Origin of the sequence: Cryobacterium sp. Hz7 (assembly GCF_004402815.1) — a bacterium.
GTDB lineage: Bacteria > Actinomycetota > Actinomycetes > Actinomycetales > Microbacteriaceae > Cryobacterium > Cryobacterium sandaracinum.
Genome location: NZ_SOFB01000022.1, coordinates 1 through 53,662 on the forward strand (window position 1 = coordinate 1; position 53,662 = coordinate 53,662).

53 protein-coding genes and 4 pseudogenes are annotated in these 53,662 nt (G+C 62.2%); 18 read left to right on the forward strand and 39 right to left on the reverse strand.

Translation table 11 applies throughout. From position 1 onward, the window contains the following. The 6 genes and pseudogenes from E3N86_RS05065 to E3N86_RS05090 all read right to left on the reverse strand — a co-directional run. Nucleotides 1-305 (reverse strand): annotated as a pseudogene (locus E3N86_RS05065) (amino acid transporter); the annotation flags it as partial. Nucleotides 306-477: 172 nt separating this feature from the next. Beyond that, nucleotides 478-1,516, reverse strand: a pseudogene (locus tag E3N86_RS05070) (magnesium and cobalt transport protein CorA). Continuing rightward, nucleotides 1,507-2,631: pseudogene (locus tag E3N86_RS17295) on the reverse strand (magnesium transporter CorA family protein). Before E3N86_RS17295 ends, E3N86_RS05070 begins: the two co-directional pseudogenes overlap by 10 nt. A 222-nt stretch (nucleotides 2,632-2,853) precedes the next feature. Continuing rightward, entirely contained in the window at nucleotides 2,854-3,264 is a 411-nt protein-coding gene (locus E3N86_RS05080; protein ID WP_134511496.1) for a hypothetical protein, read from the reverse strand. 208 nt (nucleotides 3,265-3,472) lie between these two features. Continuing rightward, nucleotides 3,473-3,943 (reverse strand): class F sortase, encoded by a 471-nt coding sequence (locus E3N86_RS05085; RefSeq protein WP_198412883.1) that lies wholly within the window; start codon nucleotides 3,941-3,943, stop codon nucleotides 3,473-3,475. Nucleotides 3,944-4,203: 260 nt separating this feature from the next. Next, nucleotides 4,204-4,974 carry a hypothetical protein gene (locus tag E3N86_RS05090; RefSeq protein ID WP_104171074.1) on the reverse strand — a complete coding sequence of 257 codons (771 nt, stop codon included), beginning with the start codon at nucleotides 4,972-4,974 and terminating at the stop codon, nucleotides 4,204-4,206. 198 nt (nucleotides 4,975-5,172) lie between these two features. On the opposite strand from E3N86_RS05090, the gene E3N86_RS05095 reads away from it, so the two are divergent. Beyond that, complete coding sequence (locus tag E3N86_RS05095; protein ID WP_134511498.1) at nucleotides 5,173-5,448, forward strand: transposase; 276 nt, start codon at nucleotides 5,173-5,175, stop codon at nucleotides 5,446-5,448. 498 nt (nucleotides 5,449-5,946) lie between these two features. On the opposite strand, the gene E3N86_RS05100 is transcribed toward E3N86_RS05095, so the two are convergent. The 6 genes from E3N86_RS05100 to E3N86_RS05125 form a co-directional block, all read right to left on the reverse strand. Beyond that, nucleotides 5,947-6,129 (reverse strand): hypothetical protein, encoded by a 183-nt coding sequence (locus tag E3N86_RS05100; protein WP_134371894.1) that lies wholly within the window; start codon nucleotides 6,127-6,129, stop codon nucleotides 5,947-5,949. A gap of 139 nt (nucleotides 6,130-6,268) precedes the next feature. Then, entirely contained in the window at nucleotides 6,269-7,489 is a 1,221-nt protein-coding gene (locus E3N86_RS05105) for an MFS transporter (protein WP_134371960.1), read from the reverse strand. Between the two features lie 27 nt (nucleotides 7,490-7,516). Continuing rightward, nucleotides 7,517-8,272: a respiratory nitrate reductase subunit gamma gene (gene narI, locus E3N86_RS05110; RefSeq protein ID WP_104101842.1), complete on the reverse strand. Its 756-nt coding sequence runs from the start codon at nucleotides 8,270-8,272 to the stop codon at nucleotides 7,517-7,519. Continuing rightward, nucleotides 8,272-8,919, reverse strand: coding sequence for a nitrate reductase molybdenum cofactor assembly chaperone (gene narJ, locus E3N86_RS05115; protein ID WP_104171073.1), 648 nt, complete (start codon nucleotides 8,917-8,919; stop codon nucleotides 8,272-8,274). Before narJ ends, narI begins: the two co-directional genes overlap by 1 nt. Beyond that, nucleotides 8,916-10,637: a nitrate reductase subunit beta gene (gene narH, locus E3N86_RS05120; protein WP_104101839.1), complete on the reverse strand. Its 1,722-nt coding sequence runs from the start codon at nucleotides 10,635-10,637 to the stop codon at nucleotides 8,916-8,918. The genes narJ and narH overlap by 4 nt, the downstream gene beginning before the upstream one ends. Then, nucleotides 10,637-14,365 (reverse strand): nitrate reductase subunit alpha, encoded by a 3,729-nt coding sequence (locus E3N86_RS05125; RefSeq protein WP_134511499.1) that lies wholly within the window; start codon nucleotides 14,363-14,365, stop codon nucleotides 10,637-10,639. Before E3N86_RS05125 ends, narH begins: the two co-directional genes overlap by 1 nt. A gap of 419 nt (nucleotides 14,366-14,784) precedes the next feature. On the opposite strand from E3N86_RS05125, the gene E3N86_RS05130 reads away from it, so the two are divergent. Continuing rightward, nucleotides 14,785-15,633, forward strand: coding sequence for an alpha/beta fold hydrolase (locus E3N86_RS05130; protein WP_104101834.1), 849 nt, complete (start codon nucleotides 14,785-14,787; stop codon nucleotides 15,631-15,633). 50 nt (nucleotides 15,634-15,683) lie between these two features. Here E3N86_RS05130 and E3N86_RS05135 read toward each other — a convergent pair whose 3' ends face one another. Together E3N86_RS05135 and E3N86_RS05140 are read right to left on the reverse strand one after the other, a co-directional pair. Next, the gene (locus E3N86_RS05135; RefSeq protein ID WP_134343054.1) at nucleotides 15,684-16,439 is read right to left on the reverse strand and encodes a transposase; all 756 of its coding nucleotides are present in this window, start codon (nucleotides 16,437-16,439) and stop codon (nucleotides 15,684-15,686) included. 649 nt (nucleotides 16,440-17,088) lie between these two features. Further along, the gene (locus E3N86_RS05140) at nucleotides 17,089-17,643 is read right to left on the reverse strand and encodes a post-COAP-1 domain-containing protein (protein WP_134511500.1); all 555 of its coding nucleotides are present in this window, start codon (nucleotides 17,641-17,643) and stop codon (nucleotides 17,089-17,091) included. A 36-nt stretch (nucleotides 17,644-17,679) separates the two neighbouring features. On the opposite strand from E3N86_RS05140, the pseudogene E3N86_RS17790 reads away from it, so the two are divergent. Continuing rightward, nucleotides 17,680-18,035 (forward strand): annotated as a pseudogene (locus E3N86_RS17790) (TetR/AcrR family transcriptional regulator C-terminal domain-containing protein). 76 nt (nucleotides 18,036-18,111) lie between these two features. Here the strand turns inward: E3N86_RS17790 and E3N86_RS05150 are convergent. From E3N86_RS05150 to E3N86_RS05165, 5 genes are all read right to left on the reverse strand, one after another. After that, nucleotides 18,112-18,606 (reverse strand): MazG-like family protein, encoded by a 495-nt coding sequence (locus tag E3N86_RS05150; protein ID WP_206751007.1) that lies wholly within the window; start codon nucleotides 18,604-18,606, stop codon nucleotides 18,112-18,114. Between the two features lie 179 nt (nucleotides 18,607-18,785). Continuing rightward, complete coding sequence (locus tag E3N86_RS05155) at nucleotides 18,786-19,433, reverse strand: GPP34 family phosphoprotein (RefSeq protein ID WP_134511501.1); 648 nt, start codon at nucleotides 19,431-19,433, stop codon at nucleotides 18,786-18,788. A gap of 602 nt (nucleotides 19,434-20,035) precedes the next feature. Continuing rightward, nucleotides 20,036-20,383, reverse strand: a complete 348-nt coding sequence (locus tag E3N86_RS05160; protein ID WP_166785020.1) for a DDE-type integrase/transposase/recombinase — start codon at nucleotides 20,381-20,383, stop codon at nucleotides 20,036-20,038. Then, nucleotides 20,362-20,496, reverse strand: a complete 135-nt coding sequence (locus E3N86_RS17590; RefSeq protein WP_255453036.1) for a hypothetical protein — start codon at nucleotides 20,494-20,496, stop codon at nucleotides 20,362-20,364. The genes E3N86_RS05160 and E3N86_RS17590 overlap by 22 nt, the downstream gene beginning before the upstream one ends. Nucleotides 20,497-20,545: 49 nt before the next feature. After that, the gene (locus E3N86_RS05165) at nucleotides 20,546-20,761 is read right to left on the reverse strand and encodes a DUF2945 domain-containing protein (protein WP_104101798.1); all 216 of its coding nucleotides are present in this window, start codon (nucleotides 20,759-20,761) and stop codon (nucleotides 20,546-20,548) included. A gap of 145 nt (nucleotides 20,762-20,906) precedes the next feature. Here E3N86_RS05165 and E3N86_RS17595 point away from each other — a divergent pair, with 145 nt between their 5' ends. The 3 genes from E3N86_RS17595 to E3N86_RS05185 all read left to right on the forward strand — a co-directional run bounded on the left by E3N86_RS17595 (nucleotide 20,907) and on the right by E3N86_RS05185 (nucleotide 22,529). After that, nucleotides 20,907-21,293, forward strand: coding sequence for a DUF4238 domain-containing protein (locus tag E3N86_RS17595; protein WP_166785021.1), 387 nt, complete (start codon nucleotides 20,907-20,909; stop codon nucleotides 21,291-21,293). Then, entirely contained in the window at nucleotides 21,290-21,736 is a 447-nt protein-coding gene (locus E3N86_RS17600) for a DUF4238 domain-containing protein (protein WP_134371880.1), read from the forward strand. The genes E3N86_RS17595 and E3N86_RS17600 overlap by 4 nt, the downstream gene beginning before the upstream one ends. 202 nt (nucleotides 21,737-21,938) lie before the next feature. Further along, the gene (locus E3N86_RS05185; RefSeq protein WP_134511503.1) at nucleotides 21,939-22,529 is read left to right on the forward strand and encodes a recombinase family protein; all 591 of its coding nucleotides are present in this window, start codon (nucleotides 21,939-21,941) and stop codon (nucleotides 22,527-22,529) included. Between the two features lie 223 nt (nucleotides 22,530-22,752). Here the strand turns inward: E3N86_RS05185 and E3N86_RS05190 are convergent, their stop codons facing one another. Both E3N86_RS05190 and E3N86_RS05195 read right to left on the reverse strand, forming a co-directional pair. Beyond that, complete coding sequence (locus E3N86_RS05190) at nucleotides 22,753-23,358, reverse strand: GNAT family N-acetyltransferase (protein WP_134371876.1); 606 nt, start codon at nucleotides 23,356-23,358, stop codon at nucleotides 22,753-22,755. Then, entirely contained in the window at nucleotides 23,346-24,092 is a 747-nt protein-coding gene (locus E3N86_RS05195; RefSeq protein ID WP_134371874.1) for a phosphotransferase, read from the reverse strand. The genes E3N86_RS05190 and E3N86_RS05195 overlap by 13 nt, the downstream gene beginning before the upstream one ends. A 59-nt stretch (nucleotides 24,093-24,151) precedes the next feature. Between E3N86_RS05195 and E3N86_RS05200 the strand changes: the two genes are divergently transcribed. Both E3N86_RS05200 and E3N86_RS05205 read left to right on the forward strand, forming a co-directional pair. After that, on the forward strand, nucleotides 24,152-24,781 hold the full coding sequence (locus E3N86_RS05200; RefSeq protein ID WP_241985954.1) for a class I SAM-dependent methyltransferase: 630 nt from the start codon (nucleotides 24,152-24,154) through the stop codon (nucleotides 24,779-24,781). Between the two features lie 234 nt (nucleotides 24,782-25,015). After that, a complete protein-coding gene (locus E3N86_RS05205; protein WP_134511505.1) occupies nucleotides 25,016-25,888 on the forward strand; it encodes a hypothetical protein in 873 nt (290 codons plus the stop codon). A 144-nt stretch (nucleotides 25,889-26,032) separates the two neighbouring features. On the opposite strand, the gene E3N86_RS05210 is transcribed toward E3N86_RS05205, so the two are convergent. The 3 genes from E3N86_RS05210 to E3N86_RS05220 all read right to left on the reverse strand — a co-directional run bounded on the left by E3N86_RS05210 (nucleotide 26,033) and on the right by E3N86_RS05220 (nucleotide 28,983). Next, nucleotides 26,033-27,259 carry a hypothetical protein gene (locus E3N86_RS05210; RefSeq protein ID WP_134511506.1) on the reverse strand — a complete coding sequence of 409 codons (1,227 nt, stop codon included), beginning with the start codon at nucleotides 27,257-27,259 and terminating at the stop codon, nucleotides 26,033-26,035. Between the two features lie 152 nt (nucleotides 27,260-27,411). Beyond that, complete coding sequence (locus E3N86_RS05215; RefSeq protein WP_134371866.1) at nucleotides 27,412-27,795, reverse strand: hypothetical protein; 384 nt, start codon at nucleotides 27,793-27,795, stop codon at nucleotides 27,412-27,414. Nucleotides 27,796-28,518: 723 nt separating this feature from the next. Next, nucleotides 28,519-28,983, reverse strand: coding sequence for a cytidine deaminase (locus E3N86_RS05220; protein WP_134371862.1), 465 nt, complete (start codon nucleotides 28,981-28,983; stop codon nucleotides 28,519-28,521). Nucleotides 28,984-29,658: 675 nt separating this feature from the next. Between E3N86_RS05220 and E3N86_RS17605 the strand changes: the two genes are divergently transcribed. Both E3N86_RS17605 and E3N86_RS05225 read left to right on the forward strand, forming a co-directional pair. Further along, nucleotides 29,659-29,781 (forward strand): hypothetical protein, encoded by a 123-nt coding sequence (locus tag E3N86_RS17605; protein ID WP_255453037.1) that lies wholly within the window; start codon nucleotides 29,659-29,661, stop codon nucleotides 29,779-29,781. Nucleotides 29,782-29,852: 71 nt separating this feature from the next. Next, nucleotides 29,853-32,330 carry a molybdopterin oxidoreductase family protein gene (locus E3N86_RS05225; RefSeq protein ID WP_134511507.1) on the forward strand — a complete coding sequence of 826 codons (2,478 nt, stop codon included), beginning with the start codon at nucleotides 29,853-29,855 and terminating at the stop codon, nucleotides 32,328-32,330. A 98-nt stretch (nucleotides 32,331-32,428) separates the two neighbouring features. Here E3N86_RS05225 and E3N86_RS05230 read toward each other — a convergent pair whose 3' ends face one another. Together E3N86_RS05230 and E3N86_RS16745 are read right to left on the reverse strand one after the other, a co-directional pair. Next, complete coding sequence (locus tag E3N86_RS05230) at nucleotides 32,429-33,235, reverse strand: alpha/beta fold hydrolase (protein ID WP_134511508.1); 807 nt, start codon at nucleotides 33,233-33,235, stop codon at nucleotides 32,429-32,431. 249 nt (nucleotides 33,236-33,484) lie between these two features. Beyond that, nucleotides 33,485-33,646, reverse strand: coding sequence for an SOS response-associated peptidase family protein (locus E3N86_RS16745; RefSeq protein ID WP_166785022.1), 162 nt, complete (start codon nucleotides 33,644-33,646; stop codon nucleotides 33,485-33,487). A gap of 656 nt (nucleotides 33,647-34,302) precedes the next feature. Between E3N86_RS16745 and E3N86_RS05235 the strand changes: the two genes are divergently transcribed. The 3 genes from E3N86_RS05235 to E3N86_RS17795 all read left to right on the forward strand — a co-directional run bounded on the left by E3N86_RS05235 (nucleotide 34,303) and on the right by E3N86_RS17795 (nucleotide 37,514). Continuing rightward, nucleotides 34,303-35,850 carry a bifunctional UDP-sugar hydrolase/5'-nucleotidase gene (locus E3N86_RS05235; protein ID WP_134511509.1) on the forward strand — a complete coding sequence of 516 codons (1,548 nt, stop codon included), beginning with the start codon at nucleotides 34,303-34,305 and terminating at the stop codon, nucleotides 35,848-35,850. 394 nt (nucleotides 35,851-36,244) lie between these two features. Next, a complete protein-coding gene (locus E3N86_RS05240) occupies nucleotides 36,245-36,514 on the forward strand; it encodes a cell division protein CrgA (RefSeq protein ID WP_241980536.1) in 270 nt (89 codons plus the stop codon). Between the two features lie 721 nt (nucleotides 36,515-37,235). Next, nucleotides 37,236-37,514 (forward strand): putative quinol monooxygenase, encoded by a 279-nt coding sequence (locus tag E3N86_RS17795; protein ID WP_134511510.1) that lies wholly within the window; start codon nucleotides 37,236-37,238, stop codon nucleotides 37,512-37,514. A 39-nt stretch (nucleotides 37,515-37,553) separates the two neighbouring features. Here the strand turns inward: E3N86_RS17795 and E3N86_RS05250 are convergent, their stop codons facing one another. Beyond that, nucleotides 37,554-37,991 carry an ASCH domain-containing protein gene (locus tag E3N86_RS05250; protein WP_134371856.1) on the reverse strand — a complete coding sequence of 146 codons (438 nt, stop codon included), beginning with the start codon at nucleotides 37,989-37,991 and terminating at the stop codon, nucleotides 37,554-37,556. A gap of 155 nt (nucleotides 37,992-38,146) precedes the next feature. On the opposite strand from E3N86_RS05250, the gene E3N86_RS05255 reads away from it, so the two are divergent. After that, on the forward strand, nucleotides 38,147-39,130 hold the full coding sequence (locus E3N86_RS05255; RefSeq protein ID WP_134511511.1) for a hypothetical protein: 984 nt from the start codon (nucleotides 38,147-38,149) through the stop codon (nucleotides 39,128-39,130). Between the two features lie 99 nt (nucleotides 39,131-39,229). On the opposite strand, the gene E3N86_RS05260 is transcribed toward E3N86_RS05255, so the two are convergent. The 5 genes from E3N86_RS05260 to E3N86_RS05280 form a co-directional block, all read right to left on the reverse strand. Further along, complete coding sequence (locus E3N86_RS05260; RefSeq protein ID WP_134511512.1) at nucleotides 39,230-39,721, reverse strand: FBP domain-containing protein; 492 nt, start codon at nucleotides 39,719-39,721, stop codon at nucleotides 39,230-39,232. A 74-nt stretch (nucleotides 39,722-39,795) separates the two neighbouring features. After that, entirely contained in the window at nucleotides 39,796-40,368 is a 573-nt protein-coding gene (locus tag E3N86_RS05265; RefSeq protein ID WP_134511513.1) for a TetR/AcrR family transcriptional regulator, read from the reverse strand. A gap of 205 nt (nucleotides 40,369-40,573) precedes the next feature. After that, nucleotides 40,574-41,095 (reverse strand): hypothetical protein, encoded by a 522-nt coding sequence (locus E3N86_RS05270; protein ID WP_134511514.1) that lies wholly within the window; start codon nucleotides 41,093-41,095, stop codon nucleotides 40,574-40,576. Next, on the reverse strand, nucleotides 41,092-41,424 hold the full coding sequence (locus tag E3N86_RS05275; RefSeq protein ID WP_134371848.1) for a PadR family transcriptional regulator: 333 nt from the start codon (nucleotides 41,422-41,424) through the stop codon (nucleotides 41,092-41,094). Before E3N86_RS05275 ends, E3N86_RS05270 begins: the two co-directional genes overlap by 4 nt. A 147-nt stretch (nucleotides 41,425-41,571) precedes the next feature. Further along, a complete protein-coding gene (locus E3N86_RS05280; RefSeq protein ID WP_134371846.1) occupies nucleotides 41,572-41,817 on the reverse strand; it encodes an SHOCT domain-containing protein in 246 nt (81 codons plus the stop codon). Nucleotides 41,818-41,929: 112 nt separating this feature from the next. Here E3N86_RS05280 and E3N86_RS05285 point away from each other — a divergent pair, with 112 nt between their 5' ends. Together E3N86_RS05285 and E3N86_RS05290 are read left to right on the forward strand one after the other, a co-directional pair. Continuing rightward, complete coding sequence (locus tag E3N86_RS05285; RefSeq protein ID WP_134371844.1) at nucleotides 41,930-42,466, forward strand: GNAT family N-acetyltransferase; 537 nt, start codon at nucleotides 41,930-41,932, stop codon at nucleotides 42,464-42,466. A 691-nt stretch (nucleotides 42,467-43,157) separates the two neighbouring features. Continuing rightward, entirely contained in the window at nucleotides 43,158-43,736 is a 579-nt protein-coding gene (locus E3N86_RS05290) for a TetR/AcrR family transcriptional regulator (protein WP_134371842.1), read from the forward strand. 343 nt (nucleotides 43,737-44,079) lie between these two features. On the opposite strand, the gene E3N86_RS05295 is transcribed toward E3N86_RS05290, so the two are convergent. Continuing rightward, a complete protein-coding gene (locus E3N86_RS05295) occupies nucleotides 44,080-44,568 on the reverse strand; it encodes a DUF2510 domain-containing protein (RefSeq protein ID WP_241980535.1) in 489 nt (162 codons plus the stop codon). A 410-nt stretch (nucleotides 44,569-44,978) separates the two neighbouring features. Between E3N86_RS05295 and dnaE the strand changes: the two genes are divergently transcribed. After that, a complete protein-coding gene (gene dnaE / locus E3N86_RS05300) occupies nucleotides 44,979-48,293 on the forward strand; it encodes a DNA polymerase III subunit alpha (RefSeq protein WP_134511515.1) in 3,315 nt (1,104 codons plus the stop codon). Between the two features lie 300 nt (nucleotides 48,294-48,593). Next, the gene (locus E3N86_RS05305) at nucleotides 48,594-49,088 is read left to right on the forward strand and encodes a hypothetical protein (RefSeq protein ID WP_134374878.1); all 495 of its coding nucleotides are present in this window, start codon (nucleotides 48,594-48,596) and stop codon (nucleotides 49,086-49,088) included. Between the two features lie 314 nt (nucleotides 49,089-49,402). Here E3N86_RS05305 and E3N86_RS05310 read toward each other — a convergent pair whose 3' ends face one another. The 6 genes from E3N86_RS05310 to E3N86_RS05335 all read right to left on the reverse strand — a co-directional run bounded on the left by E3N86_RS05310 (nucleotide 49,403) and on the right by E3N86_RS05335 (nucleotide 53,503). Then, the gene (locus E3N86_RS05310; protein ID WP_134511516.1) at nucleotides 49,403-50,710 is read right to left on the reverse strand and encodes an LCP family protein; all 1,308 of its coding nucleotides are present in this window, start codon (nucleotides 50,708-50,710) and stop codon (nucleotides 49,403-49,405) included. Between the two features lie 86 nt (nucleotides 50,711-50,796). Further along, nucleotides 50,797-51,351, reverse strand: a complete 555-nt coding sequence (locus E3N86_RS05315) for a hypothetical protein (RefSeq protein ID WP_134374882.1) — start codon at nucleotides 51,349-51,351, stop codon at nucleotides 50,797-50,799. Next, entirely contained in the window at nucleotides 51,348-51,917 is a 570-nt protein-coding gene (locus E3N86_RS05320; RefSeq protein WP_134374884.1) for a hypothetical protein, read from the reverse strand. Before E3N86_RS05320 ends, E3N86_RS05315 begins: the two co-directional genes overlap by 4 nt. 173 nt (nucleotides 51,918-52,090) lie before the next feature. Continuing rightward, nucleotides 52,091-52,459 (reverse strand): PadR family transcriptional regulator, encoded by a 369-nt coding sequence (locus E3N86_RS05325; RefSeq protein ID WP_134374886.1) that lies wholly within the window; start codon nucleotides 52,457-52,459, stop codon nucleotides 52,091-52,093. A 189-nt stretch (nucleotides 52,460-52,648) separates the two neighbouring features. Further along, on the reverse strand, nucleotides 52,649-52,981 hold the full coding sequence (locus tag E3N86_RS05330) for a hypothetical protein (protein ID WP_134374888.1): 333 nt from the start codon (nucleotides 52,979-52,981) through the stop codon (nucleotides 52,649-52,651). A gap of 84 nt (nucleotides 52,982-53,065) precedes the next feature. After that, entirely contained in the window at nucleotides 53,066-53,503 is a 438-nt protein-coding gene (locus tag E3N86_RS05335) for an ASCH domain-containing protein (RefSeq protein WP_134511517.1), read from the reverse strand. Nucleotides 53,504-53,662 lie beyond the last annotated feature (159 nt).

Consider the following 53,662-nt stretch of genomic DNA (forward strand, 5'->3'; position numbering starts at 1 on the left):
AACGGGAGGAGCCGCTCGAGCATCGCCACCGAACCCTGGCCGTGCGGGCTCTCCTTCGCCACCCGCCGGTACATCGGCAACATCCCCAGCAGGGTCAGTGCAACGATCAACAGGGTCGCCAACGGCGCCAGTGCCCCGGCAGCGAGCACGGCGATGCTCGGCAGGTACGACAACGTCGAAAAGTAGTCGACGCCCGTCAGACACATGACCATCCACCAGGGACGCTTCGTCGCGGTATCTGCGGGGCTCTCTGGCCCGAGGGGCTGCACGCGGTTCCGAAGCAGCCACCGCGCGAGGCCGCTCATTGGAGCCGCCGAACGGTCGGGACTGGCAACGCTCGCCGGGATGACCGGAACGTCCAATGAATCCACTGTGATCTTCCATCCCGCCCGCGCCGGTCACAAGACCGTGAGAGCAGATCTATCGAATGCGAACAACACCTCTATTGTGAGCCACACACGAGCGAGCGCCGCACGCTCAGGGCAAAGATCTGAGCTCGAAGTGCTGTCGGCCTCGAGCGCGGGTCACAGCCATTTTTTTCTTGAAGACCACGTACAGGGCGACGCCAAGGAAGACCATCTCTCCGAGTGCGATCGGGTATCCGAAGGTCCAGTGCAGTTCGGGCATGAAGTCGAAGTTCATGAGACCGTGCCGACGAAGGCTGGGGCGAAGAGGATGGCCGCCAAGGAGGAAATCTTCTTGACCTGTTCGTTCTGAGCGAGGCTCGTCTCAGACATGTGGCGCATTTCGTCATTCTGCCGTTGATTCACCAGGGTGGAGTGCACGGTTAGTGCGTTTTGTAGGATGGCGCGGAATGAGTCCGCTCGATCGACGACGCGGATGGCGTGGTCCAAGACGTCGCGGAAGGAACGTTGGAGCTCCAGTTCGACCCTGTATTTTTCCGTGCCGCGGAGGAGCGCTTGGAGCATCCCGATAAGGAGGGGGTGCACCGCGCGCTGGAACTCGATAACTTCCCGGGAGAGGTCATAGATGCGTCGGGAGACGCTGGGGTCGCCGTCAAAGAGTTGGTTTTCGATTTCGTCGATATCGTTCTCGAGTCCGGCGATGACGGGTGCATACTCATCGACTACCTCGTTGAGGATGGAGTACAGCACGGCTTGTGGACCCTTCGCAAGAAGCGGGAGATTCGCCTCGAGGCGATGTCTGATCCGGCTGAGGGCCGTCGCTTCCGCGTGGCGAACGGTGACAACAAAGTCCTCGCCGATGAAGAGGTGAAGCTCACCGAATTCCACCTCTTCCTTCTCGTCGATGTATCGTGCGGGGCGCAAGACGAGGAACAACGTGGATTCGTACCGCTCGAGCTTGGCTCGTTGATGGCCGGCGGGCGGAGATCGAATTCGCTGGCAACCGACCGTATCTCGGTGGCGTCCGGTCTGTAGAGTCCGATCTACGCCATGCCAGCGTTCTCGCTGAGGGCTTGGTACGTTTCCTCAAGGCTGCGGGGGCTCTCGGCGCGGTGTCCGGCTACGTAGATGCCGTTGTCAATCAATGCCATGGTCGTGACCCACCGTTCAGTCGTGCGAGAAAGTGTGTGAGCAGAGCCCAAAGACGGCGTGCCATCAGGGCGTCGATCAGGATGGGGCGGGAGAGCACCGCACGTGAGTGCGGGTCAGGATCCGAGATCCAGTCGTTGCGTTTGAAGAGGAAAAACAACTGCGTGGAGAAGCCCACGATCAACGCTACCGAGCTGAAGAAGCCTCCAATCTCGCTGAACCCGGGGTAGGGCACGTTTTGGCCGTAGAAGCCGGTGACGGCCGTCGGTACGGCGATGATGGCGGCATAACCGGTCACCTTCTTGGTGATCACGTTGAGCCGGTTTCCCTGGAGGGCCAAATTCGCTTCGAGGATGCTCGTGGCGAGGTCGCGCAGGCTCTCCGTCCATTTCATAGCGCACAGTACATGGTCGTAGACATCCTGAAAGTAAGGACCCATCTCGTCGGCCACAAGGTGAAGGTCGCGGCGGAGGAGCGTGTTCACCACTTCGCGCATCGGCAGGATCACCCGCCGAAGCGTTACCAGGCTCTTCCGGAGCGCGAAAGAACTCCGTTGCAGGGCTTCCTGGTCGGCCGAGGGCACGAACAGCTGGTTCTTGAGCTCTTCGATCTCCTCGTCGAGGGCCTCTACCGCCTCGAAGTACCCGTCGACGAGTTAGTCGAACAGTCCGTGCAACAGGAAGGCGACACCATGCTTCGCCAAGTCCGGGAAAGAGTCCTATCTGGCAACCACAGCGTCCAAATCGATGCTCTCCTCCTTGTGCACGGTAACCAGTGCACGGGCCGTGATGAAAGCGGCAATCTCGTCGGTGGTAACCGCTTTCGAGGCCGGATCGAAGCCGACAGCATAACCAGACAAGAACGAGTGATCGGGATAGTGATCGAGCTTCGGCCGCTGACGCAGTTTCGTGGCGTCTTCGACGGCCAACTCGTGCAAACCCAGCTCCTCAGTTAGTAGTGCGAGGTCGGCACCATCCGGGGTACAGAGGTCCGCCCAAACCACGGAGTTGGGCAACTCAAAATGTTCGGACACATCGGCCAGCGCAAAGTTCTCGTCGATGAGGACATCATCACGGTAACAGCGGGTACGAGGAATGGGCACGGCCCAGTCAACCATGTACACCCGTGATCTTCTGGAACCCCGTTTCGCGATTCACGAAGGCGCATTGGGCGACAATCCTTCTCCAAGCGGCATGGTCTTCGCACTGTTACGCCTCTGGCATGCGCAAGGACAAAGTCCCTGGTGCCCAGACAGATCCCCACCAACCCCCGGCTGGATCATAGGACGCGAGTCCCGTTATAGGCGGCCCGGGCTTGGCTAATTCGACGCGCGGACGGACTAGTGTGCGGTCCAGCAGCCCAGGATGGCAGTAGCTACTTGGTAGGAAAACGCGGTGCGGGTGACGCCATGCGGCCCGATCTTATCCGTCAACTTTCTGGCGTCAACTTGTAACGTCATGTTGTCTTTAAGGAAGACGACCACGCCGCCTTTGGTTTCGTAAGCAGGCAATCCGAGATTCGCGAGTCCTTCAATGGGTTGGACTGGGGCAAGGTTTCCTTGCATTGTGTCGAAGTAGCTGCGGGCAGACGCTGCGTCCGAGGATTCCTGCACCGAGATCACGAATTCTCCATCAGTCAAATGGTACGTGCAGGTGTATTGTCGACTGATCCAGCTGTCGACGGAGTGTGGTGAAGCGGCGAGAGCCAGCGCACGTGTGATGTTGTCGCGTGTTTCGGTGCCACAAATCATCTGTGATGCTGCGGACGGTCCTGCGTCCGCGCTGCCTGCCGAGCTCGACTGCGGAATCGGGGAGGGTAACGTGCCTGGCATGGACATTCCGGGGGCCATTGTGTCCACGGCGCCAGAGGAAATGGTGGCGCATCCAACCAGCAAAGCCGTGGAAGCCACCGCGATCGCAAGCAGCCAGTCGGGCCTGGTGGTACGCGTCTTAGCCCTGCTACGCCGCATGGCTGGACACCAAGCTGGCGTAGACAACAACATTATCTGGGTACGTACGAGTGGTTTCGTTGAACTCTCCACCACAGGTGATCAGCCGTAATCCCGCATGATCGGTGTTGCCGTAGACGGCGAACTGCGGAAAGTCATCTTTCGGGTATTTCTCCACTCCGTCGACCACGAATACCGCCACTGTCGCATCGGCTCGGGTAACCAAAATCTCGTCGCCGGGACGCATCTCGCCAAGTCGGTAAAACACCGCGCGCCCCTGCGCCCTGGAGTCGACGTGACCCAGGATGACGGAAGGTCCGATCGCGCCAGGGGTGGGCGAACCGGTGTACCAGCCGGCCGGCGTGGCCTCGTCCAACGACGGCGTCTGCACCGTGCCATCAGGATTCTGTCCCAATTGCATCAGGACAGAGTCCACTTCAATCGCGGGGACGTTGATCTGAGTGGGCTCGGAGTCGGTCAAGGTCGGGCCGACAACCTGGTCAACCCGCGGAGTCGGCGGAACTGAGATGGGCTCCGGTGAGGGTGTAACGGAGGCGGGCTCCTGCGATGGGGCTGACACGGCAGCCGAGGCAGGCGGCCGTGGAGGAGGAGGGTTGCCCCACAGGGCGAAACCGATCGCCGTACAGCCGACGGTGAAGAGCAGAACCGCCGCCGCGGTAGCCAGTCGGCTACCGCGACGACGATTTTCAGCCGGGATAATCACCGGGGATCGAACCGATCTCAGCCTCGTGCGGCAAGACGCCGACGAATCATCACCGCGCCACCTGCCGCGGTCAGGAACCCGGCACCGAGGGCGAGAAGGCCCATGTCAGCACCGCTTGAAGTGCTGCCACCGCCGGTTTCCACGCCACCGTCAGGCATGTTCGCTTGCGACGCGCTCAGGGCGCCACACAGCGCCGGCGACGTTGCTGCCAGGGGCAGACTCGGAACCAAGTCACTCTTTGCGTCCTGTGCTGCTTTCGTCAACGTGGCCGGGTCTAGCCCGTGGACCACCACAACCGCCGTGCCTGCCTCCAGCGAGGCCGCGGTGGCGGAATCCAGAGTGAAGGTTCGGTTGTAGTCGTAGTTTGCACCCATCCCGGCAAGCGTTAGATCAGTTCCGGCCGCCGGACTCGTGTCGCCACTCGTGGACAACGTTGTGCCAATCTCTCCGTAGGACGGCTGACCTTCGGTCGTGCTGATCACACCATCTCCATCGGTGTCAGCTGCCGTGGTGGGACATTCCCCCTTCGCACCGATGTGGATGTGCTGGACGTGCGGGTACGGCTTACCGTCGAAGGTCTCGGCCAGACCCTTGACGGTCTGGGTGACTGTGGCCTGGTCACCGGAAACCTCAACGGAGATGGTGCCGCTGCCGTTGCTGCCGTTAATCGCATCGAGCGTCCCCTGGTAGGACGCGTCACCAGTGGCTGCAAAGGCTGGACCACTCGTCAATACGGCGACACCAATAGCAAACGCGGGCACAAAAAACACTGCTGTTTTCTTATTCATCAAAGTCCCTTACTAGGAGGTAGTTTCGAAAACATATCGGAGCGAAAACATAAACGAGTATTCTTCAATAGAGTTTGTGCGTACAGGCCCTATATGTCAAGAGTGGCCCTGTCCTTGGTGGCCGACAACTCACAGGACACACTGTTCACTGTGGAAAGATCACGTCGGGAGTTCACTTTTGAGTAAGCAGACGAGGCCGTGAAGCTGATCATCACCACCGGCAAAGCGATCGCGACCGTCACCCGAGAGAGCGGAGTCAACGAGGCAACCCTGGGCCGCATGGTGACCGCGTTCAAGGCACGCAACGAAACCCGACGGGCCGAAGTGATGGAGTCTGAAGGGGCCGAGCTGCAGCGGCTACGGCAAGAAGACGCGGATCTGAAGATGGACAGGGCGTGCTTGAAAAAAGCGTCGACCTTCTTCCACCAGGAAGCATCGAATACGAGGGCCTGGCGTATGAATCGATTGGCGTAATAGAGATCAATTTCACCATCACCCGCATGGTCCGCCTCGTCGACATCGGCCGTCCGCCATCGCCGGCGTCGATTGGGGGTGGAAATCATTTCCCGAAGAACTGTCGCCACGACCAGGAAACGCCTAACGATGGCGAGATCTGTCCGAAGAAATAGAAGACCTCCACCACCGCCACCACCCTTGGCCGAGACTTCTGTCGCGGCACCGCCGCCGGCGCCACTCCTCGATCGGGCCTGTCACACCAGTGGACTTCGAGTTGCCAGAGCTAATCGGACGTGCAAAGGTCGACCCGGGCGCTCGCTGGCAGAGCGTCATGAAGCCAGTCTGCAAGCGCCACTTACGTCGCTGCATCACAACATCGCTCGCGGAGCGGATGCCCTACTTAGCTCATACCCTTCGTCATCGGTGAGGCACACCTGCTCGCCGACACCCACCTCAAAATGCTCCGCATGCTCACAAACGTCGACATGGACACCGGATCGCACATCGCGATACGCCTTATCGGGCAGCACACACTTCGGCGTCGGTGAGCTCAAACTCGCGGTGCTCCCAGCGCCAGACCGAAACATCTCCACCCGGGACAATGATCGGGATGAACGCAGCCGATACGACCGATTGCATCCGCAGCACCTCGAAGCTGCCGGCCAGTCCAACCCACACTTCGCCAACGACACCATCCACGCCGTCACGCCATCTACCTCGCACCGGAAACTTCCGACAAGGCTTTAACAAACCCGGTCGACGTCATCGACGGTGACCCCGCCACCGTCAAACAACGCGACGGGCGACACCAACGAGCGGGCGTAGGTCTTTGGAAATGTCACTGAGTCGTGGTGGCAGACGGTCGGTTTTTCACAAAAAGGATCGTGAAAATCAGAGCGGCCAGAGCGGTACCAGCGAGGAGAATTAGTCCGATCGCGTAGCTGTTTTCCGCAGCGTTGTAGGTGGCCCCCATCACCAGTGGCGGGAAGTATCCGCCTAACCCACCGGCAGCGCTGACGATGCCACTCACCGCCCCCACTCTGGCGGGCGGTGCGCTCCTCCCGATCCAGGCGAACACTCCCCCAGCACCGAGACCGAGTGCAGACGCCATCGCGACAAAGGTGAGGCCGGCGGGGATCTCGCCATCGGGACGGAGGTTCACCACCCAAGCGAGAACGGCCACCGCCGCCAGCGACCCGATTACCACTGGCTTCGGACCGATGCGGTCGGCAAGAATTCCGCCGATGGGGCGGAGAATAACGGCGGCAACCGCAAACCCAGCCGTTCGTGTCCCCGCGGCAGTGAGGTCGAAATCGTATATCTGGCGGAGATACGTGGGCAGGTAGGTGGAAAAAGCGACGAATCCGCCGAAGACCAGCGCATAGAGAAAACTCATCTGCCACGTCACGCTGAGCCGCGCCGCCGCGGTGAGCTTGGGAAGGAATGGATCAGTGCTGGCCGTGAATCCGGGGGCCTCTGCCATAAGTGTCCATACGCATATTGCGGTGACGAGGAGGAGCGTCGCGATGATGAGGTGAGTTGGAACGTATCCGAGCCATTCCACCAAACGTGGAGTGAAGAAGGCCGACACTGCGGTGCCGCCCATCCCTGCCCCGAAGACGCCGGTTGCAAAGCCTCGGCGGGATGGTTGGTACCACTGGCTCACGAATGGAATTCCCACGGCGAACACGGTTCCGGCTACGCCGAGCAACAGCGCTGCCACGACCAGGAAGGCAAATGCGTTGAGGGTTCCGGCAAGCGCGACGAGCAAGAGGGCGGGGACGGATGCAAGCAGTACCAGTGTGAATAGGAGGCGTCCGCCGAATCGGTCGGTGAGCACGCCCACTGGAATGCGGCCGATCGATCCGACGAGTATGGGCATCGCCACGAGTACAGACGTCTGGGCCGACGAGAGATTCATCGACTCGGTATAGCGGATGCCGAGCGGCGAGACACTCGTCCACGCCCAGAAGCACACGACGGAGGTGAGAGTCGCGAGGGTGAGGTTCACACCCTTGCTGTGGTGTGCCTTCCGCCGTGCAGTCATTTTCGAGCCCATCGGTGTGCCCATCACCCGCACCTCCGATCAGCGTTTGTCCCGGGTGCGATCCTGGGTTCCGATGGGCGCCCACCCGCGGCGCACCGGCCGAATCTGCCCGGGCTCTTGATCTCTGGACCGGTAGACGATGTAGGGCCGGAACAGGTAGTGCAGAGGTGCGGTGAAGGCGTGCACCAGCCGGGTGAAGGGCCACACGACGAACAAAATCATGCCCACGAGGGTGTGAATATGGAAGGAGAACGGAGCTGCGGCCATGGCCGCGATATCTGGTTGCAGAATGAAAAGCGAACGAAACCAGGGCGACACGGTTTCACGGTAGTTGTGGCCATGCTCGCCGCTGAAAACGCTAGCGAGGGTGGTCCAGAGCCCCAGGACGATCGCGGCGGTCAACACGATGTACATCATCTTGTCGTTGGTGGTCGTGGCCATGAAGACCGGCCCGGTTTTGCGGCGCCGATAGATCAGGATCACAATGCCACCGAGAGTGCAGACCCCCGCAACGCCGCCGACCAGCAGAGCGTTGAGGTGATAGAAGTCCTGGCTCATCCCAAAAAAGAGTGTCCAGGACATCGGGATCACCAGGCCGAAGAAATGCCCGGCGATGACGGCGAGGAACCCGAAATGAAATATGGGCGATCCAATGCGCAGGAGCCGGGATTCGTAGAGCTGGGACGAGCGGGTGGTCCAACCGAATTGGTCGTAACGGTAGCGCCAGATAGTTCCACTGATCAGGATCGCCACCATCACATAGGGGAGAATTCCCCAGAGCAGCACGTCCCACATCACGAGCTCGCGTTCAAAGGAAGCAGGCGCGGGTCGTACGGTTCAAGTCCGACACTTTCGGCGGGGGGGCCGACGCCGGCCATGGCTTGCACGGCCTGCCGGTCGGCGGGCGAGGGGCCTGGCAGTGTGGCGCAAATGCCGTCCATCACGGTGGCGTACGGCGACCCGTGCTCCGTGAGTGAAAGCCGGAGCATTTCGACGCTGGGCCGGTACTGGATGAGCAGGTCCCGGCCTGCTACTGGGCTGGCCACAGCCGCGAACTCGAGCACCAGCGGCAAGAAGTCGGGCAACTCACCGTGCGTATTGGTCAGATAGTCGCTCCCCCGGTACACCTGCTTGAACGCAGCCAGCACGTCGCCCCTGCGCCGGGTGTCGCCATCCGTCCAATAGGACAGGTAGAGCGGATGATGCTTACTGAGGTCGAACGTTTCAACGTAGGAGCGCTGAAGGGTGCCGATCGCGGTGTTCTCAAGGTACGCGATGACCGCGGTGAGATCAGGTGCTGCCGGGCCCTGTTCGGCCAGTGCGGACCGCATCAACTCGCACCTTCCCACGAGTTGAGCGTCCGGATACGACAGGCACCACGAGGCTGCCTGGTAGAAGACCCGCTGCGCCAGGCTATGAGCTGCAGCCCGGTCGCGCCTCACAGCGCACCGCCATCCGTCGGTGGGCGCAAATCAGCCGGTGACGGCGGTGCAGCGCGCGGCTGGTCGCGTTTCTCGGAGAAAGAACCCACGGGGCTTCCGTTGCCGTCCCAGTTGAGGAGGTTTACGCGGCCCCGGAGCGACTGCTCGCCGGCGGGAGTGTCGGAGGTCTGCCGATCTTTGAGCGCGTAGAAGTTCTCCACGGCGACGGGCGTCGGTCGACCACTCGCCTCCCCGAACGGCGAGTCTTCGTACATGCCCGGCCCGCCCTCGAAATCGACCGAGCAGCCCATCTCCTCCAGGTCATGCGCCTGCTCGACGTGCGCCTTGGGGATAACGTAGCGCTCGTCGTACTTTGCGATCGCCATCAACCTGTACATTTCATACATGTTGCCTGGCGTCATCCCCACAGCCGCTGGGATCGACGGGTCAGGTTTTTGTCCCATCGTGATGCCGCGCATGTAGGCGCGCATCGCCGCGAGTTTGCGCAAAACCTCGGTGATCTTGTCGGTGTCGCCAGCGGTAAAAAGTTCGGCGAGGTACTCGACGGGAATGCGCAGCGCGTCGATGGCGCCAAAGAGGTTGCCGTTGTCTTCGGCATCGTGGCCCTGTTCGCTCAGGAGATCGACAATGGGAGACAGCGGGGGCACGTACCAGACCATGGGCATCGTGCGATACTCCGGGTGCAGCGGTAACGCCACCTTGTACACCTTCGCGAGAGCGTACACGGGCGATTTCCGTGCGGCGTCCAGCCAATCGCTGGGAATGCCTTGGTCAAGGGCGGCAGCGGCCACTTCGGGGTCGTTCGGGTCGAGGAGCACGTCCATCTGCGATTCGTACAGGTCGGTGACATCCGTCACCGCTGCGGCGTCGGTGACGCGGTCGGCGTCATAGAGGAACAAGCCGAGATAGCGGAGGCGCCCGACACACGTTTCGGAGCAGACTGTGGGGAGGCCAATTTCCACCCGCGGATAACAGAAGGTGCACTTCTCGGCTTTGCCGGTTTTGTGGTTGAAGTAGATCTTCTTGTACGGGCAGCCGGTGATGCACTGGCGCCAACCGCGGCACTTGTCCTGATCGACGAGCACAATGCCGTCTTCCACGCGCTTGTAGATGGCACCGGATGGACACGATGCCATGCAGGAAGGGTTGAGGCAGTGCTCACAGATCCGCGGAAGGTAAAACATAAAAGTTTGTTCAAAGGCGAACTTAATCTTGTCCTCCGACTCCCTCCGCACCTTCTCCACGATGGGGTCAAGGTGACCCATCTCAGGGGCGCCGCCGAGGTCGTCGTCCCAGTTCGCCGACCAACTGATTTTGGTGTCCTCGCCCGTGATCAAGGATTTCGGGCGGGCCACTGGGAAGTCGTCTCCCAGCGGTGCGTCGATCAGTGTTTTATAGTCATAGGTCCAGGGCTCGTAATAATCCTTCAACTCGGGCTGCACGGGGCTTGCGAAGATTCCGAAAAGCTTCTTCAGGCGTCCGCCCCCCTTCAGCACAAGTCGGCCCTTCTTGTTTAGCTGCCAACCCCCCTTCCACTGTTCCTGGTCCTCGTAGCGACGCGGGTACCCTTGCCCCGGCCGGGTTTCCACGTTGTTGAACCAGACATATTCGGTTCCGGCGCGATTCGTCCACGCCTGTTTGCAGGTCACCGAGCAGGTGTGGCACCCGATGCATTTGTCGAGGTTCATCACCATGCCCATTTGAGCCATCACGCGCATCAGTACCGCACCTCCTGGGAACGCTTTCGGATTGTGGTGACCATGTCACGCTGGTTCCCGGTAGGGCCCAGATAGTTGAAGGCGTACGACAGCTGCGCATACCCGCCAATGAGGTGGGTGGGTTTGACGAGCAGGCGGGTGGGCGAGTTGTGAATTCCGCCCCGGCGGCCCGTCGCCTCCGACTTGGGTACATCGATTGTGCGCTCTTGCGCGTGGTAAACGTAAACGACTCCCGCGGGCATCCGATGACTGACCACGGCGCGGCACACGTACACGCCGTTGAAGTTGACACACTCGATCCAGTCATTGTCAGAGACCGAGATGGCCGCCGCATCCATGGGGCTAATCCAAGCCGTCGGTCCTCCCCTCGATAGAGACAGCATAAAAAGGTTGTCCTGATATTCTGAGTGGATCGACCACTTCGAGTGCGGAGTCAGATAGCGCACTGTGATCTCGGTGGTTCCGTTCGGGCCAAACCGAGGTTCGCCAAACAGGCGCTGCATATCCAGCGGTGGTCGGTAAATCGGGAGGGCCTCCCCGAGGTCGCGCATCCAGTCGTGGTCGAGGAAGAAGTGCATCCGGCCGGTGAGGGTGTGCCAGGGTTTCAGCCGCTCGACGTTGATCGTGAACGGGGAATATCGACGCCCACCAGTCTCCGACCCGGACCACTCAGGCGAAGTGATGACAGGGACGGGCCCCGCTTGCGTCTGCGCAAAGGTCACCCGCTTCTCTTCGGATCCCTCGGCAAGGTCGACGAGCTTCATGCCGGTCTGCTCTTCCAGTTCGCGAAACCCCTGCACGGCCAGTTCGCCATTGGTGGTGCCGGAAAAGCTCAGGATGGCCTGGGCGAACTTCGCATCGGTATCGATGGCCGGGCGGCCGTTCCCCGCGCCACCGAGCATCACCCCGTTGCTTCGGGCGAGCAGCTCGATCTCGTGCCCCATCCGATAGGTGATGTTCTTCACGGTGAAACCGCGTTCCTCCGCGAGGGGTCCAACCGTGGCTAGCTTCTCCGCGATAGCGGTGTAGTCCCGTTCGACGATCGAGAAGACAGGCATATTCTGACCGGGGACCGCCGGTATATCGGTGTTCCGCCAGTCGCGCACCACTCCACCCGGCTGCGCTATCTCCCCCGGCGTATCGTGTTGCAGCGGCACACTGACCAGGTCCCGTCGGGTGCCGAGGTGCGTCACCGCCTGCCGGGAAAACTCCTCGGCGAGCAGTCGAAACGTGTCAAAGTCGGTTTTCGCCTCCCACGGTGGGTCGATTGCGGGGCTGAAGGCGTGCACGAAGGGGTGCATGTCGGTAGAGGAAAGGTCGTGTTTTTCGTACCAAGTTGCGGCCGGAAAGACGATGTCCGACAACAGTGTGGTTGACGTCATCCGGAAATCAGCTGAGACGAGCAGGTCCAGTTTTCCTTCCGGAGCCTCGTCGTGCCATTTCACATCACGCGGTCGGGCAGCGTTCATGTGGTCGGCACCCATCACGTTGTTGTGAGTGCCGAGAAGGTTGCGCAAAAAGTACTCATTGCCCTTGGCAGATGAGCCGAAAAGGTTGGAGCGCCAGAGCACCAGGGTGCGCGGCCAATTTTCGGGAGCGTCGATATCGTCGATGGCGGGGGTCAGCCGCCTGCTTTTGAGGGCATCGGCGATCCAGGTGGGGGCGTCGGGCGCCTCCCCCGCATCCACCGCCGCTTGCGCCTCGTCGGCGAGGTCGAGCGGGTTGCGGTCGAACTGAGGGTAGAACGGCATCCAACCGAGCCTGTTCGACTGCGCGATCGTGTCCGCGGTGTGCATACCGTCGAAGTGCCCATCAGCGAGAGGGGACTTGAGCGAGTCGGCCGAGTACCCATCTGAGCGCCATTGGTCGGTGTGCATGTACCAATACCCGGTACCGATCATGGTGCGCGGCGGTCGACTCCAGTCCAGAGCGTTAGCGAGAGAAATCCATCCCGTGATCGGACGGGTTTTCTCTTGGCCGACGTAATGCGCCCATCCGCCGCCGTTTCGCCCCATGCATCCGGTGAGCATCACGAGCGAGAGAACCGCACGGTAGGTGGCGTCACCGTGGAACCACTGGCAGATACCGGCCCCCATAATGATCATGGACCGCCCCTTCGATTCCTCAGCGTTGCGGGCAAATTCTCGCGCCACCCGGATGCACGCGGCGGCCGGCACGCTCGTGATCTCCTCCTGCCAGGCCGGCGTGTACGGCGTCGACGCGTCGTCGTAGTCGGTCGCCCAGTCGCCCGGCAGTCCTGGACGCCCAACCCCGTATTGAGCGAGCATCAGGTCGAACACCGTAGTTACCAGGTGCCCGGCCACTCGCCGGACGGGAACGCCGCGAGTCACGATCGACCCCTCCCCGGAGGGTGCCTCGAAGCAGGGCATCCGGATCTCAGCGGTCTCCGGGGGCTGGCCTGAGACGGACTCGTCGAGAAGGCTCAACGCCGGGTCGACACCCTCGAGGTCGAGGTTCCACTTGCCCTTACCCGCTTCACCGTACCGGTAGCCGATGGAACCATTGGGCACCACGGGAGCGCCAGTGGCTGAGTCAAGCAAGACCGTTTTAAACGCAGCATCCGGAATATGCGCCTTGTCGGGCAAGTCAGCCGCCATCAAAAATTTCGTGGGCACCAGCCCACCGCCAGCGTGCTCCTCGAGCCGGACAAGGAAGGGCAGATCTGTGTAGCGGCGCACATAGCCGCTGAAATAGGGCACCTGCCGGTCGACGAAGAATTCCTTGAGCATCACGTGCCCCATCGCCATCGCAAGCGCCGCGTCAGTGCCGGCCTGGGCGGGCAGCCACTCGTCGGCGAACTTCGTATTGTCGGCATAGTCGGGGCTGATCGCGACCACCTTTGTGCCGCGATACCGCACCTCCGCCATAAAGTGCGCGTCAGGCGTGCGCGTCACGGGAACGTTTGATCCCCACATCATCAGATAGGTGGAATCCCACCAGTCACCTGATTCAGGCACGTCTGTCTGGTCGCCGAACACCTGCGGAGAGGCCACGGGAAGGTCGGCATACCAGTCGTAAAAAGACGTCATCACCCCGCCGATGAGCTGGATGAACCGGTTACCCGCCGCGTGCGACACCATAGACATGGCCGGGATCGGGGAGAACCCGGAACACCGATCCGGACCGTACTTCTTGATCGTGTGGACGTGGGCGGCGGCGGCGATTTCGATCGCCTCCTGCCACGGAATCCGGACGAGCCCGCCCTTCCCTCGCGCCTGCTGGTAGCAACGACGTCGTTCAGGGTCGTCCACAACGTCGGCCCAAGCGAGCACGGGGTCCTGGAGACGAACCTTCGCCTCACGGTACATTTCGACGAGAACTCCACGGGCGTACGGATACCGCACCCGCGTGGGTGAGTAGGTGTACCAACTGAACGCCGCACCACGGGGGCACCCCCGCGGCTCGTACTCCGGACTGTCGGGGCCCACCGACGGGTAATCCGTCTGCTGCGACTCCCAAGTGATAATGCCGTCCCGAACGTAAACCTTCCACGAACACGACCCCGTGCAGTTCACCCCGTGGGTGGAACGCACCACCTTGTCATGGCTCCACCGGTCGCGGTAGAACACATCGCCCTTGCGCCCGCCTTCACGGAACACTGCGCGCCCATCATCTGTTTGGTCCCACCGAGTGAAAAAACGGCCTAGCGCCAACATGGTGTCCGACGCTTTTCCGTCCAAACCGGCAGGCACTGGAGCAGCTGCCATGGGGAGATTCTATATATCGCCCTTGCAGTCCGCTAGTGGTGCCCGTGAACGCGGATGGTCAACACCTAACACGAGACTGTCATCCTGGGAAACAGGGTTGAACCGGGTTTCTCAAAAACACCTCACTTCTTAATCCAGGACGCCATGGATAGTAGAGCTAAGTGTTCGCACTGACGTCGGTTGAGAAGACGTACTTCAGCAGCGTCCGCAAGGAAGTGCGCCGTGCGTGGAGGGCTGCGGCTCGCCAGGCAATTCGTTTCGGCGTCCGACGGTTTTAAGCTGCCCCTTCCGCGGAGCGGTGATGGTGACACGGTTTGCCTCTGTGCTCATCAGCTCAGCGTTCTCCCAGCGAACCCCTATTGTCTCTATTGCACATTTCGATTGCCTCCAACGAACCGCCCCGATTAAGAGGAGAGACCATGCCCTTCATCACCGCCCCGGATCACAACGGTCCCGACGTCGAACTGCACTACGAAGACGTCGGAGCCGGTAAGCCCGTCGTACTGATCCACGGTTGGCCCCTGAGTAGTAGGTCCTGGGAGGGGCAGGTACCCGCACTGGTCGAGGCCGGCTACCGGGTCATCACTTTTGACCGTCGCGGGTTCGGCCAGTCGTCACAGCCTTGGGATGGGTACGACTACAACACGTTCGCCGCCGACCTGAAGGCCGTGATCGATACCCTCGATCTGCGGGAGGTCACCCTCGTCGGATTCTCGATGGGCGGTGGAGAGCTCGCTCGATACGTCAGTACCTATGGCACCGCCCGCATCGCCAAGCTCGTCTTCGCCAGCGCCGTGCCGCCTTACCTCTGGAAATCGGATGACAACCCTGACGGGGGCGTCGACGCCGATTTGGCTCAATGGTTCCACGACGGCTTGACCGGAGACCGGCCGGCGTTCCTGCACGAATTTTTGCAGATGTTCTTCACCGCCGGCAAGCCGTCCCCGGTCAACACTCCAAAGGTTAGCTCCGAGCAGATTGCCTATAATCTCGACATCGCTCAACTGGCATCGCCGAAGGGGACGCTCGACTGCGTAACCGCATTCTCCACTACCGACTTCCGCGACGACCTTACGAAAATCACGGTGCCGACTCTGGTCATCCACGGTGACTCCGACACCATCGTGCCATTCGAGGTGAGTGGCAAACGTACTCACGAGGCCATTGCCGGCAGCAAACTCGTCGTGATCACAGACGCCCCGCACGGGGTCACCGTTTCGCACAAGGACGAATGGAACCAGCACGTACTCGCATTCCTCGCGAAATAGCCAACCGCGTAAGGACCTCGCCGACGGGGTTACGTACCCTTTAAGCAGGATTATTTCGCCTTGTGATAGGTCGTAGCCATGCATGAATAGCCCGACACTAAAGTCTTGTCCCGGGCTTTCTTATCCGCGTCCTTCCGAGCCAGAGCGGCCGCGTCGGCCTCCAATGCAGCGCGCGCCTCGGCAAGTTTCACCAGGCGGGACTCCCGCCGCGCGAGCTCCGGCGGCAACTCATCGCCGCGTTTGTCTTTCCCGAACCGCGCATTCTCGGCAACGCCGATCGCGTCCGCGTCAGCCAGCAGCGCGGAGACTTCAGCGGCGAGGACCTTCTGCTTCTCTGTCAACCGACCGTGACTCATCGCCTTGCGCAGGGACGCGTTCGCGCACACCTTCGTGCCGTCCAACGCGACCTGCCCGAGCGACACCATCCCGGCAGTGCGGCCGAGTTCCAACGCCTGCAAGAACACGTTCCCCAAGCTGGAGAGGTGGCGTTTCCGGAACTGGGCAATGGAACGAAAATCTGGGGCCTGCTGCGCGGCCAACCAGCGAAACGCGACCATATCCACGCGGACCCGTGCCAGCTCCCGCGATGACCGGATCCCGACGCAATACCCGTAGAGCAGGACACGCACCATCAGCCGGGGGTCATACGGCGGCTGTCCCTTCGACTTTGCATACGACGCGTAAACCTTCGTCAGGTCGAGCTGGGTTTCGACGATATCCGCGATGAAGGGAGAGAGGTGATTCTGCGGCAACCACTCAACCAGCGATGTGGCACCAACATCACCGCCGCCGGCTCGAACACTCAAAACCGTTTATTCACATTCGCGCCAGCCTCAACACCGTCATCCACGACCAGGTCAACATGCTCAAGCTTCGTCGCGGGAAACAGACCATCCGAATCGCTCACAAGTAGTTTTCCAGACCCCATACCAAAGCCCGGGAACGCGACCGGCGTTTTAGACACTGCTACGACTGGCCCACGCTCCTAAGGCTTGTCGCTGACCCCGTTGCCGAGTCCGGGGACTCCCCCGCGCTACCCCGACTGCTCGCCGAACTGAAGGTTTCCGTGTTGCCTTCCAAGGATGCCCAGACCGGGTCCGCGCGGACAAGGCGTACCCGTGCCGGGTCATCTGCACCCAACTATGCAACCGCAGCATCCCTCGCGGTCACCAAGCCCGACGACCAGATTGGACACGCGTTGTGCCGAGGATCCCGCGGCAGGCGCCCGCCACGATTGGACAGCGATTATTGCGCCACCCCTGTGGCGCTGCGCGCGCTTCCCGTATAGGTCACCGCGGTGGCGTTGGTCGTCTCTACGCTTCGGTCAGACGGTGTCGGCGCAGAACCGCCCATGTTCCGCGTCGCTGGCCGCGCTGAGCCCGCAGTCAGAGCCATTGCCGTCACCCGCGCAGAGGTTGTGCGGCCAGCACCCAACTGGCCGCACAACTCCTCGGTTCAGTGGATGGTGATGTTGCCGCCCCTGAGGGCCACCGGCGTCGAACCCGTGGTGAAGACCACGGTACCGGAGGGGTTCTTGATCACGACCTTGATCGTGTCGCCCTTCTTCCCCCCTGAGGCCCCGTTGTCCACGACCGACACCTGGAAGGTGTAGCCCGCGGTGCCGTTCCACTTCCCGCCGCCGGTCCACGTCGCCGTGTTCCCTGAGACGACCAGGCTGATCGCGGTGTTGCCGTGGAACTTGGCCTTGTCGGCCTTGGCGCGCAACTGGAACTGTCCCTTGAAGCCGGTGGCTTCGGGGATCACGTTGAACCCGAATGACGTACGGCCCGTCGAGATGGATGTCCAACCGCCACCGGTCACCTTGGCCCCGGTGGCCTGGACGGTAACCAGCGTGTCGGCAGCAGTCGCAGATCCCAGGTAGTAGTCGTTGCCAGCAAACTCGGCCTTGACCGCGTACACGCTCGAGGCGAGCGGCACGGTGATGCTGGCCACTCCAATGGCGTTGGTCGTCGCGGAGAACGTCTGCGTCACCATGTTCGAATCGGTCACGGTAAAGACGACCGTCTTGTTCGACAGGTCACCGAGATGCGAATCGTCATGACACCGAGGCTGCTCCGCCTACGACGCCTAGTGAGCGGAGAGGTCAGCCGCTTCCCCGAACTGGCCCAAGCCCTATTCGAAAACGGTCCCCAACGATCGATCCAATCATTGGCCATCGTCATCTCCAAGCTGTACAGCGCGGACTCCTGAGCACACCGAGCCCAGCAGTAGCAGCCACGACCCTGAATTGGCTGGTACTCGCCGCGCTGGTCAACGAAGCCATGCTCCTGGGCGACGAGGCCATCCCGACGACCACCGCAATGAGGGCCCATGCAGCGGAGGCCACGCGCGTATTTCTCACCGCCTACGCCAGCGATACCGGTCTCGACGATCTGCGCTGAGACTGACGAGGAAGACTGGGAACACGCACGACCGGCCACAATGCGCCAACGCGATACCGCCGCTTAGCTTTGCGACTCACACACTTGTTCGGGGGTCTGTCGGACTGGTCTCCCGGCTGCTAGACAAAACCCGTATGGATGGTCGCCTGGGCGAATTGACGTGGGGCAACATGGGGCATGGTCCTAGAGACTGGAACCCGCCGGGATATTGGGACGCACCGAGGGCCGCCACATCGTCGATGAGCAGCTCGTCGAGGATGTCAGCGCGGGTGTGGGTGGCGCCCTTCCGTGGGTTCGCGCCGATGCTCCCGATCATGGCTTTGATGACGTCGCCGCCCTCTTCATTGGCCTTCGCGATCCGACCCCAGCGTCCGGCGGTATAGGCCGCGCCGACACCTGCAAATACCTCTCCCGCGGGCGGAGGGAAGAACGAACCGATGCTCGTGATCATTCCCGCGACACCATCGGCGAGAGCCCACCTGTCGTCTGAGCTGACGTCGCCGTCCGACATCCCGTTGACGCCGGTAGCCATGTTGAGAACGCCCACACCGACCCCGAGAACCGAGAACACCGAAGCCCTTGCCGATCCGCGCTGTCTGCAGGCGAGATGCTGAACAGATACTGCAGTTCGTGCACCCAGAAACCGATGTCATCCACATTCGGGGACGCCGGCGTCGCGGGTAACGAAGACGTGGGGGTCATCGTTTCGGTATCGGTCATGTTCATCCTCTCCCGTGGAAAGTCGTACGGTCACGCATTCATTGCGATGTGGACATATGGCGGACGCCGCGAAGTATCGACGAGATGACGTCCCTCGTCGCTGGGGGGGTACCAGTCCCCGGCGATGATCGACAGCAGACCCGACTCTCCACGGTACGTGCCGTTGTTACGCAGCAGGTCGATGACCGCCCCGATTCGGGGATCCGATACCGTTGCTGGCAGGGTCCGCGCCCGCGCCAGAACGGACTTGCGCTCGAGGAACACAGACTCGTCGGCGATCTCGAGTCGATTACGTCCGGTCGGATAGCCGCCGGTTTCGCGTACGACCCCGCGCTCGACGAGTGCCACATAGAGGTGGGGCACCACGGCGACAGTCACCGGCTGAAGCACCTTGTAGGCGAATGGGGGTCGTCGCCGAGCAGATACCGCTGCAAGGGCCTCATCCAACATGGCGGACCCGGTCGGCGAGTCGTCGACGACCACGAGGCGGGCGTTGTCAGCGGGCTCGGTTAGAAATCCGGCCTTCGGGTCTGTCCGGATGCGTCCTTCGAGCGCGAGTTCGATCAAAGCGCCGGCGCCCGGCATGATCTGGTCGGGTTCGAGCTGTCCCGGCCTCTGCTGGAGCATCAGCTGGACGTCTTCGGCGATGCTCGGCATCGACGTGGTGGCGTCTGTCATGGTCCTATTCTTTCAGGCCGACGGGGCAAGGTCACCATGGCCACGCATCCTCGACGAAGTCGCCTACTGCTTCGGCGCCATCAGAGACGGCATTTCCGACGTCCGATGCGACATCGGATACGACCCCCGCCGTCGCCTGTCCGAAGTCGCCGATCTTGTCGATCTCCCGATTTGCCGAATCGGGGAGTAGTCCCCAGCGGGAATGTCGCTGCTCAAGGTCGATGAGCTGCTGACTCTTTCTCCGACGGACGGCCGAGGCTCATGGTTTGGCCCGGCGCCGGTAGATCGTGGGGCCCGTGTCTCCGAACTCCTGGAGGGAGTTCGCTAGATCGAGGAGGTTCTCCAGCGACCGGCTGAGCCGGTCGAGTTTTTGTCACGACGAGCGGATCGCCGGTCCGGTTCGCTGAGCGAGCGCCTTGTGGCCTTGCCCACGGTTAGTGGACACGGGGTTACGCGGCTTTAGCGAAGACCGCGTTCTGGTTTGAGTATTACAGTTCGAAGTCGACGGGGCTGATCTGGCCGAGGGAGGTATGCCGGCGGCGCCGGTTGTAGCGGTCTTCGATCCAGGCGCCGACTTCCCGGGATACCTTGTTGTTGCTGGGCTAGACGCGTCGGTGGTAGAACTCGGTCTGGAGCGTGGCGAAGAAACTTTCCGCCATCGCGTTGTCCCAGCAGACCCCGGTGGAGCCCATCGACCGGGTGATGCGGTGCGCTTTAGCGAACGCGGTGATCTGCGCTGACGCGTATTTGGTGCCGCAATCGGAAAGAAAGATCACCTGCTCGGGCCGCTCACCGCAGAGCGCCATGGCCATGATCAGGGCGTCCTGGATGAGGTCGGTTCGCATGTGGTCGGCGATGGCCCAGCCGATCACGCGGCGCGAGTGCGCGTCGATCACGGTGGCTAAATACAGCCACCTTTCCCAGGTCCTCAGGTAGGTGATATCGCCCACCAGACCTGGTTCAGAGCCCCGGTATCCCACTGCCGTTTGACGGCGACGACCGGATAGGCGTCCTCGGTTTGGCTGACCGTGGTGGTGCGCCAGCGTTTGGGGCTGATGCTCACCAACCCAGGCGGCGCATGGTGCTGGCCACGGTCGCGCGCTGAGTTGCCCCTAACGTGGCGACAGCTTGCGAAGGGCACCAGCCTTATGCGCGGCTTCGGCATCCGTTTTCTCAGATTTCACGATAAATGCAGGGTCATCTTTCGAGGCGTGGAACGTTTTGCCCGCGAAGTCAAAATCGCTCGTCTTCTTCTCGATTACCTCCCCCTGAGTTCGCCCCTGAGACGTCGCCCAACTGACCCGGTCGCCTGTGCTGAAGTCTGTCATCCTTGAAGCATACGGACGGAGACGGACCTGGGCTAGAGGGGTGGGCTGAGTGTCATGTTCCTGTCTGTTCTAAGGAATGATCGTGCCCGCGTAATTCGTTTTCCACGCTTGATTTGCCACGCGCTCGTGACGTGACCGGATTACCGTGCCCGACCATCCAAAACGCCACCATGTTGTTCCGCAGTTCTACCTGCGAGGATTCGCCCGGTCAGAGCGGCTGGTCGCCGTGCAGGTGTCTGATGGAAGACGGTTCTCGACGCCCGTGAGAAAAGCCGCGAGCAAGACCCACTTCTACCGGCTTGCACCCGACCATCTCTCCGGACCGCTCGCGCTCGAAACCGCGCTTGCCGTGGTCGAGGGTGACGCTGCGGCGATTCTCAAGAGAATCATCGACGGGCAGTGGCCGCTGAGCTTTTTTGAACGTCGACAGTTGTCATTCTTCATTGCAGCTCAGCTGGTGAGGGGCCCCGGTATCGGGGCGCTCTGGAGGCCTCGGGCGCCATCGGGACCAACGGCGACGGCTCCGCGATGACATCCACCGACATGCATGCACACCAGATCGCGACGCTCGCCGAAGAGTGGATGCCTCAGTTAATGGACCGTCCATGGGACTTGGTGCGATTCACCAATCGCTCGCTCATAACGTCAGACTCGCCCGTCAGCTCTATTCCGCCACTCGATTACGACGCTGGACGCTGGGCCGGCGCGCCCTTCGCGGTCGCGAAGGAGGTGCTCTATCCGATCAGTCGCAAGCTCGGCTTGATGATGAGAGACAAGATTCAGATCTCCGGTTTCGACCGACAGCAAGGAGCGCAACTGGGTGTCTTCGATCAGATCCGCCCGGGCACTGTCCGGCTCGAGCAGTATTTCAATCGGTCGACCGCCAAGACTGCGACTAGGTGCCTCTACCACCACCCGAGTGACGCGGGATTCGTCCCGCCCGAAGTTCCGGACCCCACGTCGCCGAAGTACTGACCGCCACTATCCCGGTCTCGACCCCAGAATGACCGCGCGAGTGGCGCCGGAGCTATGCGACGCCAACGTTCTCCCGGCCTCAGACGACCCCCCAATGTCCACCAGGGTGTACCCAATTGAGCAGGTCCAGATCGCCCGAGAGTCGCGTCAATCAGGGTGAATGTCCTATATAATTGGACAGAAGCGACGGGGGATCTAAAACATGACTGGACACAAAGGACAGGTCGTTGGCTACGTGCGAGTTAGCGCCGCCGACCAGAACGAAGTGCGGCAGGTAGAAGCGCTCGGCGCGGTGGACAAGATGTACTCCGAAAAGGTTTCGGGCAAGAACGATCATGATCGGGCACAGCTCCAGGAGATGCTCGCCTACGTGCGAGATGGCGACAAGGTGCGCGTGAAGTCACCGGATCGCCTCGCACGTTCGACGACTGACCTTCTCGCACTCGTCGAACAGCTCAAAGCGAAGGGCGTCGCGCTGGAGTTCGTCGACAATCCCGCTCTGAATTCAGATACCCCTCAGGGCGAGTTCATGCTCACGGTTCTCGCCGCGATCGCCCAGCTGGAGCGCAAGACCATCCGCGAGCGGCAGGCAGAGGGCATCGCCATCGCGAAACGGGACGGGAAATACGAGAAGGCTCCGAAGCTCGCACTGGGCCAGATCGCACAGGCACGCGAGCGGATCGACGCTGGAGTGCCGAAGGCGTTGGTGGCCCGCGACCTCGGGGTGTCGCGCCAGACGCTCTACGCCGCACTGAACGGCTCAGGGAAATACGCTGCGTTGACGGGAATCTAGAGCAGTGTTTCCTCGCACGGACAAGGGCAAGCACCTCTGCCCGGAGTGTGGCGGCAGCTGCCGGCCGGAGACGTTCTTGGCCGATGGGTATATCCAGTTCGCGCGGGTGCGCCCCGAGCCCAGCCTATGTCGCTTTCCGCGCTCGCACACAACTCATCCGCACCGAGTTCGACACTCGCTGTCGTCCCTTACGGGGAACCTCATCCGGGCGCGTGTTCTTGATCTATTGCGGCATCGTGAGGCTGAGCCAGCGTTCTTCGACGGCATAGCCGAGATGTTCATTCATGCGGATGCTGCCGGAGTTGATTTGAGCACCACCCGTGCCGAAGATCCTGACGCCGGCGTCGGCCGAGGCTGTGATTGATGCGGCCTTGACGGCAACGGCGAGCCCTCTGCGGCGGTAAGAGCGGTGGACGGACGTGAATTCGGTTTCTGCGCGCGCGGTAGTCAGGCAAAGTGCGCTGACGGCCACGAGTTGCCCGTCATTTATGGCGCCAAATAGGCGGCACCCGGATCTCCACAGTTCGAGTACGTCGGACTCGTCGCGCTGCGGCACGGCCGTCGCTGGCGTGTAGGGGTAATCGGCGTGATTCAAAGCTTCGAGCGCTGTGACCTGAGGCGCCCAGCTGGCGTCGAGTTCCTCGATCAGGAATCCTTGGTCCGTTGCCGCCACGACCGCCGCGTTCAGCACCGTCACGTCGGGCGGATCGCTCAGGCGCAGGCGGGCGCCCCACGATTCGCCGACAACGACGTACCCCGCCTGGGTTTGGTGTTGCAGGCGCGGATCGTTGACTTGGATTACCTGTATATCTGCGTTCACGAGGCCCACTGGCTTGCAATCATTTCGAGAATTCGGACGCGATCGCGTCGGTATAGTGCGGCATGCTCCACGAAATCACGGCGAGCCGTGTCGGCGGCACGTTGATCCGTGAAAGCGGCAAGATCCTCCAAGCGGTCTGCTGCAGCCCGAAGAACGGCAGCCTGGTCGAACTCATGGCCGTAGGAACGAATGAGCGCATCGAGCCGGCCGGGGCGAGCATCCCAGCCCGGAGCGTCATCGTCTGCGTACTCGCCGAGCGGGACGAGCCGATAGGCGAGGTAGGCGAGATCCCAAATCCGAGGCCCGGGGGAGGCCATGTCCACGTCGATAAGACCGGTGATGTGCCCGTCTTGGAAGACCATGTTGTACGGTGCGACGTCGTTCAGGCACACCACCTCGACTGGCTCGTGGGCCGGCAGCTGCCATACGGTGGCCGAGTTCGCGAGTGGTGCGCTGGCGTCATGCACCCGTCGAAGCAAAGACCCGGCCTCGTGGAGGATCGTGGTCGACCAGATCCAGCTGGGCATTGGGTAGTTGCCGACTATTCCCGGAAGGCAGGAGAGCACTTCGCGGCCCTGCTCGTCCAGGCCAAAGGGCTCAGGTACTTCCGCAACTCCCGCCGCGAGGAGTGTGGTCAGAAGTTGATGTACCGCGGGAGTCCAAGGTCCGGCGGGGCGGTGAACGGTGTCGCCTACCCGCACGACCGTGCTCGAGTTTCCCCCGGCCAGAACCTCTTCATCCATCCCCCCAACCTAAGGGCTGAATGCGGAACCCCAACGAGGATCCTCTTAGACTCGATCCCGTGACTGGCAATGTGGTTCGAGAGGCGTATGCCGATCGAGCTGAGGAGTACACGGCACTGCTCGGCTCGATGGCGAATACACACGAATCGGATCAGCGGCTTGTCGCCCAGTGGGCGAGCGACCTGCGGGGGCCGGTAATCGATGCGGGATGCGGTCCTGGACATTGGACGGATTTCCTCAGGAAGCTCGGTGTCGAGGCGGAGGGCGTCGATCAGGTTCAAGAATTTATCGGGCGAGCGAAAGCAAGATTTCCGGCGGTCTCATTCCGAATCGGGTCACTTGGCGATCTCGACGTCCCAGACGGGTACGCAGTTGCAGTCCTTGCTTGGTACTCCGTCATCCACCTTGCCCCCGATGAGTTGACATCGGTCTTACGTGAGTTCGCTCGATGCATTGCACCTGGCGGCAGTCTCCTCGTCGGCTTCTTCGAGGGCGACGCCGTCGTGCCGTTTCCGCACGCCGTCACCACCGCGTATTTCTGGCCCGTCGGCGAGATGAGCGCACAGCTTAAGACCGCAGGATTCAAGGTTCACGAGGTGCACACTCGAACCGATCCGGGCAAGCGACCCCACGCCGCGATCATCGCCCACCGAACCGACATGTCAATCGCCTCAGCAGGTCTCGACTAGCGGGAAACTCCGATGCCGCTGTCCACGGGAAGGGAAGCGCAGCCGTCAAAACGGACTGTTTCATGGACCAACGTCTTACGGGACGCTGCGACAGCGCGCTCCCGTCCAACGATGCGCACAACTTGTACTCCGATCTCGGGTTCTTCGCTTTATACGCCCGAGAGACTGGATGGAGCGCATCATCAGCCCCGGCGTGTAGCCGAGAGACAAGTATCTACCCAGTACGGTGGCACTGTGACCGAAGAGAACCTGGCGCCCGGCGAAAGTGGCGACCCCGTCGTCGTTCCTGCTCCCCAGAAGCTGCGTCAACGAGGTGAGTTCATGGCGTCCCTGACATTCCGGCCGCTCGATGGCGGAGAACTGCAGCGCATCGCAAGCTTCGCCGACACGGAGGACTACGCACGAGTCGAGGTTCTCAGTGAGATGCGCACCGTTCTTGGCCAAGTGCAGACGATGGCACCGGATTCACCCGCGGTGCGGACATTTATCAAGGCCGCGAGCCACATGCACGACCTTCGCCAAGCGCGCGGGGCGCTGGAATCCGCCGACGCTACGGATGACGCCTCGGTGGCCGCGCAACTTCGTGTATACGCGGTCGTCGCGTACGGCCGCACCTTCGGTTCCAACGCTCGGCCGGACCTGGCGACCTTCGTCGAGCTATCGCCGCAGGATTCCGAACTGACCGCCCGCCTGAAAGTCGTTCGAAACAAGTACGGTGCGCACTCGGAGAACGACATGACCACAACGACTCCGCTCCTCGACTTGCAAAAGGAGGTGGGTGGAAACATCAGTATCCAACAGGTCACTGGCATTACCGTCGATTCACCGATGCCTCATTCCTTCGTCACCGAGTTTGCAGAGATGCTCAGCCATATCATCGAGCAGCTCACTGCTGCCCTCCAGCCGTTGAAGAGCGCGGTGCGAGAAAATCTAACTCGGGAGGAGGTCACTGCTGTATTTGATGACCCGCAGCCGCTCCAGATCGTGACTGTGCCTGTCGCAGAGTGGGAGCCGAACGCGCGCCGCCCTGCATACCCGGCCTCGAGGTTCTCCCCTGTGCACATGGACACCGGCCAGGAAACTATAAACGCGAGCATCACGCGGTAGTCGAGGCGCAGACCGTGGCAGGGAAGATATAGGCAGCCTTAGAGCGGTTTGTCCCAAAGACCAACCTTGAATGCGAGAGTCGGACCGGGAAACGCCTACCTGATGACTGCCTGGGTAACGAGCACCTATGCATCGTTTAGGAAATCAGCTCTTTTTCGATCTGCGCACGAGAGCAGCTAGCACGGCATCGGGACCGCCTTGCGATCGCGGCCCATATGCTCGCCGAATCCAGCTCACGAGCCCCGAGGTGGCGGCGGCACTAGCCGCCACGTAGGGGTTCCCACCGCCGACGGTGGCAGCCACTGCGGCCAGACCGCCTGTGAAGATGAAGTCGGATCCCGTCTTGTCGAGTGACGAGAGAAGTGAGGAGCGACCAAGTTCTGCCTCGACGGCACGAACGGCCGGTCGCAGTTCGTCCTGAACTCTCTCTCGAAGTTCCTCTGAATTGTCAGCGGCTCCCGCCCGGCGAATTCGATCTAGCGTGCTTCGCCAGTCCTCAAAGCCTGATGAAGACTCCCTCATCTCGACCGCCCGAGCTATTGGTACATCGAATGACGGAACGACCACTCTGGCCACTTCTTCCAAAAAGCCTCCCGGGTGGGTGAACCGCGCAGCCGAGCCCACCTTTGTGCGCAGGAGTTCGAGGTCTCGCTCGGTTGAGGGCACGTATTGTGCTCCTGAGGCGTCTGCGATGGCGAGGGTCTTGGCCAGGTAGTAGAAAATATGCTGGGTTTCCCACGGCTCGTCGCTGGGAATTGCGCCGCCGGAGAAGCTCAATGACAATCCACGTAGGTTGTCCCAGACGGCGAATGCGTCATCTGCTGTAGAGGGCTGGCGCGCCAGTGACTGCATTGCCTGCGAGCGAACGTCGTGCCGTACCGAAGTCGCCAAAGCGTCTCTGCGATCGGAGAGAATCGGCCACTGGCTTCGGAGAACCACGACGCCGCTCTTAATTAGCGATTCCAGCGAGTAGAGATTTTCGACTATTGCAGCGAAGCGAGCGACCGCCCTGTCCGGGTCGTCCCTAAACGCCATAAATGTACCATGTGTGCTCCATATTGCCGGACCGGATGTGACGGTGTTGAATTTTGCATCCTCTGGCCTACGCACTCGAATCGGGTGAGTCGTCGGCAGACGCGACCGATCGTCAAAGTAGTCAGCGAGCGGGTCAAGGACTAGGAGGTTGGAATAATAAAGCAGGGATCTACTTAGGTCGCCCCGGAGAAAGGGCTCGCTCCAGTAGGTGCCGAGCCAACCACCAACGAGGTAGGCGCCCCCAGGAATTGCGTCCTTGCTCTGTGCCTCAGACAACTCTCCCAAGAGACCGGCCAAGTCATCGAGTTCTGGAATCGTGAGCTTGCGAAGCTGCATTGGCGTGGGACGCGAGCCAAGAGCAGTCTCCAGGACGTCCAACGCAGTGGGAAGATCCCCAGGTCCTGCTATCGCCATGCGCGGCCTCTTTCTCGAATGGTTTTATCATCGCAGTCGTCAATTCACTCCAATCGCCTGTGCCCAGCACATGATTAGCGATTCAATGCTCCGCTTTCGGTGAAGTAGGCCGCCTTGTCATCATCAAGGTCGATCACCCCCGCCCGTTCTCCGTCGCGGATGACGGTTACGAGCATGTCCAAGACAATCACCGCGGCTCCGCACCACTCGTACATCGGCACGGTGTTGCTTCGGTGCGGGAACCGTTTCGATGCGTGCCATTTGCCGAAGTCGTTGTGGAGATGTCGACCGTAGAGCTCGATGAGCACACGTTCCCAGACCGGCGTCGCGTTTCCGTCGAAGCTTTGAGCCAGACGGGACGGGACGCTGTCCGCTCGCGCATACTTTTCCACCTCGCTGAGATGGGTCGATATGCGTCCATCCTCGCGCCTCATTTGGCGTCGAGCGGCATCGATCACCCGATGAACCTCAGTTTGCTCGCCTGTGGTAAAGAACTTGCGTAAGAGCGCCGCGTGTAGGTTCACAATCCAGTAGATACCGTCGCTGATGTGATCCTCATTTCGGAGGGAAACTCCGGTAGTGGAAACGTTGCTTGGAGGCTCGCGTAGTCGCTGATTGCCTCCAGGAATATCTCGATGCGCACGCGGTCATTAGGTGGATCTTTGAATTTGGCGTAGTGGTGGCGCGGATGTTTCGGTTGATTGCCTGCCATGAGACGACGGTAGATCCCAGCACCGACAGGCGTGCTGTTCTTGAATGGCAGACGAACTGCGTCCGAAAGCCGAACGGCTACCGGACGATCCCGCGTAGTTAGGGGCGCAGTCGCAGTTCCAGCTAATCAGACCGCACGGACGTATGTGGACAATACTTGCGAGGCGGAATATGGGCCGTCACCGTCCCTGTCGACCTGCGGCGTGTCGAACTCGATCCAATAGACGAACTTGCTTTCCCGAGCCGCTGCCGGTGTGAGACCGTGCGCTCGTTCAGACGACTGGACGGTCCCGGAGCAGGGCTCGCTGAATGGGCCCCCGAAGATCGGATCACTCAGTATCCGCACTCGCGTGCCTGGCCGTAGAGCACGCGCAAATGTTTGACGAATCCCCATGACAGGGATTTTAGCGTCGCTCCTCAAACTCGGATTCCCCGTCCGCAAGGCGAACCTCAATCGATTCCGCCGGTCGTCAGCGGAAACGCTCTTCGTCGAACTGCTGAGTGCCGCCCTTCATAGTCCATGACGCGGCAAACGGCATCAGGGTCTCAATGGTGGCGACACGAACACCCTCGGCGGTCGGAAGAAGCACCCTGATGCCGGGGTAGTAATCGAAAAGGACCTGCCGGTCACGACCGCACGGTCCGACAACACCGCGCCCGTGATTGCCAACAGCGACGATTGTCGTGATTTCTCGCCCGCCCTGTGCACGCGCCGCGCCAAGTGCAACCAGCTCGGCGCACGGACCGCCGGTGAAGTGGAACAGATTCACCCCAGCGAACATGCGGCCGTCGGCGTCTCGAACTGCCGCGCCCATAGTGTGTGCACCATCTTCATCGGGCCCGGCGTCCGTGTTCGCGTCGATGACCTCTCTTGCGAGTTCAACGAGCTCAAGGTCTTCGGCCGTCGGCACTGCGAGTTCAGCGGTTGGGAGCATGAGCGTAATCCTACGGATCGAACCGAACGCAAGTCTTGGCTGGCATGTCCGTAAGCGGAACCTTCATGGGGCACAGAATTCGCCGCCAGTGCTTCGAGCCGGCGTTGAGCAGCTGGGTGGCGTTTGGGAACGTCTTACGGGCACTCGCCATCGCGGTGCTGGGGTTCTCTTTTCATCTACGCCGATTGCAATTGATCCCATGACGGGCGCGGCTTTGGAGTTTCTGAGCCTCGGCACGGTTGCGGATATCAGGCGGATGAGGGCGACGTGGAGTCAGCGACATCGTTGGTGCTTTGCAGTCCCAACTTGGTCAGGCACTGCTCGGAGTGATCGTCACGAAGAACGCGCGGGGTCTCATACGGTGGGCCAACGGAACGGTTCATCCGCCGTAGACGAGCGAGTAGCTGCTGTGCGATACGTTCCAAGTTGTTGAGTTACCGCTCGCGGTGGAACCGGGCAAAGTAGCTCGTGCGTGGCTCCTAGGGATGAATCCCCAGTTGGATGACGAGTCCCTGGCCGAGGTGCTGTCCACCGGTCGAGCGCGCGGCGTCATGGCGGCAGCACGGGCTTTCAATAATGATGGCTAGCCCCGCGCTCGCGCTCATTGAACCACCGCTGAATATTGCCTTCTCAGTGAGCCAGGGGTGGTGCGGGTGAAGGTTGCTGTACCGAAACATGAATCGTGTCGCTCAGGTCATCGTTCCCTACCTGCGGGGCGAGAACATGGCATTCGCCTACTTGACCCTCGAAACGGTCGGCTTCACTTCACCGACGGCGGTGTCGGGGCACTGTGGATGAGTCTCGTCTGGACGTTGATCTGGGCTGCTCGCGGGCGCAGACTACAAGTCGGAGCGGAAGAGGGTGTTGTGATGGTGGACAGGATCGGCGACATCTGGGGCACCAGGACGCCTTTTGGCCGCGGCGAGAAGTGGCCGGTGCGTGTTGATCAGAAGTTGGCTGATGGCCTCGGTGAGGACGACGTTGATCGTTGGGTGCAGTCGGCTTGCACGCTGTGCAGCAATGGCTGCGCGTGCGACATCGCGGTGAAAGACGGGCGGATGGTCGGAGTGCGGGGTCGAGCCATCGACACCGTCAATCATGGGCGACTCGGGCCGAAGGGCCTCTTCGGCAGTTGGCAGGGTATGTCGAACGGCGACCGGCTGACTCGTCCGCTCATCCGGATCGGTGGCGAGTTGGTCGAGACCGACTGGGACACGGCGATGTCCCGGATCGTCGAGCGAAGCAGGCAGCTCTTGGCGGACAAGGGTCCACTGAGCCACGCGTTCTATACCAGCGGCCAATTATTTCTCGAGGAGTACTACGCGCTGGCAATTCTCGGCAAGGCTGGTATCGGTACCCCGCACATGGATGGCAACACCCGATTGTGCACGGCGACCGCGGCGGCGGCGATGAAGGAGAGCTTTGGTGCGGATGGCCAGCCTGGTAGCTACGCCGACATCGACGAATGTGATGCGATGTTCCTATTCGGGCACAACATGGCCGAGACGCAGACGGTGCTGTGGGCGAGGGTGCTCGATCGGATCGCCGGGCCCGACCGGCCACGTATTGTCTGTATCGACCCGCGTGAGACTGAGGTGGCGCGGGTCGCGGACGTGCACCTTGCGGTGCGTCCAGGGACGAACCAGGCACTGATGAATGGTCTGATCCGGGAACTGTTCATGAACGGATGGATTGATGAGGCCTACATCGCGGCCCACACCATCGGAGTCGACAGATTGCGGGCCGTCGTGGAACCATGGACGCCAGACGCAGTAGCTGAAACCTGCGGTGTCTCGGTCGACGATGTGCGAGAAGCTGCACAAATTTTCGGCACGAGCGCCCGAGTGCTCTCCACCGTTTTGCAGGGCTTCTACCAGTCGGCGCAGGCAACCGCGGCATCGTGTCAAGTGAACAATATGCACTTGCTGCGAGGAAAACTCGGCGCGCCAGGAAGCGGGGTGCTGCAGATGAACGGCCAGCCCACCGCGCAGAACAACCGGGAGTGCGGAGCGGACGGAGACCTTCCCGGATTCCGCAACTGGGAGAATTCGGAGCACGTCCGCGAGCTCGCGACCCTATGGGACGTTGATATTTCGATCATTGCGCACCAAGCTCCCCCAACCCATGCGATGCAAATCTTTCAGTATGTCGAGCAAGGCAACATCGAGTTTCTCTGGATCTCGGCGACGAACCCGGCGATTTCGATGCCGGAATTGGAACGTATCCGCGCCATCCTCGGCCAAGAGAACATCTTCCTCGTCGTGCAGGACCTTTATCTCACCGAAACGGCGCTGTTTGCCGATGTCGTGCTGCCGGCCGCGGGCTGGGGCGAGAAAACAGGAACTTTCACCAACGCGGATCGTACGGTGCATCTCTCCGACAAGGCCGTCGAGCCGCCTGGTGAGGCAAGGAGCGATCTGGATATTTTTCTTGACTATTCGGCGCGGATGAATTTTCGCACGAATTCGGGCGCGCCACTGCTCGACTGGGCCGGACCGGAGGACGGATTCCGCGCGTGGCAGGACTGCAGCCGAGGCCGCCCGTGTGACTACACCGGCATCACCTACACGCGACTTCGAGGAGGAAGCGGCATTCCGTGGCCGTGTAACGACGAGCATCCGGAGGGAACAGTTCGACTCTACGGTGACGGCGTCTTCGCCACCGAGCCAGACGACTGCGAAACGTTCGGCCATGACCTGCTCACCGGTGCCTCGGCCGGTGAGCAGGCGTTCCGTGCGCTGGAGACTCACGGGCGCGCCGTTTTCAAGGCTGCACCCTATGCGCCACCATCCGAAGAGCCGGATGCCGACTTTCCGTTGCGGTACACGACCGGCCGCACGGCGTACCAGTTCCACACGCGCACTCGCACCGGTCGTGCCCGGCAGCTCAACAACGCGGCACCGTCGGCGTGGTTAGAGATCTCGGTGTTGGATGCTGGCCGGCTCGATATCGTGGAGGGTGACACTGTACGAGTCACCTCCCGTCGCGGTGCACTTGTCGTTCCCGCCCGCGTCAGCAATGTGCGCGAGGGTACGGTATTCGCACCGTTTCATTACGGCTATTGGGATTCGGGACGACCCGGTCCGGACGGTCACCCCACCGCAGCCAACGAACTGACGATGACAGAGTGGGATCCGGTATCCAAGCAGCCCCTGTTCAAAAATGCGGCTGTGCGGGTGGAGAAAGTAGCGGACGGTACCGGCCCGTCACCGGCTCCAACGACCGCAGCATCCCGCCCTGCGGATTCCGGCGGCGTGCCGGTCACGGTTGGCGGCCCGGACGCCGAGGCGCACGAATCAACATCTCCGATCAAGTTGCCCGCTGTCGCGCCCGAGCAGGGAAACTGATGCTGTTCCCTGCATGCATCATCCCCAGCCGTCGCCGGTTCCACCTTTCTGAAGCCAACTCAGCCGTAGGTGGCTCCGCCCGGGCGCTCAGCCGCAGCTCAGCCGGTGCTATCGAGAATCAGGCGCGCCGCTTCCGTTGGTTGGTCCCAGTGCGGGAAGTGACCGCAGTTTTCGAACCAGTGCAGCGTTGCATCCGGGAACAGCTCCGTGGCCCGCGCCGCCTCACTGGGAACGGTGACCTTGTCCTTCCGCCCCCATCCAATGACCACTTTGCCCTTGAGTGAACCGGCCGGTGCGCCTTCCTGGCGGGGTCCGTGAATCAGCGCGTTGAGAGCCGGGTCCAGGCTGGTCGATGTCTTGAACCCGCGAAGCTCGTGCAGGACCAGATCCTGTGGCAGCTTCCAGGGGTGGGCGGAGAACTGTGCAAACAGGGCCGTGCGACCCACAGGGTTGCCCGTGAGGAAGGGGAGCGCCGGTTGGATGCGGCGCACCAGTGCGACGGATGCCTTGATGCTTGTACCAAAGATCGCTGCCTGGCGGTCATTCCAGAATCCACCAGGGTCCAGTGCGACCGTGGTGCCAGCGTGCCCGCGGCGTGCCATTTCCATTACCATCCGGGCGCCCATGGAGCTGCCTACCAGATCAAGGTCACCCAGTTCCGCGTCGCGGATAAAGGCTTCGACGGAATCGGTCAGCGTGGCAATGGTGGTTTCGCCGGTCAGCGGCGCGGATTCGCCGCAGCCGGGGAGGTCGACGGCGATGACATCACGTTCAGCGGCCAGCGCCGGGATTACCGGGTTCCAGTTGCCAATACTGGAACCGACCCCATGGATCAGCAGGAGTGGCTTACCGGAGCCTTGCCGAGTTGAGTGCAACATGACTTCACTGTAGGGGCAGAGCAACATATCTGGCCAGAGGTTATCTGGCCAGAGGCCCGACGGCACAGCGATACGCCGTTAGGCAGCGCATCCAACGCTCAATCGCAGCTTGGGTAGGCAGTCCCATCGATCCGCAAGAGGGACGCCCTGCGGATACTCCCCCGCGACGACTGGGTTGCGCATCGCGCTTGGGCAGGACGTGCCCGCATGACTCGCCCGTTGAGGATTCGCCCTCAGGTACCTTTAGCGCGACAACCGTTCAACGCTCAGGCTGTGTTACTGCACTGTTTCGTCGTGGATCCATTCGCGCACGATAGGTGCCGGGTCCGTGGGGGCAACACTGTACGAGGGCTTCCAGTCGGAGGCGTTGGCGCCGGTGGCGTCGAAGAGGCTCAGCAGCTCGTCTGTCGTATTGGGGACCACGTATCTGCCGCACATGCAGTTGAAACTAGCTTGCCCTCGGCCTCGTCAGCAATGGGATCAACCCGGCGCTGTCTGGGTAGTGCGAGGACGGCCAACGTCACACGAAGCGAACGAATCCGCACTCCGGGCAGCATCAGAAAGGGCCTTCATCGGTGCCCAAGATCACCATACGGACCAAGCATCGTTGACAGTTCGGCACACCCAGGTCGTCGTCCATGCCGGTCACACTACGCGCACATCACCCGCCAGCATCTGAGCAGCCGATGCGCTCTCGTTCTGGGTCTACAACGAGATCTGGTGCTGGTACATCCCCACCCACGGCGACGACCTCGCCGAACTACGCTCAACCCTGTGGCGCCAACGAATAAATGCCATCTCCGGCCTGCAGCGCCTCACCCCACAAATCGTGGACGCCCTCATCAACCCGCCCCCGAGCCGCCTGACCTACCGGGAGAGCGCGAAAGTCCGCGGTCGGCGTCACCGTTCTTGCACCGTGTAGTAAAAACCAGACCATCAGGAGTTCCGCTATTTTGGAAGCCGCCGCGCTGGAAAGTGTGAAGTCAGTTGTTAATCATTAGGACGTTGAAATGACCTTGGCAGGAGAGGTCACGTTCACACCCTGCGGGGACCTTGGTCGGGTACGCACGCTCCGAATTCGAAGGGACCACACCTTGACGCGCCCCCTGATCCGACTCCTGTCCATTCCGGCCTTTGCGATAGTACTGGCGGCGTCTGCACCGGCCCAGGCCCAGGCCGCCCCGCCCGATCAGGGCGCCGATGCCGCCAACCCGCGCGCGTCGAATTCCGCGACCCTGCTGTATTTTAACGACGCCCACGAGATCGGACCGGTACTCTCCGGCGGACAGGACCGCGGCGGTGTCGCCCGTCTCTCCGCTGCGATCGACACGGTGCGTGAGGACAATCCAGCGACATCCGTCGTCTTCGGCGGCGATCTGGCCGGAGGCACGCTCTTCGGCGGGCTTTACAAGGGGTTCCCGATGGTCGACGCCTTCAACAAGATCGGCGTAGACCTCGCGAATTTCGGCCAGCACGACTTCGACTTCGGGATCGATATCGCCCGCGAGCTCGTTGCCGCGTCGGAGTTTCCGTGGATCACCTCCAACCTGGTCGACGCTGAGGGCGAGCCGTTCGTGGCGGGAGGCACGTGGGAGGTCCAGCGCATCGGCAAGGTGCGAGTGGGCTTCATCGGCCTGACCGACGCCATCGATACGACCTTGGCCAGCGACCAGCTCGACGAGACCGATCCCGTCGAAGCCGCACGGGCCGCCGTGGCTGACATGACAGCGACAGAGAAGGTGGACGTCGTGGTGGCAGTGACTCAGCACTCGATGGACGACAACCGGGTGTTGGCGCAGGCCGTACCGGAGATCGATGCCATCTTCGGCGAGGAGATGGCTGAGTACGAGTCCGTCATCTCCTACTCCGGCGCGGTCCCTCTGATGGCTCCCGAGGGGAACATCGGCTCGCTCATCCGGCTCGACATCACCAAAGAGGGCGGCGAGTACATCGTCGCCCCGTCCGTGATCGAGGTGGACCACACGGTCACCCCGGACCCGAGTCTGCACCAGCTCGAGAAGTTCTACGAGGCCGATATGGCGGCCAACCTCTCCACGGTCCTCGCCACTGTCCAGACCCCGCTGCTCAACCCTGAGAACGCCGCCCGCCGCCAGGAAACAGCTCTCGGCAACTGGGTTGCGGATGCCTTCCGCGCGTACCACGGCACCCAGATCGGGTGGATGAATGGTGGTGGCCTGCGCGCAGAGGCACCAGGGCCGGACTTCACCACGCGGGACGCGTACTCCATCGCACCCTTCGATAACAAAGTCATGGTCGTGCAGGCGTCCGGGGCCGGGATCGTCGCAGCACTCGAGCAGGGCGTTGGACACGTGGACATTCTGGGAGGCGGCTTCCCCCAGGTGTCGGGGATTTCCTACTCCTACTCCCCCAGTGCTGCCGTCGGCTCACGCGTAAGCGACGTCCGGGTCGCCGGGGAACCAATCGACGTCGCATCCACGTACTCGGTGGCGGTAACAAACTACGTCGTCGGTGGCGGCGACGGCGTCGCCGGGTTCTCGGGAGGATCAGTGCTGGTCCCAGCTTCGGGAGCGCCAAGCGACGCGGAGGCGATCATGGCCCACGCAAAGTCGCTCGGCGTCGTCGACGCGACGACGGAGGGACGGATCACCGTCCTGCCGTAAGACCGACGCCGAAATCGGCGGCCTCGCGCACGGCGTTCCCTCAGCACGCACCAGCGCAGATCGAAACTGCCGCGGGGGGTACATTGCCCGGCCTGGTCGGTGTACTGGTGGCGTCGGAGACACGGACGGCACAGGAAGTCGTCCCGCCAGACTTTGGTCGGTGGAGGCTGGGCCGAACAGCCCGAGAGCACGAGAGTCGAAAGCCGAATCGGAGCATCGGAACCGGGGTCGCCCAGCCATGCGCGGCCCGGACCAAGAAGGGTCGCAGGAGCTGTCTCTTCCCGCTCTTGTGGATCGACTTCAAATTGAGATGGGGCTGTGCGACTTCCCATCCGTTCTTTGGCGTTTTGCTCGGTACTGATGCTGATCAACTAACAAAATCTTGGGGGCCACAGTGTCAAATATCGCCATCGCCATGGACAAGTCCGCAGGGACGGGGCGCACGGTCACGGGTGCAATACTGCTCGTGCTTGCCATCCTGGGCGGCTTCTTCGGCGTCGCTTGGATAGTCATGTTCTACGTTTCCCAGGGCACTTTGCCGATCGCTGCCCTGGGATCGTGGAACCTGCTCGGGGGCGGCTTCTTCTTCGTCACGGGGATGCCGATGCTCATTGCGGGAATTCTCCTTCTTGTCAGCGGTTCCCGGCAGCGGCGCCGGGTATAGGCAGACAGCATGAGCAACGCCTCACCGGCTGGCCGGATGACCCTGAACATCGCCGAAGATCCAAACAAGGATCAATGCCTGCTTCGCGGCGCCCCGAGCGAACGGAAGTAGTCATGGAATCCCAGGGGGGAGGGAACCAGGCAGCAGATCATAGGCCTTGTGAACGCGGTTGATGGGTGGAGTGTTTCCGATGCCGCTGTGGTGTTCTTCCAGGACGCGAAGGCGCAGGTCGGGGCAGCATGATCCGGACCCACCGCCCTGATCCGCGGCCGAACCCGGCGCATCGGCGCCCGCGGGGTGTCAGTGACCGGTGAACAGATGTGGGACCTGCTGGACGTGGCAGGGAAAGTCCGGGCCCGCCAGGCTGCGGAGCGAGAACGGGAGCGGGTGGTGGTCGAGGCAGAGGCTGCGGACAACGTCATTCGGATGTGGAGGCGGCGGGCGTGAGGTTCAGGCCACTATTCATGGGATGGGCGTTCCTGTAGACGCGCCTGACTGCGAATTATCTCGGTCGGGGCAAACGGGACGGTCTCTTCATTAGAAGCTCCCTGGCCGTTTTGTGTCGATTCCCACACTCGGCCGCACAAATTCCGCTCTCGCATGCACAGCTCATTCACCGCAGCACGGACCTTGGTTCTGTGCCCATGAGGGTCCGGCTTACGGGACACGCAGGATACGACACTCCCGGCACGGCTCTCCGGCCGGCATATACGCTCATGGCATGAGCCAAGTGCACCTGAGTGGTCAACTTACCTGCCGCGATCGGGATCAGGCGGCCGTACTCGCTGAGCATCTTTCGGATCACGTGGCTCGAATGCGCGCGGAGCCCGGGTGCATCTCATTCCGTGTCGCCCCGACCGTCGATCCTATGGTGTGGCAGGTCGACGAGTGCTTCCAGGACAGTTCTGCGCTTAAAGCACACCAGGACCGCGTTGCGGGAAGCGACTGGGGACGGGCCTCAGCCGGGATCGATCGTCGCTACTCGATCCACGGGCTCTAGTCACCTCACATTGCCCACCTTGGGCTGCCGGTACGAGTACTACGGTGCGGCCTGGCGGAGCGCCTCGACTAACTGAAAACGCTCCAGTACGACGAGCGTTTCGTCATCAACTGTGAAGTCTGAATTGTTGAGGAAGTCACGCATCTCCGCACTGTGCCAGAAGGCTTCATGACCGCGCCGCCAGGCGGCTACGGAGTCGAATCCTTCGCCCTCGTCGCGCGCATGCTCGAGGCCGACGTCAGCAAGTCGGACAATCTCGACCGCAACCGTCTGGATGATCGCCACCGCGGCGTCGCTTGAATCCACAACCGTCTGCTTGTTCCCGACGATCGGCAGCTGTTCGTCCTCTACCGAGTACTCCACGAAGGTCGAGCTTGTGGAGGTCTTCGTGCCGGCCAGGATTGCGGCGATCAGTCGATCCCGAAGCGGGCCTGGAAAACCGAACTCAGCAATCGGGAATTCACCGTGGTTGGTCATGAAGTGATCCTAGGTACCCAGGCACGCAACCCTGAATCGCAAGGCGTTCCCGTCTCGCTTGCACGAACCAGGCAGGGGCTCGAACCGACTTGGGTGCAATGTACTCATCACCTGCCGAAACGCTAGCATCTCCGACTTGCGCCTAGCATTCAGGTGTGGCCTCTCTCGAGTTTGACCCCGCGCGATTGCGAGTGGAACGTGCCAAGGAGCATTCTGCGGAAATGGCGCGCGTGTGGAACAGATTTCTAGAGCCTCACCCCTTCGAATTCGACCTGCGCCGGATGTCGATCAGGGAGTACGAGATGCGGGTCCTTCTCGAATCGCCCATACCGCCCGCGCTCTCGCTACTCTTCGGGGAATGGCTCTACAACCTTCGGAGCGCTCTGGATTATGTCGTCTGGGCTGCTGCCGTGCATACGTCACGAAAGTATCCCCCGCCTGGCGAATCAGCCCTGCAATACCCGATCTACGATGACGCCTCATCTTGGAAGCGAAATCTGTACAGGTTGGCGCCGCTGGCGGAGCATCACCGCGAGATGCTCCTCACCATGCAGCCCTTCAACTCCGACCCGGACGGCAACTACTTGGGCTGGCTCAATCGACTAGCGCGGATCGACAGGCACCGGACGTTAGCCGTATCTACCGCAAGAGTCGCGGAGGCCGAGCCCGTCGTCGGAGTGCCCCGTGACGCTGAACCTCGATTCAGATGGGGTGAGCGGACCCTCCGAAACGGTGTGTGCCGCCTTGGACGCCTCACATTCGATCGTGACGTTGAGCCCGAAGAGTTGCACTTCAATCCGCGCATCGGCATCGATCCGGAAATTGACGAATGGTCCAAGTCGCCGTTTTGGAGCAGGATCCGCTTTTCCGAAAGACTCCGCATGATCGAGCTGTTCGTGGCCGTCGAGATCACAATCTACGAGTTTGATACGACAGGAGACTCAGAAGGTCTCGAACGGCTGACGGAGACATTTCGGAACGAAGTGCTGTCGCGTCGCACATCTCAAGTTGACAGTCCGATCGAGCGCCTCGACAACCCAGAACTGCAATGGAGTGATCCAGTATTCGGTCGTGAAAGCAACCGTGGTCGGCTGCTTGGCCATGACTTCCCATCGCAGGGGAGCCACTCCGCGCGCTGATCTTGCACTCTTCCCAGAGGGCCTGCCCGCCGAGGTGTCGGCACCTGACCGAATCGACCCTGAGTTCTGCGTTGATTGGGGGTTAGCTTGCGGGCGGCCCTATTTTCCGTCGCGGACACTACGTGCAAAGTTGCGGACGTGTGTTCCCAGCGCTTCGATGCGTCGCTGTCGTGCTGCCTCCACGTCGAAGCCGATGTAGGCGACCGGGGGGAGCTTGCGGACGTTTGCAGAGCATTCGAAGCCGGCGCAGACGAGAGTACCGACCGTGTCTCCGTTGCGCCCTGCCTGGCCGGCCCGCTTGATGCTGAAGAACACCACGTCGTTCGGGAGATGCACGTCTTCGCACCACGAGCATTGGGGCCGCGTTCTTGTCTTCCCGTCGGCTTGACGAAGCAGGATCCCGACCAGGCCCTCCTCGAGTTCAACGATGACATATCCGATTCCCGGGATCTTGGGGTCCCGCCAGCCGAGGTAGTCGAGGTTGTCCCATGGCAGGTTTTCGAGGTCCCGGGGAAGGGTGAGCGCCTTGCGTTCCCTGAGTGAAGCATTGATGAATGATGACCGGATGTCTGTTGCGGTGAGTTGGAGCATGAGGTGCGGATGCCTTCTCTGTCTGTGTCGCTGATCCGTGGAACGCGAGTAGTGGGGAGCGCTAAACGGTGCCGTCAGGCCGACGGCGGCCAGTTGTTCAGGACAATATCGAGGGCGTCCAGGGCCCGGGACCACGATGCATCCGCTGCCCGCTGCGTGTTTTGAAAGCCACCGGAATGTTCCAGACTCACGTATCCGTGGAACACGCTGTGCAGCAGCCGCACCGCGTCGGTCTGGTCCGGCTCCTCGAGTGCGTAGCCCCGGAGGATGGCCCTGGTCATCGACGCGTGCCTACCCGCCGCACTGGCGGCAGCCACCTCAGGGTCAAGCTCTAGCCGTGTTGCTGCGTATCGCCCGGGATGTTCCTTCGAGTACGCCCTGTAGGCGTTGGCGAAGGCGACCAGCGCATCCTTGCCGGCACGGCCAGCCAATGCGGCAGCGACTCGGTCGGCGAGTTCGGCCAACGACAGCACGGCCACCCTCGTCCGGAGGTCCCGCACATTCTTGATGTGTGAGTAGAGGCTCGCGTCCCTGACGCCGAGGAGGCGCGCAACAGCCGAGACGGTCACGCCCTCGAAACCGATCTCGTCAGCTAGGTCAGCCGCTGCGAAGGTCACGCGTTGCGTCGTCAGCCCTATTCGTGCCATTGCGTCCACCTTTCTCCTTTTCCTAGGGTAGCAATGTATTTGCCTAATACCTCTAGGTAATTGCTCGATGTCGGTGAGGAGTCTTACTCTCGGATCGCAGTCACTCGATGCGGAGCCATCGCTACCGAGATGGGCGCCAACAGACACGCAAGCAAAGCTCAGCACTCGCGCGCGCACCCCGAGGTCACAGCCCGTAGAGGGTTGGTTACTGCGAGAGCGACACCGCGCGGTGGGCAAAAAGCCGCCACGGCCGTGCGGCAAGCACGAAGGCGATGAAGCCAACGGCCAGGCAAACCCAGCCGAAGTTGATCGAGAGGCTGAAGCCGCTGGCGGACGGGCTGTAAGTGAGGCTCGACCCGGGGAAGAAGGTCATCGACCCGGTAACCGGGCTGTCGGGAGTTGCACCCATTGCGCCGTCGAGCCAGCTCAGTGCAGCGAGCAGCTCGGCGAGCAGTGAAAGTCCGAGGAGGCTCATACCGACCGTGAATCCGACTGTCCAGTGCGGGCGCGTGGGATCTGGAACGCTTGCAGATGCGGCCATCGCGCGGGTGCCGCCCAAACCTCGGACGGCGTTACGCGACCCGACCAGCGCGGTCGCGTCACCCAGGTTGGCCCTGAGCTCACGCCTCAGATCGCGCCGTCTCCGGCCCGGGACACCGGCGAAGTCAAGCCACAGGTCGTAGGACAGGGTGGCGCCCACGATGCGGGCGCGGTCGAGAACGTTCATGCTGGATTCCTTCTCTCAAGGACATGATCAACGTTGGCGGTGAGCGTGGTCCACGCGTCGAGTGCGCGAGTCCCTTCGGACTGTCCGGCGGCGGTGAGAACGTAATACTTTCGTGCCGGTCCCGAGGCCGACCGCACGAGGCGCGAATCAAGCAGCCCAGCCGACTCGAGACGAGTCAGTGCGGGATATACGCTGCCTTCTGTCAGCTCCGTGAAGCCGGCCTCTCGAAGGCGAACCACGAGAGCGTATCCGTAGTCGTCCTGGTCACCGACGAGGCGCAGCAGGAGAAGGGAGAGGACTCCCTTGAGCATCTGCGCATCGTGTGCCATTCCATCAGCATATGACCTAGTACTAGGCATACACAAGTACCAAGTTCACCCCACCAGAGACCCCTGAGTGGAATGAATGTCGGATCCAGCTACTTGGTGTGAGTGGCACCGCAAATTCGTCCCGCTGAGCGATCGATCAGTGCTGCGTCAAATTCGACCCACTAGTTCAGCACGTTTCGCTTCGTATTCCGTTTCGGACAGGAGTCCCTCGTCACGCAACTGTGCGAGTCTCCGAATTTGTTCAACAGGATCGGGCGACGAAGTCACCGGGTGCCGAACGTTCTTTCTCACGAGCCGGATGACGACAACGATGATGGCGACCACGACGAGAGCCATGGTGGCGAGCACTCCGAGGATGACAAGAACATGCCAACCAGTGAGGTTATTGAGCATCTTTCCCCTTTTGCCAGCATCATGCCGACGTCAAGCGTGAGACTACCGGGCGACTCGCCGGTCTGTCCTTCGGCCTGCGGTAGGTCCTGAGCTGGAGTGGGAGAATCGAACGGTGCGACGTCTTTCCAGTCTCGAGGACCACTTCCAGATCACCGAGATCGAGCGAGCCGCCGACGTGTTGTTCCGCAACATCAATATGGCGATAGTCGCCGATGATCAACCGATCAGCAGGCAGGATTTTCAGCGCTTCGTCACGGACCATGGAGCGTTTGTCTGGCTCGTCGACGGAGTGATCGTCGCCTACTTGCTCCTCGAGCAGGTTGACGGAGCTGCCCATATTGAGCAGGTCACGGTCCACCCGGAGCATGCGCGTCAGGGAATCGGAGCGCAACTGATTGTCCTCGCTGACTCTTGGGCACGGGAACGCGGACTCCCCGCCGTGACGCTGACCACATTCCGAGACGTTCCGTGGAACGCGCCATACTACAAGCGCCTCGGCTTCAGTGCTTTCTTGCCACGTGACTGGGGCCCCGCGATGGGCGCTCGAATGGAGACAGAAGCTGCGCGAGGGCTCGAAGCCTGGCCGCGAATGGCGATGATCCGACCCGTGAGCAAACTCCGAACATCCGAAGCTGACGTTCACGAATAATGCCCGCAAGGCGTTCCCCTCTCGATCGAGGCGGCCGACGTCCCGCAGAGAGTCCGGATACCCCTTCCGGTCCCGTCTACAGCAACCACGTTCGGGCGACACCTCCAGGTGGTCTCTTTTGGTGGCTAGTCGGTCTGATAGATATTCATCGACACGCGGGTCCACCCAGCCGGTATTTAGACGATCTTTCGTACCCTTATTGACGGAGTCCCCCCACTCCACAAGGATTGGCCCCGGCAGATTCCTCACCTCCCCCAGGTGCAGCGACGCCGGGGCTTTTTCGCGGCTACGACTCGGTAACTCCCAGTCGCGCAGGCGCGCAGCCGTTCGGCTCGAAGCGGCGGCGCAACTGCAGCGATGCAGACACCCAACGTCTTCTTCGCTTTCACCCGTGACGCAGTCGGGTTGGCGGCCCCAGTCAGAGATCAATCTGACTGGGGAAGCCATCGTCCCGGACCCCCCGGTATCCCCACATTGCATCGAGACGTTATTCTCGCCGGGACTTGTACGATCGTACAATACTTTGAGTCGCGGACGTTCGGGGGGCATGGCTACGCTTGTAAAGCACCGCTCGATGAAGTCCGTCCGGATGTGGCCTCGTTCACGGAGTCAACACCGCAGCGGTTCAGGTTCGGACTTTGTTTAATCTCGGGAGGCACGATTGGCACGCCACGATTCTCGGTCGGCCGAGATGCGCGAACGCATTCTGGCCGCCGCTGCCGTTGAATTCGCCGACCGTGGCTACGCAGGCGCGTCGATTGGCCTCATCGCCGAGACCGCAGCAACCGGAAAGGGTCAGGTTCAGTACCACTTCAGCGCCAAGTCGGATATCGCCCTAGACCTCATATGTTCCGCGTTCTCACGAGCCCCATTCGCGAACGTGCTCGACGACGCCCCACCCATTCACGGGATGGAAGCGATCGTCGCCTCAATCCGGGGCGTGGCCGACGCGTTCCAAAACGACGTCCGCGTGCGGGCCGCAGTGCGACTGATGCGGGAGTACCAACTGATCCCAGCCACCCTGCCAACACCATATGTCGGCTGGGTCGCGCGCATCGGGCTGCTACTCCGCGAGGCCGAGGCCGCCGAAGAGGTACCTGTCGGCCTGGACCACGACCAGGAGGCCTGGCACCTTGTCGCCAACTTCTACGGCGTTCAGGAAATCTCCAATCGACTCACGGAACGCACCGACCTCCCTGAACGAATCGAAGAAATGCTCACACGCGCCCTCAAAACGCTTGGCGTAACTCATCCCAACCGGTTTCTCTGACCGCGTCAGGTGTCGAGCATTTCCCCACGAAAGGCCGCGTTCACATTAATGTGCCGCATGAGGGCCTCCGTGACTGGTGAAGATGTTAGATACCTGCACTCAATCCGGGGGCCCTCGCTCACCGCAGGCCAGCGACCACTCGTCGCGAAGCGCCCAAGCGACCCGGCCCACGCGTTAACGACGACTCGTTCCGAGTCAATGTTCAGGTTTAACGAGGCAACGCGTCGACATGTGGGGGCAGGCATTAAGGCACCAAGAAAGGGTTCTCACTGGCGGTCCCAGCTCCCCCGTCATCGGCTCGCCATTCACCCCAAACCTCACGCCCTGCAGAGACGGACCACTATTATCTGGTTATCCCAAGCGCTTCAAACACGTAGGGAACCGGAAGCAGCATCAGCACGACGGCAAGGCCGGTGATGTTCAGCCATGTCCACCTCAGGATGATCGAGGCGATCATAGGCATGACCATGAACGGACCGATGATGATCGGGGTCATAAAGAATCCGAGCGACGCCCAACCCGGGTCCGCCGGGTTCGACTTCAACAGCTTAGGGATCAGGACCGAATAGTGGTTGATGAGGTAGGCGGTTGCAGCGACCGCGACGACTAGACAGATGTAGCTCCCAACGAAGCGCCACCGGGACACTGGCCGCTTAACACTGGAAGCTGTGATCATGAGGAACGTTCTCTTGAGGCGCGGGGCCACAGGGAGATCGCGTTTCACATGCTCGGTCCAGTCGGTTCCATTCCACCAGCGCAGTTGGTTGGACGTCTCGGACTTCGGATCGGGGTACCACCCGGATGGTTGTGGTGTGGTCGTATGATCTGCCACAGCGTGTCCTTCCCCGCCACCACAGGTGCGCGTAGCTGACCACAGCATAAGGGTGGCCGGGCATCTGCCTCCAGCCCCCTTTCAGAGCTGTAGACCAGCCCGGGTAGAGAGAAAGAAACCTACCTCGGCCCTCGAACATCGCGCTACTTGACGAATAGACAAGCTTCCTCGCTGCCAGCAGCAAGTTGCGGCATGACCAGGTCCTCATGCAGACCGGCAACACCGATGGGGTCGAGCAAAACTGCTGACATCGCCAGGACGGTTGCGCTCTGGCCAAGTAGGGCGTCACCGTGTCGTCGAGTCAGAGGAACTGAACCCGCGACGCAGCAGATAGACCTTGCCAGTGTCAGAGCCCAGACCTACACTCCCCATATCGAATAAACGTTCGATAGCAGGGGTTGGAGGTACAGATGCGACAGAGCTTCCCGCACCTCCACGTTGCCTCCGCGTACTCGCCGCACTACGGCGTGACCATGCCCGAGGTCCTCGTTGACCAGGCGGCCGCCGCCGGTGCTGACTTCCTCGCCCTCACCGACCGGGACGGGCTGTACGGGGCGGTCAAGCACGTGCGGGCGTGCGCGGCCGCCGGGATCCGGCCGGGCCTGGGCGCGGACCTGGCCGTCCACGACGATGAGCACCGGCCGCTCGGTCGGGTGACCCTGCTTGCCCACGGCGCGGATGGCCGCGGCTATGCCGCGCTCTGTCGGGCCGTGAGTTCCGCGCACGAGGCAGGCCGGGTGCCGAGCATCGACCGCCGCCGGCTCGCTACCTGGGCGGAGGGACGCACCCTCACCGTGCTCCTCGGGCCGCTCTCGGATGTGGGGCTCGCGGTGGAACGCCGGGACAGCACCGAGGCGGTCGCCGGGTTGCGCGCGTGGCTCCGCGTCATGCCGATCGGCTCGGTCACCCTCGAAGTCGTCTGCCACCTGGCGCCGAACGGGCAACGCGGGTCGGTGGCCGCGGCCACCCGGATGCTCGGGCTCGCCGAGGACACCGGGACCCCCGCCATCCTCTCCAACGCCGTCCGCTACGGCGAGCCAACTGACGCGACGACCGCGGACCTCGCCGACGCGACCCGACTCCTCACCCCGCTCGCCCAGCTCGAGGAGCCGCAGGCGAACGGGCAAGCCTGGCTGAAAGACGCACCACACATGCGCCAGGTCGCCCGCATGGTCATCGACGCCGGCGCCCGGAACCCCGGCGCCCTCGACCAACTGCTCCGAACCACCCAGGAGTTGGCGGACCGGTGCGCCCTGGACCCGGCCGCGGACATCGGACTCAGCACACCACGGATGCCGGAAGCCTCGATCATCGGCGTGGTCGGTGACCCGGTGGCTGAGCTCTGGCGACGGGCCCGCCACGGCATCGACGACCGCTACGCCGGCACCACCCTCGCCCGCGCCGCACACGAGGAGCTCGCACATGAGATGGAGACGGTCGAGCACCTCGGGTTCGCCGCTTATTTCTTGACCGTCGCCCGGGTCGCGGACCTGATCCGGGGCATGGGAGTCCGGGTGCAAGCGCGGGGGTCCGGTGTCGGCTCCGTCCTCAACTACGCGCTCCGCACCTCGTCGGTCGAACCGATTGAGAACGGGCTCATTTGGGAGCGGTTCCTCTCCCCCGAACGCCAGACCCTCCCCGACATTGATATCGACGTCGAATCCGCCAGGCGTCATGACATCTACCGGGAAGTGTTCCAGGTCTTCGGCGCCGACCGGGTGTCACTGATGTCGATGACCAACGCGTACCGGGGGCGGGGCGCCGTCCGGGACGCCGGGCTCGCCCTCGGCATGCCGGAGGACCAGGTCGCGGCGATCGCGAAGCAGATGTGGCGGTTCAACGCCCGCGACTTCCGCCGGGCCCTCGAGGAGAAACCCGAGCTCGCGGACCTTGCCCAGCAGGTGCGCGAGTCGCAGCAGCTGGACCAGTTGGTGGACCTGACGGCGAAGCTCGACCGGCTCCCCCGCCACATCAGCGTGCACCCGTGCGGCGTCATCCTCTCCGACACGTCCCTCCTCGACCGGACCCCGGTGCAACGCTCGGGGATGGGACTGCCGATGTCCCAGTTCGACAAGCACGATATGGACCCGATGGGCCTGATCAAGCTCGACATCCTCGGCGTCCGAATGCAATCGGCAATGGCCTTTGCGATCGAGGAGCACCGGCGCCTTACCGGCGAGACCATCGACTTGGACCGGGTTCCCCTCGACGACGAACCTACCTACGAAATGCTCCGCACCACCCGCACCCTCGGCGTCTTCCAACTCGAGTCCCCCGGGCAGATGGAGCTGATCGGGAAGCTCCAACCGGCAGTGTTCAACGACCTGACCGTGGAGATCAGCCTGTTCCGACCCGGCCCCATGCAAGCGAACATGCCCCTCCAGTATCTGAAGGCGCGGCACGGGGAAGTCGCACCCGACCACATGCACCCACGGTTCAAGCCCTTCTTGGCCGAAACCAACGGTGTCGTCGTCTTTCACGAGCAGGTGATGCGACTCTTCGACGAGTTGACCGGCTGCGGCATGGGTAAGGCCGATGTGTTCCGTCGGCACCTCGGGAAATCTGGCGACCTTGCCGAGATTGAAGCGTACGTTCGGCAGCAGGCGGCTACCCGCGGGTTCCCGGCGCCGGTCGTGGACCGGGCGTGGAAGGTGCTGTCCGGGTTCGGCAGTTTCGGGTTCGCCAAAGCGCACGGCGCGGCATTCGCCCGAACCACGTACGAGAGCGCCTGGCTGAAAACGCACCACCCGGCGACGTTCTTCGCCGGGCTCCTCACCCACGACCCCGGCATGTGGCCCAAGGACCTCATCGTTGCCGAAGCCCGCAACCTCGGCGTCCCCGTCCTCGGCCTCGACGTCCAGAAGTCCGCGCTGGACTACCGGGTCGAGCAGCTGGGCGACGGGCAGCTCGCCATCCGCCTTGCCCTGCCCGAACTCGCCGGATCCAGCGCGGTGGAGCGGCAGCGGATCGCCGGGCATCAACCGTTCTCCTCGTTGCAGGACTTCCGCGATCGGGTGCGGCCGCGCCGACGCACATTCGAAGCCCTGGCCCGGGTCGGCGCCCTCGACTCGTTCATCGGCTACGACCGGGCCCGCCGCGGCGACCTCCTCGCCCACATCCAAGGCCTCGGCGGCAAGGCCCTCCCCGTCGGCCCAGACCAGCTCGCCTTCGACATTGATCTGCCGCTGCCCGACTTCTACCGGGCAGTCACCGCCCTCGACCTCCGCGGCCGCACCCAAACAGACGTGGAACTCCGAGACCTCGGCCTCGCCGTCAGCCAGCACCAAATGACCCGTTTCTACCCCCTCTTCAAAGAACTCGGAGTCACACCTGCCTCGGAGCTTGCGAACCTGCCCGGCGGAACCGAAGTACTCGTCGCCGGGGTCCGACGTGCCACCCACACTCCCCCGATGCGTAGCGGCAAGCGCGTGGTCTTCCTCTCTCTCGACGACGGCAGCGGGCCAGTATCCAACGTGGTGTTCTTCCACGACGCCCAAGCAACGATCGGGGCGCCCGTGTTCCGCACCCACTACGCCCTGATCCGCGGCCGAACCCGGCGCACCGGCGCCCGCGGCGTTTCAGTGACCGGCGAGCAAATGTGGGACCTGCTCGACGTGGCAGGGAAAGTTCGAGCACGCCAGGCTGCGGAGCGGGAACGGGAGCGGGTGGTGGTCGAGGCAGAGGCTGCGGACAACGTCATCCAGATGTGGAGGCGGAGGGCGTGAGGCTCCCGACGCTATTCACAGGACGGGCGTTCCTTTAGACGCGCCTGACTGCGAATTCTCCCGGGCGGAGCAAACGGGACGGTCCCTTCAGCAGAAGCTCCCTGGCCGTTTCGTGTCGATTTCCATACTCGGCAGCACAAATTCCGCACTCGCCTGCACAGCTCGTTCACGCCACCACAGGCCTTGGCTCTGTTCCATGAGGGTCCGGCTTACGGGCGACGGCGCCGATGAAGGGGCCGGGCATCGCACAAACTCCGATCGATACCGAGTTTGCGCGCCGTGCGCGCATATGCTCGAGGCGTGGTCAAGCGGTATTGGCGTGTCGCGGTCATTGGGCTGGGGGTCGGCTTTTTCCTGGGTGCTGCGCTCTTCGGCATGATGGCCGTCTCTGGGAACCCGGATTGGCGTGGTTACCTAGCTGTTGAGGATGTCCTGCGATCGACGGTCTCGTACGGGCTGATTGGATTGCTCGTCGCGGCGGCAGCCGTCGTTGGAGGTTGGGCCTCCGTAGCGCTATTAGACCGGCGGTTTGAGAGACGGCCAAGCATGCGCGTTTCGTTGGCCTCCGTAGGGGCAGCCGCGGGAACCATGCTGTTGGGATCCCTTGCAGGAATAGTGGATTCGGTGCAAGGATCCGCCTCCTGGTTGGTGGTCATCGTCGGGATTGCTTTCGTGCTGGCGGTCGTGGCGGCGATTGCTGCCGCGGTATTGGTTTCCTATGCGGAGAGGCACGCTTCAAGTAGTTCCGTGAAAGCGGTTTCGCAGGCTCCAGATGGTCATTGGATTGATTTCTAGCTGAGACCTTTTTCAGGCGTGGCTCTGCGCCGCTCACCGTTCCCAAACACCACCCAGCTGATCAAAGCCGGCTCGAAGCCCTCGCGGCGAATTCTGTGCCCCATGAAGGTCCGGCTTACGGGCATGCTTCTTCGCATACGCAACCGCTGACCACCTTCAGTGCCCAGATCATCGCAGCGTTCAAGCGCTCGAAGCTGACATCCGCAGCTAGGTCAAAGAGCGGAACGAAAACCCGAGCTCGTTCATCTGGACGAAGCAGAACAAATTCTCGACTCCCTCAAACGACCACCACGACGGACTAACTGCGCTGGACACTAGTTGCCCTTCGTGCAAGTTTGCTCGGCTGCGGTTTGTCCGGTGACGCTGGTCGGCAGCATTGCATCAGTCGTAGCGGGAGCAGGGGTCGCCGCAGGCGTTGACGCGGGTGGTGACGTCGAGGTGGCTTGTGGGGTCGCGGTTGTCACAGGACCGGGGACGACCGGTGCGCTGCTCGCGCGCACCGCCCCTGGTCCCGGGTCGCCGGTGAGCTGCAACGGTTGATCCGCGACCAACGCCATGTTCAGAACTTCGGCGGCGCTGGACTCGGCGATGACCCGTCCCCACTCGGTTGGGTCAGACACGGTGGGATACTGCAGGAAGACCATGTTCGCCAGACCGGTGTCTTTGAGCGCGACAGCGATCTGGACCAGGGTCGTCGGATTCGTCAACGTGTCAGAGAGGACCATGTTGTTGGTCGCGGCCTTAGCCAGGGAGAACAGCGTGATCGGGTTAGCGAGGATGCCACCGCTTACGACTTTCCGGGCCAAGGCGGCCATGAAGACCTGCTGGTTGCTGATCCGACCCAGGTCACTGCCATCGCCCACACCCTTTCTGCTGCGCAGAAACGAGAGAGCGTCCGCACCGACGAGAGTCTGCTGGCCGGCCGCCAAGTGCAGCGGCGGATTCGTATACAGGTCGTTGACCGGTGTTGCCAGGCAGACAGTGACCCCTCCGACGGCGTCGGACATGGCGGTTACACCGTCGAAGCTGACTTGAGCGGCGTAGGTAATCTGGATACCAATCAGCTTCTCGATCGTCAGCACTACGCAGGACAGTCCGCCACGGGACAGAGTTGTGTTGAGCATCACCCGGCTGGATGCCGGTGTGGTTCCGCCGTCCGGCTGCGGGCACGCTGGAACGGCCAGCATCAGGTCGCGGGGAAAACTGACTACGCTCACGCTCTGATGATTCTGTGCAATGTGCAGCAGAATTGTGACGTCGTTGTTTCCCGCGCCGGAACTACCCTCCAACCCGGCACTATTCTCGAAGGCCGTGCCTTGGCCGGTGCGGGTGTCAGTGCCAGTCAATAGCAGGTTCACCCCGCCGGCGATCGCGCTCACCTCCGCGCCGGGAGCGGCCTTGTCTCCGGGCGCCTGGGCCAGATGAACGCCAGGCTTGACACTGCTCGCAAGGTCCCAGGTGGCAACCGCGGCAACGGAACCCCCACTGACCAGAAGGACACCTAAGGTGAATCCAAGCGTTTTCGCTACCGTCCGCCACGGCCCCCGACGCGTCAACTGTCCATGCCGGATTGGCTGATCCAACTGCCTGCCACGCCGTCTCGCGGACTCACTGGTTCTCACGAACTAACCTCCCGACCGGCCAATGAACCGGCCCCCCTTGGAATCGACCGCTTGGGCACACCTGTTTCCCCCGGAACAGCGGCTCGTCAGTGGTTGTTGTCGTTGCCCATAACGTGGACGGCGTAGCCCCAGCATCCAGCGTCGTCCCAGTGGTAGTCGGCGCCGCCTCCGGTGTCACCGTCGAGTGCGAGGCGGGCGGCTGCCCGCTCGGAGGTTGGAAGAGTGTCCTCCCACATCACTGGAAGCACAGCGCTGTCTCTTTCCCAGAACGGTTCGAAGGTGTAGACGTATCCCTTGTCTTTCATGCAGGCACCAACGATCGTCTGCGTCTCCACCCATTCCCTGCCGTTGGCCTGTTCATCGGGGGTCATCGCCTTGAACGCCTCGGATGCCATCGGATCAGCGTTGTCGGCAGCTTCGATAGCGCCCGCTTCCGACGTCACCGACGTGCCCAGGGTGCCGGTTGGTGTGGGGGTAACAGCCTCGGCAGGAACGACGGCGGCTTCGGCCGCGCGTACGGATGGTGAGTCCGGGGCTGCAGGATTGAGCGTCGCCGCCGCGCCCATCCCGAAGACAGTCAGCGAGAGGGCCAGAAGCCCAGCTCCGGCCAAACCGATTCCGAGTGCGAGTTTCTTCTTCATCGAGCCATCTCTCCAATTGTCTTGAGTCGGGTGCCGGTGTCGGCAGGGGCGGTCCGGTGTTCCGGCCACCACCAGATCGCTGCCGCAGTGAAGAACAAGCCAAGCCCTGCGATGAGGCTGTTGCTGGCGAGTCCCCACCCTGGCATCGTGAAGGTCAAGGCACCCACCGTGGCACTGAGGGAGTAGAGCTGAAAAAGGCCGAAGTGAACGAGTCCAAAGCTAGCGAGCACCATGACGAGCGCGCCGAGGACACGTGTCCGGCGCCGAGACAGCAGCACTAGTCCGCCGACAGCGAGGACAGTGGACGAGGCGATGGTCAGTGCGGTTGCGGAGCCCGGCCGGATCTGTTCCCCGATCACGCTGAGCGCAATCCGGGTGAGCACGAAGAGACCCCAGCCCAGCACGGCGGAAGCTACGACCAGAACGAGCGCCGATACGGCGCCCTCGACCCGGTGTCGGCGAAAGCCGGTCGGGTCCGCCAGGGCGACTTGCCTTCGCTGCGCGTGACGCCAGCTCAGGTCAGCAGGTGCGCCCCGCAGCGCACGACTGAGAATTGCGCGAGCCACCGCGCGCGGCGTTGTTCCCGATTCATCGGCCCAGATCGCGTGCTCATACAGGTCCGAGGCGAGTTCGTCGCGACGACCAGCGGCGACCTGGGCATCAACTTCGCGTGTGTACCACGAGCACCAGCGAGAGACCCGGCGAACGGCGTGATGGTAGGGCATAGACGTCAACACGCTCATGCGAAAGTCGCCCCTGCCTGTGCGATCCGAGGCACGTTTGCCTCTTTGCGGTTCGTTTCCGCCTGCGCCTTGACCAGGGCGCGTGAACCTTCCGCCGTCACGGTGTACAGCCGGCGTCGGGGCCGTCCCTCGGACTCGGCACTGGCCGGGTCTTCCCAGCTGGCTTCGAGGATGCCGGATTCCGCCATCCGAGACAACGCCTTGTAGAGCGTGCCGTGAGCCGTGAGCGCGAAACCATCATGGGAGGAGAGTTGCTTCGCCAGGGCGAAGCCGTAGAAGCTGCCCTCGCTCGCTTGGAGCGTGAGCCCGCTCTCCAAAATGTCCACCTCGATCGGAAAGAGAGTACCTGGTCGTCTGCGTGCCATAGACACAACTATAGGAAGATAGGTTCTTATAAGCAAACCCCCGTTGAGGGGGCACGAAGCTCATGGCCGGTCCTGGCTGAGAGTCATGATGAGGCGGTGCGCCGAGTTGTCCTCGTCGCCTCGCCGACCCGGGAACGGGGGCGGCCGCGACTGCGAATGGCGCTGCTTGCCGGGCGGCGGATTGGCGCTCTATTGACGGGTCAGTTGCGCCAGCAGAGTCTCAGCCACACTGAAGATGCTGCCGATCGAGGAGAAAGTGACGATGCCAGCAACACCCCAGAACCAGTAGCGGTCACTCCGACCCGCTCTCATCCGGTTCCACGCCAGCCACCACGCGGCCACCGTCGCCAAGGTGGAAGCGATTACGGTACCGAAGGCCATCCGGACGAAATCTGCTCCGTCTGGTGCATCCCAGGAGGTCGTCGCGAGCACAATACAGAGTGGAACGACGATCATCCCGACGAACCCGATAAGCACCGGAGACACAGCACGTCGTTTCTGAGTACTCGTCTGGGTTGTCATGCGGTGAGTCTCTCAGGTCTCGCCCTTGCAGACGACGGAATCACTCCAGCGATCCGTAAAAGTGTTGGGCTGCCGGTATGAGGGCTATCGGTTTGCTTGGCCGAGCGCCTCAATCAATTGGAACCGCTCCAGCACGACAAGCGTGTCGTCATCGACTGTGAAGGTTGGGCTGTTGAGGAAGGCCCGCATCTCCGTGCCGTGCCAGAAGGCTTCGTGACCGCGGCGCCAGGCTGCTACGGAGACGAATCCTTCGCCCTCGTCGCGCGCATGCTCGAGGCCGACGTCAGCAAGTCGGACAATCTCGACCGCAACTGTCTGGATGATTGCCACCGCGGCATCGTGGGAATCCACGACCGTCTGCTTGTTCCCGATGATCGGCAACTGTTCGTCCTCAATCGAGTACTCCACGAGGGTCGAACTTGTGGAGGTCTTCGTGCCGGCCAGGATTGCGGCGATCAGCCGCTCCCGAAGTGGGCCCGGAAAACCGAACTCAGCAATCTGGAATTCGCCGTGGTTAGTCATGAGGTGATTTTAGGTGCCGAGGCTCGCGACCCTGTGCCGTGGGGCGTTCATCTTACGAGCTGCTCCGGATGTTCCCTCCTGGCCAAGCAATCGACGGCGTATTTACCCGAACGACCTCGCGGTCGTAGGCTCGCTCTTAGTAGGGCACTCAGGTGTCCG

Excerpts from the sequence above, each read along its gene's own strand:
- E3N86_RS05080 (WP_134511496.1), bottom strand. The coding sequence starts at position 3,264 with ATGATTTGTGGCACCGAAACACGCGACAACATCACACGTGCGCTGGCT.
- E3N86_RS05090 (WP_104171074.1), bottom strand. The coding sequence starts at position 4,974 with ATGAATAAGAAAACAGCAGTGTTTTTTGTGCCCGCGTTTGCTATTGGT.
- E3N86_RS05105 (WP_134371960.1), bottom strand. The coding sequence starts at position 7,489 with ATGGGCTCGAAAATGACTGCACGGCGGAAGGCACACCACAGCAAGGGT.
- narI (WP_104101842.1), bottom strand. The coding sequence starts at position 8,272 with ATGTGGGACGTGCTGCTCTGGGGAATTCTCCCCTATGTGATGGTGGCG.
- narH (WP_104101839.1), bottom strand. The coding sequence starts at position 10,637 with ATGCGCGTGATGGCTCAAATGGGCATGGTGATGAACCTCGACAAATGC.
- E3N86_RS05125 (WP_134511499.1), bottom strand. The coding sequence starts at position 14,365 with ATGGCAGCTGCTCCAGTGCCTGCCGGTTTGGACGGAAAAGCGTCGGAC.
- E3N86_RS05130 (WP_104101834.1), top strand. The coding sequence starts at position 14,785 with ATGCCCTTCATCACCGCCCCGGATCACAACGGTCCCGACGTCGAACTG.
- E3N86_RS05155 (WP_134511501.1), bottom strand. The coding sequence starts at position 19,433 with ATGACAGACGCCACCACGTCGATGCCGAGCATCGCCGAAGACGTCCAG.
- E3N86_RS05165 (WP_104101798.1), bottom strand. The coding sequence starts at position 20,761 with ATGACAGACTTCAGCACAGGCGACCGGGTCAGTTGGGCGACGTCTCAG.
- E3N86_RS17600 (WP_134371880.1), top strand. The coding sequence starts at position 21,290 with ATGACATCCACCGACATGCATGCACACCAGATCGCGACGCTCGCCGAA.
- E3N86_RS05185 (WP_134511503.1), top strand. The coding sequence starts at position 21,939 with ATGACTGGACACAAAGGACAGGTCGTTGGCTACGTGCGAGTTAGCGCC.
- E3N86_RS05195 (WP_134371874.1), bottom strand. The coding sequence starts at position 24,092 with ATGGATGAAGAGGTTCTGGCCGGGGGAAACTCGAGCACGGTCGTGCGG.
- E3N86_RS05210 (WP_134511506.1), bottom strand. The coding sequence starts at position 27,259 with ATGCAGCTTCGCAAGCTCACGATTCCAGAACTCGATGACTTGGCCGGT.
- E3N86_RS05220 (WP_134371862.1), bottom strand. The coding sequence starts at position 28,983 with ATGCTCCCAACCGCTGAACTCGCAGTGCCGACGGCCGAAGACCTTGAG.
- E3N86_RS17605 (WP_255453037.1), top strand. The coding sequence starts at position 29,659 with ATGAATCGTGTCGCTCAGGTCATCGTTCCCTACCTGCGGGGCGAGAAC.
- E3N86_RS05225 (WP_134511507.1), top strand. The coding sequence starts at position 29,853 with ATGGTGGACAGGATCGGCGACATCTGGGGCACCAGGACGCCTTTTGGC.
- E3N86_RS05230 (WP_134511508.1), bottom strand. The coding sequence starts at position 33,235 with ATGTTGCTCTGCCCCTACAGTGAAGTCATGTTGCACTCAACTCGGCAA.
- E3N86_RS16745 (WP_166785022.1), bottom strand. The coding sequence starts at position 33,646 with ATGTGCGGCAGATACGTGGTCCCCAATACGACAGACGAGCTGCTGAGC.
- E3N86_RS17795 (WP_134511510.1), top strand. The coding sequence starts at position 37,236 with ATGAGCCAAGTGCACCTGAGTGGTCAACTTACCTGCCGCGATCGGGAT.
- E3N86_RS05250 (WP_134371856.1), bottom strand. The coding sequence starts at position 37,991 with ATGACCAACCACGGTGAATTCCCGATTGCTGAGTTCGGTTTTCCAGGC.
- E3N86_RS05260 (WP_134511512.1), bottom strand. The coding sequence starts at position 39,721 with ATGCTCCAACTCACCGCAACAGACATCCGGTCATCATTCATCAATGCT.
- E3N86_RS05265 (WP_134511513.1), bottom strand. The coding sequence starts at position 40,368 with ATGGCACGAATAGGGCTGACGACGCAACGCGTGACCTTCGCAGCGGCT.
- E3N86_RS05270 (WP_134511514.1), bottom strand. The coding sequence starts at position 41,095 with ATGAACGTTCTCGACCGCGCCCGCATCGTGGGCGCCACCCTGTCCTAC.
- E3N86_RS05275 (WP_134371848.1), bottom strand. The coding sequence starts at position 41,424 with ATGGCACACGATGCGCAGATGCTCAAGGGAGTCCTCTCCCTTCTCCTG.
- E3N86_RS05280 (WP_134371846.1), bottom strand. The coding sequence starts at position 41,817 with ATGCTCAATAACCTCACTGGTTGGCATGTTCTTGTCATCCTCGGAGTG.
- E3N86_RS05290 (WP_134371842.1), top strand. The coding sequence starts at position 43,158 with ATGCGCGAACGCATTCTGGCCGCCGCTGCCGTTGAATTCGCCGACCGT.
- dnaE (WP_134511515.1), top strand. The coding sequence starts at position 44,979 with ATGCGACAGAGCTTCCCGCACCTCCACGTTGCCTCCGCGTACTCGCCG.
- E3N86_RS05315 (WP_134374882.1), bottom strand. The coding sequence starts at position 51,351 with ATGAAGAAGAAACTCGCACTCGGAATCGGTTTGGCCGGAGCTGGGCTT.
- E3N86_RS05325 (WP_134374886.1), bottom strand. The coding sequence starts at position 52,459 with ATGGCACGCAGACGACCAGGTACTCTCTTTCCGATCGAGGTGGACATT.
- E3N86_RS05330 (WP_134374888.1), bottom strand. The coding sequence starts at position 52,981 with ATGACAACCCAGACGAGTACTCAGAAACGACGTGCTGTGTCTCCGGTG.
- E3N86_RS05335 (WP_134511517.1), bottom strand. The coding sequence starts at position 53,503 with ATGACTAACCACGGCGAATTCCAGATTGCTGAGTTCGGTTTTCCGGGC.